This window comes from Cohnella sp. WQ 127256 (genome assembly GCF_024519285.1).
GTDB lineage: Bacteria > Bacillota > Bacilli > Paenibacillales > Paenibacillaceae > Cohnella.
Window position 1 is genome coordinate 865071 of record NZ_JAMZCY010000001.1, and the last position, 57671, is coordinate 922741.

Here is a 57671-nt window from a genome sequence, read left to right on the forward strand (position 1 = left end):
TGAATGTGGCTGGATTCTCCTTGCAATGGTAGGAGCGCGTACAGCTGCAATGGGTTTGAATCGACTTATAGATAGAGCGATAGACGGACGTAATCCTCGAACGGCTATGAGGGCGATCCCCGCGGGGTTGTTGAAATCCAAAGATGTCATTATCTATATCATCATTTCTTTTATTTTATTATTCTGGGCTGCGGCTCAGCTGAATAGCTTGGCGGTCAAATTACTACCTCTTACTGTGTTTTTCCTTGTGATCTATTCCTACACGAAGCGATTTACATGGGCATGCCATCTCGTCCTAGGTTTGACAATTGGACTTGCTCCTCTTGGCGGCTGGGTAGCTGTAACGGGCGGCATGACTTGGACTGCGATTATTCTATATATCACGGTAGCGCTATGGACTGCTGGATTTGACACGATTTATGCTTGCCAAGATGTGGAAATCGATCGCAAAGAAGGCTTGTATTCCATTCCCGCACGTTTCGGAATAGCTCGTGCGCTTGGTATTGCACGGATGCTTCATGCCTTAACTGCTGCAGGTTTTGCATTGTTACTCATCATGACGGATTTGAGTTGGTGGTATTTTGCAGGTACAATCATATCCGCTGCTATTCTTCTATATGAGCACCGTCTTGTTAAGCCGAACGACTTAAGCAAGCTAAACGCGGCGTTCTTTACGATGAATGGAGTGCTGAGCGCAGTCATTTTCGTATTTACTTTTATTGATCTTGTGGTGGTGAGGTCTTGGTAAATGCAGCACTAGAGGTAAGTAAAACCGAAAAGCCTATTCGTTGGGTTGTCGGAATAACAGGCGCAAGTGGCGCTATATATGGAGTAACATTATGCCGGCAATTGCTTCATGCCGGTTTTCATCTGCATTTAGTCATTTCTGATGCAGGATGGCGAGTACTTAAAGAAGAACTAGGTTGGAATGCCTCTCATCGGGAAGACTGTTTAAACAAACAATTCGAATTTGCTGTTGCTGAAGAGCGGATGACTTACCATCCACTTAACGATATTGGAGCAAGTATAGCTAGCGGTTCGTTTCGGTGTGAGGGTATGGTTGTCATCCCTTGCTCGATGGGCTCTTTATCCGCGATTGCTAATGGGGCTTCAACGAATTTACTTACGCGTGCTGCGGATGTCATGCTCAAGGAGGGCAGACCCCTGCTGATTGTTCCAAGAGAAACACCGCTTCATGCGATTCATCTAGAAAACATGCTTAAGCTTGCCCGTCTTGGAGTTCGCATCATTCCAGCAATGCCGGCCTTCTACAACGGTCCGCAAACGATAGAGGACATCGTTTCCTTCATGGTCGGCAAGGTGATGGACAACATGGGCATACAACACAATCTATACAGAAGATGGGGACAACCCAATGATTAATGGACTTAACCGGCCAATCAAGCTTGGACGGATATCGTATACGAACGCATGGCCAATCTTTCATCATTTTGATCCGAGTACTCTTCCCTTTGAAGCTGAGATGATATCAGACATGCCGGCGACCCTCAACCGTAACCTAAAAGCGGGTGAGATCGATATGGCAGCGATTTCTTCTTATGCGTATGGAATATCGTCGGAGTCATACTATTTACTACCTAACCTATCGGTTAGCGCCTTTGGGCGAGTGCAATCGATATTACTCTTTCTGAAATCTCCACTAGAGCAGGTCATTCATGGTAAAATTGCTTTGACCACAACATCTGCAACCTCCGTTAATCTGCTAAAGATCATTATGGAGAAATTTTACGGGGGCAAACCAACTTATGAAGATGCAGAGCCTTCTCTGGACAAAATGTTAGAGAATGCGGACGCCGCACTGCTCATTGGGGACCATGCCATACGTGCTTCTTGGACTGACCATGGGTATCGTGTTCTTGATCTAGGTGAGATTTGGAATGTGTGGACAGGCCATTGGATGACGTTCGCGTTATGGGCGGTTCATAAGGAAACGGCTCACCAATATCCCGAAGCGATTGTAAGTATTTATGAAGAACTGCTTGAGAGCAAGAGAAAGTCCACCCTTGATCTGAACCCGCTTGTTGCTAAGGCGATGAGTCAAATCGGCGGGACTTCCGCTTACTGGAACAATTATTTCAGCCAATTGTGTCATGATTTTGGTCCAGATCAGATGGCTGGCCTAAAGCTTTACTTTCAATACGCTAAGGAGCTTGGGCTGATGGATGGAGAGATTGAGCTGTTGGAATTACCTAGACCACATGTAATAGATAACCTATCGAACCGCAGGTGAACTTATGAAGTTAATGCAGCTCTATGCCGCAATGAAATCGGATTTACAAGCAATCGAGAATGACATGGCTCAAACGGTCACTTCAGAGATGCCTATCTTAAGTGAAACCTCGTTACATTTGCTTAAAGCAGGTGGAAAACGAATTCGTCCAGTATTTGTGTTGCTATCAGGCAAGTTTGGAACCTATTCTCTAGAGACGCTTAAGCGCGTTGCTGTTCCTCTTGAACTCATTCATATGGCTTCTTTAGTGCATGATGACGTCATTGATGATGCTGAAACCCGTCGCGGCCAGCTTACCGTTAAATCGAAATGGGACAACCGAATCGCGATGTACACCGGCGATTACATCTATGCGAAAGCTCTGATGGTTGTTACTAAGCTAGAGAAACCGCGGATTCATCAAATATTGTCTGGCGCTATGGTTCAGATGTGCATAGGGGAAATGGAGCAAATCCGTGACTTCTTTAATGTCGACCAAAGCATTCGTAACTATTTACGCAGAATTAGACGAAAAACAGCTCTACTTATTGCGATTAGCTGCGAGCTCGGAGCTAAGGCGACGGACGCACCAGATCGAGTTAGCCATGCGCTCTATAGGTTTGGTTATAATGTGGGGATGGCGTTTCAGATTACGGATGACTTGCTTGATTTGTGTGGAACGGAGAAAGCGATTGGCAAGCCACCAGGAAGCGATTTGCGTCAAGGTAACATCACATTACCCGTTATTTACGCTCTTCAGGATGAATCGATCAGAGAGCCTTTGCTGAAGGAAATTGCGTTGATTAGGGATAGTGAAGGGATAGCGAATTCTTCTGCAGCAGTTAAGCTTGTGCGATCCAACGAAGGCATTAAGACAGCGGAGAAACTGGCGGATAGATATATTGCCAAAGCGTTAAAAACGCTGGAATTGTTACCCGATATTGCTGCAAAGCGGAATTTAGCCGATATTGCGCGATTTGTGGCGAAGCGAAGTTATTAAGCGATCTCTTTTATGGTAAAATAGTGAAGGTTAAATAATGTCGTTAATAGTAGGAGGAGAGTAGTTCATGGAAAGAACCTACTTAATGGTTAAGCCTGATGGAGTGCAGCGGGGATTGATTGGTGAAATCGTCAGCCGCTTTGAACGCAAAGGGTTAAAGCTAATCGGAGCCAAGCTCATGAACGTCTCTAAGGAACGCGCAGAGAAGCATTATGAGGAGCATGAAGGCAAAGATTTCTATGAGAAATTACTACAATTTATTACTGCAGGACCTGTGTTTGCAATGGTATGGGAAGGTGATCAAGCGGTAGGCTTGTCACGGGCTCTTATTGGTAAAACGAATGCTCTTGAAGCCGCACCGGGAACAATACGTAGCGACTTTGCAATACATACGAACTTTAATTTGATTCACGGCTCAGATTCACACGATAATGCAGAACGTGAAATCGCTATTTTCTTCTCCGAAGAGGAACTGATTTCTTATGATAAAGTGATACAGGTGTGGATCTAATAAAGATCTGATGAAGTGTTGTCACTATGCGGTTGCAGGGGAGAGCAGAACGTTCATGGGAGACATACGTTCCAATTTGAATGCTAGCTTGAATGTTTCCGATGACGAGGATTTTGCGCGGTTTATCGTCAATATCAAGCGCTTGACATCCATTGATTTGTCGCAGTACAAAGAAAATCAAATGAGACGTCGGTTGACCACCTTACGGATGAAATACGGTTACTCTACGTTTCATGATTATTTTACGGCTCTGTCCGGTGAGGCGAGATTACGGAATGAATTCCTGGACAGGATGACCATCAATGTTTCTGAATTTTGGCGAAACCCGAACCGCTGGCAAGTTCTCAAGGATCAACTCCTGCCACCGATGATCAAGGACTCGCCTCGGCTTCATATTTGGAGCGCAGCATGTTCTACGGGTGAAGAACCTTATACACTTGCGATGATATTGGACTCGCTTGATATCCTAGACAAGGCGACATTAATCGCAACAGATATTGATGATGGCGTGCTCGCGAAGGCGAAGGAAGGCGTTTACTTGGAGCGTTCCTTACGTGACGTACCGGCAACGTACAAGAACAAATATTTTGTTCCTTCTGAGGGTGCCTTCAAAGTAGCTGACCGTTTGAAAAAGGTTGTTAAGTTTCAGAAGCAAAACTTGCTGCTGGATACGTTCGGTGAGAAGTACGATTTGATCGTATGCCGCAACGTCATGATCTATTTCACCGAGGAAGCGAAGCATATTTTATATGGCAAATTCGCTCGTGCTCTTAAGCCTGGCGGGCTGCTGTTCGTTGGAAGTACAGAACAGATCTTTTCTCCGGGCCAATACGGCTTAGAGACTGCTGACACTTTTTTTTACCGGCGGACCAATTAAGCGTATGTTAAATAGACTCCCAACCGATAATATAGCTATTCAGTCTATTCGGAGGGAACTATGGACAAACGTAAAGTCATAGCCGCATACCGGCGAGGGTTGATCTCGGTCCAGGAGTGTGCGCAAATCTTAGGCTTAGACAATGTTGAATTGCTCGGATACATGAGGGAGTCGAGAACGACTCGGCCGATTGCGAATAAGAAACAGTCCGTCCGTTGATGACGGGCTGTTTTCTTGTCAAACGCTTTAACGCTGTACTATAATGGTCAAAGAGATTCGCGGCATAGGGAGGAACATAAATTGAGTTTACGTTATTTAACAGCGGGGGAAACACATGGACCGCAGCTTACAGCCATTATTGAGGGATTACCGAGTAACCTAGAGCTTGACTTTGAAGCTTTGAATTTTCAATTGCAACGTCGCCAGAAGGGTCATGGTCGTGGTCGTCGGATGCAAATCGAGACGGATACAGCTCAAATCGTTGGTGGCGTAAGACACGGACGTACGACAGGTGCTCCAGTTGCAATCGTAGTTGAAAATAAGGATTGGAAGCATTGGACTTCTGTTATGAATGTTGAACCCGTTGAAGGCAGTGACGAGGCGAAACGTCGTGTATTTCGTCCACGCCCAGGCCATGCCGATCTTAATGGTGGTTTGAAATATAATCTTAAGGATTTGCGTAATGTTCTAGAGCGCTCGAGTGCTCGTGAGACTGCTGCTCGTGTTGCAGTGGGTGCGATTGCTAAACAATTGCTCAGTCATTTCGGAGTAAAGGTTGCAGGACACGTTGTATCGATTGGGGAAGTTGTGGCTGCTACGCCTAATCTACCGATCGACGAGCTGATTGCCGTAACCGAAGAATCTCCTGTTCGTGTTACGGACAAAGAAGCTGAGCAAAAAATGATAGAGTTGATCGACCGTATGAAAGCGGAAGGAGATACGATCGGCGGTGTTGTTGAATGTATTGTAACCGGATTACCAGTAGGACTAGGAAGTCATGTCCAATGGGATCGTAAGCTGGACGGACGTATCGCTCAGGCGGTCGTTTCCATCAACGCATTTAAGGGTGTTGAGGTCGGTATCGGTTTCGAAGCTGCTCGTATTCCTGGCTCTAAAGTTCATGACGAGATTTTACATACTGCTGAGAAAGGATTCCATCGGGCATCTAATCGTGCAGGTGGCTTCGAAGGCGGAATGACAACTGGCGAGCCAATCGTTGTTCGTGGAGTGATGAAGCCGATTCCTACGCTATACAAGCCTTTAGCAAGCGTGGATATCGATACGAAGGAGCCGTTCACGGCTCAGGTAGAACGTTCCGATGCTTGTGCCGTACCGGCAGCAAGCGTCGTTATGGAGCATGTTGTAACTTGGGCAGTGGCTACTGCTTTCCTGGAGAAGTTCGGCGGGGATTCAATTGAGGAAATTCAAGCGAACTTGGACAGCTACTTGAGCCAAGTAGAGGCGTACTAATGTCGGGCGGGACGAGAGAGCTTACTGTTGATCTCGGGGAACGTTCCTATCCGATCTATATCGGCACAGGATTGATCGCACAGACCGGGGAGAAGTTCGCGGAGCGCGGTTTTCCTGTGAAGTCGCCGATCTTGCTCGTGACGGATAGTTCTGTAGTGGACTTATACGCAGAGAAGGTAGAAGAGTCGCTTGCCAAAGCTGGATATTCCGTCACTACGGCTGTTGTACCTTCCGGCGAAGGCTCGAAATCGTTAGAGATGTTAGACGAGTTGATTGGCGCAGCGTTACAGGCAGGATTAGATCGCAAGTCAACTGTTATCGCTTTGGGCGGTGGGGTTGTCGGTGATTTGGCAGGCTTCGTTGCTGCTTCCTTCATGCGAGGCGTTCGATTCGTACAGATTCCGACTACGATATTGGCTCATGATAGCAGTGTCGGAGGTAAAGTAGCGGTTAACCATCGTCTGGCAAAAAATATTATCGGTGCTTTCCATCAGCCAGAATTCGTTCTATACGATCTTGATACTTTATCAAGCCTACCTATGCGAGAAGTGCGTGCAGGGTTATCGGAAGTCATCAAGCACGGACTCATCTGGAATGAAGAATTCGTAGCTTGGTGTGACTTGAACGTGGAACCATTGCTAGGGTTACAGCCTGATGCTCTCGGTTATGCGTTATACGAAGGCTGCAAAGTGAAGTCAATCGTCGTTTCTCGTGACGAACGGGAGAACGATTTGCGTGCGATCCTTAATCTCGGTCATACAATTGGTCATGCCCTTGAAGCCGTAGCAGGCTACGGCGAACTATTGCATGGTGAAGCAATTGCTATTGGAATGGTTGGATCGGCGAGACTTGCTGCGAAATTCGGTTACTCTCCGGAAATTGCCGAGGAGACGGAACGGATTTTCCGCAAGTTTGGCTTGCCAGTGCGAATCCCGAATATCTGTGCAACGGAAGAAATAATGAGCGCTATGCTGCACGATAAGAAATTTTCCGAGGGGAAAATGGTGTTCGTTGTTCCCACAGCTATCGGGAGCGTAGAAGTTCGCAATGATGTGCCTTCCTCGTGGGTTAAAGAAATCGTGGATGGATTAAGAGAGGGGAATTAACGATCATGAGCGTTAGGGGAATCCGCGGAGCGATTACGGTTGAGCTGAATGAAGAAGCTCCAATTCTGGATGCGACAATCGAATTGTTAAAAGGAATTATCGAGGTCAATCATTTTGCACCCGAAGATATTGCTAGTGTGTTTGTTACTGTAACTCAAGACCTTGATGCTACCTTCCCAGCTCGTGCAATAAGACAGATGGAAGGCTGGGAGCTAGTGCCGCTGATGTGCTCCCTCGAAGTGCCTGTCAAAGGAAGCCTAGAGAAATGTATCCGACTGATGGTACAGGTCAACACAGACCTTCCGCAGAAGGACATTCGCCATGTGTACCTCAACCGTGCTCAAGTGCTTCGCCCAGATTTAGCTGGGAAGTAATTTGAGGTTGGATGTTATTAATTAAATTGTACTCATCTTCAATTACGCGTGAAGCACACGCCGTTTCTCTCTTCGGAGAGGACGGCGTTTTTTATTATCATGAATATGTGCTGGATGAAGAAGTGAGTAAGTATCTTTGGTAGAACGCTAAGAACATACGTAGAGCTAAGCCGCTGGAGGCGGTCTAATTGTGTAGAAACCAAGGAACGGCGCACGCTAAGCCGCCTAAGGCGGGGGAATATGGAATATTCTGAGTTGACGATCGATACCGAGCAGTGATATATTTAGAAGCATATTACACATTACGGAACGGTCGGCCACAGGGACGACAACTTACGTGGATGTGAGCAGAGATGAGATTAGATGAGCGGAGTCGCCGTGTCATTGGCATTGTTTTATTATGTGCGCAATGATGGCAGAACTTAACTTATCAAATTATGCGCATCTCTGCGAAGCAGGGGTGCTTTTTTAATGGATTTATATAGCACAAAGCAAAAAAGAACAATCGTCCAGAGGTCGGATTCGGTCTTTAACAAGGGAGAGATTAATGATGGATCAGCAGGAGCTTCAAGGAATTAAAGTAATGGCAGAGCAATATAACGTAATTCCAGTCGTTCGCAGATTGCTTGCGGATACGGAAACGCCAATTCGAGTGTTCCAACATTTAAGCCGAGATAAGCGCGCTTTTTTACTGGAGAGTGTAGAAGGTGGCGTGAAATGGGCTCGGTATTCTTTTATCGGAACAGATCCATTCCTCGTTCTTAAGCTGAAGAAGAATCATCTCACCTTGGAGCAGAACGGCCAGATTGAGTCGCTAGAGACGACCGAACCGTTGGCATATTTAAGAGAGAAGCTTCGCTCCTACCGAAGTCCGGCTCTACCTGAGCTTCCTCCTTTTACAGGCGGTGCCATTGGATTTTTTGGATACGATCTGCTGCAATATTATGAGAGAAAGATTCCACCACATAAGAAAGATGACTTAAACATGGATGATATGCAATTCATGTTCTGCGATCGCATTATTGTATTCGATCACTTCAAGCAGCAGGTGTTGGTCATTGGTAACGTGCATATTCAAGAAGGAGCTACCGAGGCTCAAATCAAGGTTGCATACAAAGACACGCTTAATGCGATCGATGATACGATTCGCAGAATCCAGCAGCCTCTACCCGTACAACCGTCTAGAGGAACACCTCCGAATGATCCGGAGCTTGGTGAAGTTTCATCGAACCTGACTAAGCAACAATTTCTGGATAATGTACATCAAGCGAAGGAATACATTCGTGCGGGCGATATTTTTCAAGTCGTGCTATCCCAACGATTCCATATCGAGACTGAAGTCGATCCGCTACATGTCTATCGCGTACTAAGAACGATGAATCCGTCACCTTACATGTATGTTCTTAAGCTGGATGATGAGGTTGTCGTGGGGACGTCTCCGGAGCTATTGGTCAAAGTCGACAACGGTAAAGTGGAAACTCGTCCAATCGCAGGTACAAGACCTCGCGGTAAAACACCAGAGGAAGACTTGCAGTATGAAAAGGATCTACTTGCCGATGAGAAAGAACGTGCAGAGCATGTAATGCTTGTAGATCTGGGTCGTAATGACCTTGGTCGAGTGTCGACATTCGGCTCCGTCAAATGTGATAGCTACATGGAAATAGAACGTTACTCTCATGTGATGCACATCGTCTCGAACGTAACGGGTCAGCTTCGCCCCGACAAGGATTTCTACGATGCATTCTTGTCCTGCTTGCCAGCGGGTACAGTATCTGGAGCTCCGAAAATACGAGCAATGGAGCTGATCGCTGATCTAGAAAATGAAGCAAGAGGTGCCTACGCCGGAGCGATTGGTTATCTCGGATTTTCAGGGAATCTCAATACTTGTATTACGATTCGGACAATTATTTTCAAGCATGGCAAAGCTTACGTACAAGCTGGAGCAGGAATCGTATGGGATTCTGTTCCGGAAAATGAATATGAGGAAACGGTTAACAAAGCGAAGGGGATGCTCAAGGCGATCCGTGCTGCAGAAGCAGCTTTCCCTCCGGCTGGATCTAAGACTCAGCGCAGTAATGCTGATTTTCCTGTCGTTGTCGCTGGAGATCGCCGTACGAATCTGGATTATGATTAAGGAAAGGGGAACTTGGAGCTATGAGTGACAATCTGAAGTTAACGATGCCACAGGTATTAGCCAAGCTGACAAGTGGCCAAGATCTAACACATGAAGAGGCATTCGGCACGATGACAACGATTATGACAGGAGAAGCAACGCCTGCTCAAATAAGCGGAATAGTCATTGCCCTTCGTATGAAAGGCGAGACTGTGAGTGAAATTACGGGCTTTGCCGAAGCGATGAGAGCTTTCTCCAATCATGTCACGACAGAAAATCATGATCTTCTCGATACGTGCGGAACAGGCGGCTCCGGCATTCATAAGTTTAATATCTCTACAGCTTCAGCCATTATTGCCGCTGCAGCTGGTGTAAGAGTAGCCAAGCATGGCAATCGAGCAATGTCTGGTAAAGCGGGAAGCGCTGACGTTCTAGAAGCGCTTGGCGTTAATATTAATCTCTCTGCAGAGCAAGCGGCAATATGTTTAGAACGGACTGGCATATGCTTTATGTTCGCTCAGCTCTATCATCCTGCACTCAAGCATGCTGCGGTTCCACGGCGAGAGCTAGGTGTCCGCACGATATTCAACATGCTAGGACCGTTAGCTAACCCAGCTAATGCGGATCGCCAGTTGATCGGATTATACGATCGTACACGGACAGCGACGGTAGCGGAAGTGTTGTCTAGGCTTGGCTTAAAGAAAGCAATGGTCGTGGGGAGCCACGATGGCCTAGATGAAATCAGTATTTCAGCGCCGACCCAAGTATCCGAGCTGAGAGAGGGTGAGGTTATTACTTACGACATCACACCTGAATTACTCGGCTTGTCGACCATTCCACTTGGGGAAGTTCAAGGTGGAGATGCAACTGAGAATGCCGCAATCATACGTAGAGTGCTCAGTGGAGAGAAGAGCCCCTATCGCGATGTTGTGCTCGCGAATGCAGGTGCATGTATCTATGTCGCTGGTCGTGCTGAAACGTTAGTGGATGGTGTGAAAGTTGCCGCAGCTACGATCGACGCTGGTCTTGCGGATAATAAATTGCAGCAATGGATTGCTACGACAGGAGAAGTGAGCTATGTTTCTTGATCGCATCGTCGCCACCAAGCGCGAAGAGGTAACGGCGCTAAGACAAAACTTATTGATTAATCAAGCAGAGAAGACAATTTCCGATATGGAGCCTTGTCGCGGCTTCGAACAAGCGTTAATCGGACGTAATCGTCCTGTAGGCCTTATCGCTGAAGTGAAGAAAGCAAGTCCGTCGAAAGGACTTATTCGTCCAGATTTTCATCCGGTTAATTTAGCTCTAGATTACGAGAACGCAGGAACGGACTGTATCTCCGTACTGACGGATACCGATTATTTTCAAGGCAGCAATGAGTACTTAAAGCAAATCCGCGAGCAAGTCAAAGTTCCTTTGCTACGCAAAGATTTTACCATTGACGAACGTCAAATCTATGAAGCTCGGCTCATTGGTGCGGACGCCATTCTTCTGATTGCGGCTATTCTCACGAAAAGCCAGCTGTCATCGTTCTATACGTTAGCCCGTGATTTGGGGTTAGACGTCCTAGTCGAAGTTCATAACCGTCCAGAGTTGGATATAGTACTAGATATCGGCAAGGCATCGCTTATTGGTGTGAACAACCGAGATCTCAAAACGTTCGTTACCGACTTGAAAGTAACGGAAGAGCTGATCGGAATGATGCCTAAGGGAATTGTAGCGGTGAGTGAAAGTGCAATTTCTTCCACGGAAGATGTTGCGTTCGTTCGTAATGCTGGCGCTCAAGCTGTACTCATTGGTGAGCATTTCATGCGTCAATCCAATGTGCAGGTGGCTGTGAATGAGCTTCTCAGTCCAGTTACGAAAGAAGGAGTCGCGGGATGACGAATGTTCTGCCGTTGAAGTCAATGGTGAAAATTTGCGGTATTATGGATGCAGGGACCTTGCGTGGGATGAAAGGACTTCCTACTGAGTATATTGGCTTCGTTTTTGCCAAGAGCCGTAGGCAGCTTTCTCCACTTCAAGCAGCTGAACTCCACAACATCTCACAACAAATTCCAATGGCAAATGGAAAGCCTCCGCTAACTGTTGGTGTGTTCGTCAATCCGTCCATAGAACAGCTTGAAGAGACCTTGTCCATCGTGCCGCTTGATGTGATACAGCTACATGGAGAAGAGACGCCAGAATTTTGTCGAGAGGTTCGTGAGCGTTTCAAGGTTGACGTGTGGCGTGCGCTACCTGTTGCAGAGGGAATCGATCAAACGCATTCCGTACAAGGCGTAGAACGACTCACAGCATACAAGGACGCGGTTTCTACGATCCTTCTGGATACGGCAGGCGGCGGAACGGGGAAAGCTTTTCGCTGGGAGGTCATTCCGGCTTATCAAGAGGCTGCAAATCGTAATGGCCTAGTCTTGTTCATAGCAGGTGGTCTTACTCCTAATAACGCAGACGAATTAATTACAAACTATCATCCAGATGGTGTCGATATTTCCAGCGGTGTGGAAACAGACGGGGTGAAGGATAACGATAAAATCACCGCATTCGTAGAAAGGGTGAAAAGCTCATGAGTCAAGTACCAGATCAGCACGGACGCTTTGGTCCTTTTGGTGGGAAATATGTTCCAGAAACGTTAATGAACGCTTTAATCGAGCTAGAGGAAGCTTACCAGAAATATAAGGACGATCCTGATTTCCTAGAGGAAGTCCGGTATTTGCTCAAGCAATATTCAGGTCGTCCAACGCCATTGTATTATGCAGAAAGACTTTCGCAGCATCTAGGTGGAGCTAAAATCTATCTGAAGCGCGAGGATCTTAACCATACCGGGGCACACAAAATTAACAATACAATCGGACAAGCCGTCCTTGCCAAACGCATGGGTAAGAAGAAGGTTATTGCCGAAACTGGAGCGGGCCAACACGGTGTTGCTACTGCGACGGTTGCTGCTCTGATGGGGCTTGAATGTAAAGTTTTTATGGGAGAAGAGGATACGAAGCGCCAGCAATTGAACGTTTTCCGTATGAAGCTGCTCGGCTCTGAGGTTATTCCTGTTATGTCAGGAACCCGTACGCTGAAGGATGCTTGTAACGAAACACTACGCTATTGGGTCAGTCACGTTGACGATACGTATTACATTCTCGGCTCTGTAACGGGTCCTCATCCTTATCCGATGATGGTTCGCGATTTCCAACGCATTATCGGACTGGAATCTCGTGAGCAAATTTTAGAAGCCGAAGGTCGCCTACCGGATCTCGTAGTAGCAGCCGTTGGTGGAGGAAGTAACGCGATCGGTATTTTCCATCCATTTATCGAGGATACCGGTGTCCGTCTTCTTGGTGTGGAAGCGGCTGGTCGGGGCGTTGATACCGAAGAGCATGCTGCAACGATGACGAAAGGTCGTCCAGGAGTATTCCAAGGCTCGATGAGCTACGTCCTACAGGATGAAGGCGGACAAGTATTGCCTGCCCACTCCATCTCCGCTGGACTTGACTACCCGGGTATTGGACCAGAGCATGCCTACTTAAAAGACACCAATCGTGCGGAATATGTTCCGATTACAGATAAGGAAGCATTAGATGCGCTGAACATTCTTTCTCGTATGGAAGGGATCATTCCTGCCCTTGAATCGGCACATGCGATCGCTCAAGTACTGAAGGTTGCTCCGACAATGAGCAAAGATGAGATTATTGTAGTGAGTCTTTCCGGACGTGGGGATAAAGACGTTGAATCCATTATGTCTTATCTTGCAGTAGAGGAGGGACAGCAATCATGAGTACGATAACAACACCCAACGCTATCGATACTGTTTTCGCCGGTCTGAAAGCTAGAGGGGAAACGGCACTCATGCCTTTCATGACGATGGGCGATCCAGATTTGGAAACATCGGTTGCTCTAGTACAGGCTGCAGAGGCAGCGGGAGCGCATATGATCGAGCTCGGTATTCCTTATTCAGATCCACTTGCGGACGGTCCAGTTATACAACGGGCTTCTGAGCGAGCGCTTAAGAATCGGATTAGCCTGACGGATTGCATGGCTGTTGCTTCGAAAGCGAGAGAGCGCGGCGTTAAGATGCCATTCATCTTGTTTAGTTATTTTAATCCAGCGCTTCAGCTTGGGTTGGAGAGATTCTTCGAACTGCTGAAGGAACATGGCTTTAGTGGAATTATTATTCCTGATTTGCCGCTAGAGGAAGATTCCGAGATGCGTGCACTAGCTGAAGTGAATGGCATTCATTTGATTCCTCTTGTAGCGCCGACCTCCGAAGCAAGAGTAGAACGCATTGCTTCACAAGCCAAAGGCTTCGTATATTGCGTATCCTCGTTAGGGGTTACGGGTGTTCGCTCCACGTTCCACGAAGGAATCGATTCGTTCTTGAGCACGGTTCGTAGAGCAGCTTCCGTACCGATCTGTGTCGGGTTTGGTATCTCATCTCGTGAGCATGCAGAGCGTTTTGCTGGCCAGTGTGATGGTGTTATCGTGGGAAGTGCCATCGTTCGTCAAGTGGAGGACGTGATTCCGCAGCTGACGTCGGGTAATGAAGATGAGCGTAAGCAAGGTCTTCAAGTTGTTCAGGACTTTATCGCAGGCTTGAAGCCTCGTAAACAAGTGTGATAAAGTCTTGAATAGGTTCGAGAATTAATTATTTTATGATAGGTTCAAAAAGTCTTCTGTACAGTGCCGCATTGGTGTGTCACAATATAATATACATTTCCATACGGAGCGCCCGAAGCTCCGCCTCAGGCGGAGTTCATATCGCTCCGTTTGTCGTATCTCAGGAGGGAAACTCATGCAACCGAAACCGAATATTGTTCATTTACCTGTCTATCAACCTGGTAAACCCGTCGATGACGTGAAGCGGGAGCTTGGATTGACTGAAGTGCTTAAACTGGCATCCAATGAAAATCCGTTTGGTAGCTCTCCGAAAGTCAAAGAAGCCATTGCTCGCGAACTAGAGAATATTAGCATTTATCCGGATGGAGCTGCTATTGAGTTAACAAATGCGCTCGCCAAGTATCATGGCGTCAATGCAGATCAGATCATTTTCGGAGCAGGCTCCGATGAAGTCATCCTCATGACCGCTCGCGCATTCCTCGTACCTGGGGATGAGACGATCATGGCGGATCAGACGTTCCCTATATACAAGCATAATGCACAAGTTGAGAACGCAGTGATCGTTGAGGTTCCACTAAAGGAAGGGACTCATGATCTTCCTGCAATGCTTGAGCGTGTAACGGACAAGACCAAAATTATTTGGGTTTGCAATCCGAACAATCCAACCGGAACGATTAATACAGCGGTTGAAGTTGAAGCATTCCTATTTAAGGTGCCAAGCAATGTACTCGTCGTATTGGACGAAGCTTATTGTGAATATGTTGATGATCCTTCTTTCCCAGACGGCATACAGCTGTTAAATAAATACCCGAATGTAATCTTGCTACGTACATTCTCCAAAATATATGGATTGGCATCTATGCGGATTGGCTACGGAATAGGTCGCGCAGATGTCATTCGTAGCATTAATCAGGTTAGAGAGCCTTTCAATACGTCCAGATTCGGCCAAGCTGCTGCTGTAGCTGCCTTACAGGATGAAGAATTCGTCGCTTTTTGCCGCGAAGAGAACAAGAAAGGTTTAGCTTACTTCAATCGTTCTTTCGTGGAGCTGGGCTTACAGGCTTTTCCCGCATACGGAAACTTTATTATGGTGGACGTTCAGAGACCGGGCCAAGAAGTATTCGAAGCTTTGCTTCGTAAAGGAATTATTATAAGAGCAGGTCATAAGCTGTACCCGAACTATATTCGGATTACAGTCGGAAACCAAGAACAGAACGAGAAAGTTATCGCTGCACTGACGACCGTGCTGCAAGAAATCGCGGTAAAGGTGTGAAGGCATGAGCGGAGAGTTTAGCGACTTTACTGAAATAAGTGAATCAAACCCAATTAAAATCGCGATCTTCGGAGTAGGTCTCATCGGAGGCTCGTTGGCGCTTTGCTTTAAAGGGAAGCCTGGTGTTGAAGTCGTTGGTCATTCCATTAATCCAGCGTCAACAGAGAAATACGTTGCACGTGGTGTGGTGGATTGGGCGACAACCTCGATCCCTGAAGCAGCGAAGGATGCGGATTTCCTGTTTCTATGCGTCCCTGTCGGACGTTTGGAGGAGTATGTGGATGAGTTGTCCAAGCTTCCGCTTAAACCGGGCTGTATCATTACCGATGTAGGGAGCACGAAAGCTTCAGTAGTCCATCATGCGGAGAAGCTTGCTTTGCATGGTGCTGTATTTATCGGTGGACATCCTATGGCCGGATCTGAGCGCTCTGGGGTAGAGGCTGCAAGTCTCTATTTGTTGGAAAATGCTTTTTACGTGTTAACACCTGTAGAGGGTACTCCGGCTCATTACGTGAGTAGACTTGAGCAGTTGTTAGTGTGGACGAGAGCACATATTGTTAAGACTGACGCCATCCAGCATGATGATATTGTAGGTGCAATTAGTCATTTGCCGCATATTATCGCTGTTGCATTGGTCAATCAAATTGCGGGTTACAATGAAACGAACGAGCTGTACCGTAGATTGGCAGCAGGTGGATTTCGCGATATTACGCGAATCGCGTCTAGCGACCCTTTAATTTGGCGAGATATTCTGATCAACAACCGTGAAGTAATCCTGAAGCTTATCCAAGATTGGCAAGCTGAGATGGGACGTTTCACGGAATTGTTAGAGCAGGAAGACGGGGATGGAGTGGTGGAGCAGTTCCGCCGCGCTGGCCAGTTCCGTAGTCAGCTTCCGGAACGCCGCAAAGGGATGATCACATCGCTATACGAATGTTACGTAGACGTACCGGATCATCCAGGCATTATCGGTAAAATTGCGACTGAGCTTGGTCAAGCTAAAATAAACTTGAGCAATCTGCAAATTATCGAGAGCAGAGAAGACGTGCCGGGCATTCTACGGTTGTCTTTCAAGCAGTCCGATGATTTAGATAAGGCAACGGTCTTGTTGAAGGCTTTGCAGTATGAGGTTCATATGTAAGAGTTGGAGAGGAAGGGATTAGCATCGAAGATGCTGATTCCTTTTTCTTTTTTCAGAATGATTAAGCCAGCAGGAATAACAAGGAGAGTATTCTCAAACCGTTAACTTTTTCTCGATTGAACAGAGTAAGCCCGCGAGGCGGACTTATCCAGCGCGAAGTAACCCAAATGCTCGAAGTAAGTCCGCGAGGCGGGCTTATTCAGCACGAAGTAACCCAAATGCTCGAAGTAAGTCCGCGAGGCGGACTTATCCAGCACGAAGTAACTCAAATGCTCGAAGTAAGTTCGCGAGGCGGACTTATCCAGCACGAAGTAACCCAAATGCTCGAAGTAAGTCCGCGAGTCGGACTTACTTGGAAGTTATTGGCTGCAAGTAACGACCCAGATAAGCTAACTAACCGAAATAACGTCCCAAGATCCGATATTTAACGAAAACTTCACCCCAAATTTCACCAAAGACGTTAACGCACCCAAAAGACACAACCAAGACCCACTAAACCGTCCGAATCGCCGCTACAGCGCAGGTTTACCACTCGAATAATGCTTCAAAAAATAAAAATATAAAAAAATGTAAGCGCTTATTGACAAAATGAAAACGTATACATATAATATGAATATAGTATGGTTTCTCTCCACTCCTATCCAATCCTAGCACTATGTGCAACCACCCTGCGGGGTGGATTTTTTTTGTCTAAATCGACATTTACATTAATAAGGTATAAATAGGGTGGATTTCACTCTAAAATTTGAGAAATTTTTAAGCTAAAATTAACGCAACCTGTGTTACAATAGCATATAGAATTTGTAAAATACTGGCTTACAAAAATTCAGTGCGCTGCTTAGCGCAACTTTTTCGTTTCTGGTCGGTACAATAAGTAAGACTACCGGCTGCGAACGTTTCACCCTGACATGGGGGAGGGTCGCGGACATGATGACCGATTCCCAATTAATACGGGAAATTAAAGACGGTAATGTAGAACTTTATTCAACACTTATGGGACGTTATCAGAAGAAAATCTTATCTTTCGTATATCACATGCTTAAGAGTGCCAAGCTGGAAATGCTAGCTGAAGATCTTAGTTCTGAAACCTTTTACAAGGCATATCGAAGTTTACATTCCTTCCGGGAAGTAGACGCGTCCTTTTCTACTTGGCTATATACAATTGCACGTAATACGGTTCTTAGTGAATTGCGCAAGCAGAAAGTAGCGCATATTTCGCTCGACGACTCCACATACATACCAGCCGCCCCTGCAGAAGAGGCACCCGAGCAGCGTTTGCTGCGCAACGAGAAGGTTTCAATGGTGAGAGAAGCCATTAATAGCTTGCCTGAGAAGCAGCGTTCAGCGCTTATTTTGCGAGAATATGATGGAATGGACTACCAAGAAATCGCCAACATCTTGGGTCAGACGGTCAGTTCCGTCAAATCGTTGCTATTCCGGGCCAGGGCCAGTGTGAAGACACAATTGGAATCGTACTTTACAGAACCGGCCATGATGAAGGAGTACGAGGAGATGAAGCTGCGATGAAGTGCGAAGAGGCCGGGGAATGGTTTGGTATCTATCAGGACTTACCTGAGGATTCCGATGATAGACTCGCCGTTGATGTGCATGTTCAGCAATGTAAGGAATGTGCAGAAGAGTTTAGTATGTGGGAAGAAAGCGCATTGCTCATTCACGAATTTCCAATGGATGACGTACAGGAAGACCAGCCCGTGACATCCCAATGGGTTAATCAGAATGTAATGAATCGTATATACGCTGAACAAAATTGGTTTATGCCGACAGTACGACGCACTTATGCTTTCACCTTCTCCTTCAAGAAGAAGGTTGCTGGTGTTTTAGCCGCGTTATTTGCGCTATTTGTTTGCGGATTTCTCTATGCTGCATTTGGTCAAAATAGTGGCTCAAGTGGGAGTGTAAGTAAATCAGCGAATGCATTTGCGGTTAGTCACCAATTCGGAGACAGTATTCATCTCGATGTTCCCGTTGCCAGCTTAAGCGACCCCATCATGCTTAATGTATCCCCTGCTATGCCAGAATATTGGGTTGCCCTCTCTATTGTTGGTATGATCATGACGCTGCTCATTATGAATTGGTTTTCTCGTGTTCGATCATGACAATAGCTACACGTATGGGGTGGGTTCGACATGGGATCACGGATTGGAATCAACAGGGCAAAATCCAGGGTGTGACAGACATTCCATTAAACACTGAAGGATTGAAACAAGCTCGACTACTTGCTGACAGGCTAGTGGTGGAGAACAATGTTTGGAACGGAATTTATTGCAGTGACCTAGAACGGGCTGTACAAACAAGTGAAATACTAGCAGAACGATTAGGAATCCCGCTAATCAAAGATTCTCGATTAAGGGAACGGTCCTTTGGATCTGCGGAAGGAACAACAGAAGGTGAGCGAATAGCTCGTTGGGGAGCAGATTGGCGCCGTTTAGTTCCGGATCAGGAAAGTGATGATACGATTAGGACCCGTGGGCATCATTTCGTTAATGAGTTCACATTGAAGCATCAAGGAGAAGCATGGCTTGTCGTTACTCATGGCAGCTTCCTTGCTAGACTGCTCCAATCCCTTTGTACGGAGCTTGATGATTCACACTTACGCAATGTGTCATTAACAGTGCTTGAGCAGCTACAGGGTAGCTGGAAGCCTTTACTACACAATTGTACGATGCACCTTACAGACGCTTCTATAAATAAGTCATAAATGTAAGTGGTGTTGCGGGAAGATATCAACCCTTGCAACACCACTTTTCTATTTTAAATCTTTGTAGCAAACCTCTATATCCCGTCACGTCTCTCCATTATTTTCGCGCTGAACCCCATTCTTCGATCGATTTATTTTTGATGTTGCTCTGAAGCAACACGTTTAAGACAAGCCACGCGCGACAATACTGTTCAGTAAATCCTCCACAAAAGTGAGGAATGCTGATGAATTTAGCCGACATGCTCTGTTATACAGATATTGCTGAGCTGACTAGAATTGCCGAAGCCTATGATTGTACCTGTAGCAGTCACTCCAAGAATGAGTTAATACAATCCATTCTTACAACGGTGCAAAGACGAGATGTGATGGAGTCAAGGGTGAGTGAGATGACGGGGAACGACTTACGTTTCTTGAATTCTCTCGTATTTGAGAAAAGGGCATCGTACAGCTTAGAGGAATTAAAGGCTAGAGCATTAGCTGGAGAGTCCACATTGGCTGATCAAACAACAGTTTCGAAAGACATGCTTATTGTCACTCCCCAAGCCGGAAGTCGTTCTCGTAAAGGGAAAAATATCGTGCAGAAGCCACCTCCAAGTCCGGATGAGACGGCGCGACTTTCCATTTCAAGATTCAAGAAATTCGGTTGGTTGTTCAACGGTTACTCACAGCAAACAAAATTACTTTATCAAGTTCCTGAAGATGTGAAAGATCGGCTATGTGATGCGTTAGAACGGCGTTATAGAGAAACACTTGTTTCAGTGAATGAACCGCAGGTGTATCGAGATGAAAGAAGCCTCTTTGTAGAGGATATTGTTCACTTTCTTCGGTATGTGCGCGACAACGATCTGCCTTTGACCTCTGAAGGGGTGTTATACAAGAGACAGATCACGCAAGCATTGGATTGCTTCTCCATTCAAGAGACGATTCCAACTCGTGGTGGGTGGCGCTTTGGTTATGGTCGACGTTTTCGAGATTACCCAGATCGTTTTTCCTTGCTGTACGACTATTCATTTTACGAAGGGTACATTATCGAACAACCGGAAAGTCTCACTCTTACCTCGGAAGGGCGTAATATTGCCGATGGTTTGGTGAAGCCGAATCCAACCAAGCTGTATCGATTCTGGCTCCGGCTTTATAAAGGGCCGATCCCTAATCTATCTACCTTAGTGCAGTGGGTTATGCGGTTGTCAACGGAATGGGTAACGGTTGATTCGATGAATCTGATCCTCCAGCCCCTGATCCGCTCTTACTACTACGATACTCAGAAAGATATTCTAGAGCATCGAGTGCTCAATATGCTCATGCATCTAGGGATAATAACCTGGGGGGAGACGGAAGATGGGGATCAGGTCGTGCGGATAACACCACAAGGAAAAATGCTCGTATCTGGTAATTCTCTAGCGTTCGAAGACACACTGATCCTGGGTAGTCCAATGGTTTGACATTGTTTCATGTCAGTTGTTACAATCTCTTGAAAACCGACCCTTCTGCACTTCAGAAGAGAAAAGGAGTCAATAGATATGCAACTGCCATTTCAAGGGAAGCTTCCTCAACTTGCGACTGATGTTTATGTAGCTGAAGGTGCCAAAATTGTTGGCGATGTCTCCATAGGCGAGAAGAGCACGGTTTGGTTTAATGCGGTACTGCGCGGAGATTTAGCACCGATTGTAATTGGCAAGCATTGTAATATTCAAGACGGTGTCGTCGGTCATGTGAACACAGATCAACCGTTAATTCTCGGTGATGGTGTGTCGGTAGGACATGCGGCAATAATACACGGGTGTAAAATAGGCGATGGTACATTGATTGGCATGGGGGCTATCGTCTTGAACGGGGCAGACATCGGTGAATATGCTTTAGTAGGGGCCGGCTCACTTGTAACTGAAAATCAGGTTATTCCGCCTAGAACCTTATGTTTAGGATCGCCAGCAAAAGTTGTTCGACAGTTAACCGAGCAGGATTTGCAGCGTATGAAGCGGACGACGGACAGTTATGTGAGCAAGGGCGAGCAATACAGGAGCCCCCAAGAAGAGCCCTAATGCCGGATTACGGAGGTGCAACGAATGGACAACATGAAAGTCGCCTACGAGACGATGCTGGGATTGGCGGCAGAAATGGTCCTAGACGAAGCGCTGCGCAATTACCGGACGGAGAAAATATATCATGCGATCGATGATGCGCTCGCGCAAGGTGACGTGGAAACGTTTCGGCAACTCACAGAGGAATTAAAGTCGATCCAGAGCTAGATCAGATTAGAATCGTAATTTCGGTTGGATAGCCCGGCCCATTTGGGTCGGGTTTTTACCTGTCATATCGTCAAAAGTCAAGAATGGCGCTTTAATTGTTCTCTCTTTTGGGGTACGATGAAAATAGGTGGATATAAAGGTTAAAATGTTCGAGGAGTGAAGAAGAGAAATGAAATTTAGTGAGATCGATGAGGCTAGCTGGCCTGACTTGCAACCCTATCTGGATACTTGCATTATTCCCTTGTCTGGCTTGACTGGTGAGGAGTCACCTTGGGAGGCTACAGATAAGGTAGCACGTACAGGACAATGGCTAGCGCCCTTGGAGCAAGCCTTCAAGGGACGAACGGTTACAATGCCGGCATTCCATTACGATGCGGATGGCAACGAACAGACGGAGAGAATTAATCAGCTAATTGCCAATTGGAGAAAAGTAGGGTTTCGCTATGTAATTATCGTTAGCGGTCAATCCCTAGAACCGAAAGAATACATAAATGCAGATCTAATCATTTATCCTGGTGCAGAAGAAGTTGAACCGGATAGTCCGCTTATTAGTAAGAGAGTTGCTGATTTGTGGCGGAAGCCAACTGCTTAATCATTTTGCTATTATTATTGTAATCCTTCTAAGGACACGAATAAGGTTGGCTATGAAGGGTAAACAATAGACAGACACAACTAACGGGGAAATGTGACAATTTGAGAACATTTTAGTTGTGCTAAACCCACTGAGGATGGAAACTCCTGCCCCTATTCTTGACGCTCCATAGCGCGTGGGATATTATAGGTATGTCCTTGTGAACAAAATGTTAATGTCCTTATCGGACGAAAGATTGGTGTGGCAAAGGGGGTAGAACGAATGGACCACAATAAGCAGCAGGAAATTACGCACAAACCGGTTAAGCGCAAAGAAATGACGAGACGTCAATTTTTAGCGTATACACTGGGCGGAGCAACAGCCTTTATGGCCGGCGGGGTCATTTTACCTATGATCCGCTTTGCCGTAGATCCTATATTGCAGAAAAGAGAAAAAAGCGGATTCGTGAAAGTCATCGAGGAAAGTAAGGTGACGAATGAGCCTACCGAAGTGAAATTCAAGATTCATCAGGTAGATGGCTGGTACGAAAGCGATCCGAAGCTTGCTGCATGGATTACGAAGGGCGATGATGGCAAGATCTACGCGCTTTCTCCTGTATGTAAGCATTTGGGCTGTATGGTGAGCTGGGGCGGCGAAGAAGCGCCGAACGAGTATCATTGCCCATGTCACGGAGCACGTTACACGAAAGATGGTAAAGCATTAAAGGTAGCACCAAAGCCGTTAGACGAGTATGAAGTCAAATCGGAAAATGGTTGGGTTTATCTCGGACCGATAGAAGCGAATAGTCGCGTATAGAAGGAGGACGTCTCATCCTATGTTCAAAAACATGTATAACTGGATCGACGAACGTCTCGATATTACGCCGATGTGGAGAGATATCGCCGATCATGAGGTTCCTGAGCACGTAAACCCGGCGCATCATTTCTCTGCTTTTGTATATTGCTTCGGCGGATTGACGTTCTTTATTACCGTCATACAGATCCTTTCGGGGATGTTCTTGACGATGTATTACGTCCCAGACATTATCAATGCTTATTATAGCGTTGACTACCTACAGCATCAGGTTGCTTTCGGAGCAATCGTGCGGGGTATGCATCACTGGGGAGCAAGTCTTGTTATTGTAATGATGTTCCTACATACTTTACGTGTTTTCTTCACAGGTTCTTACAAAGCACCACGTGAAATGAACTGGGTTGTCGGAATGTTGATTTTCTTCGTTATGTTGGGCCTAGGGTTTACAGGCTACCTGCTTCCTTGGGATAACAAAGCGTATTACGCGACGAAGGTTGGTCTGGAAATTGCTGGTGCAGTGCCGATCTTAGGCGATTACATCAAAGAGTTAATGAATGGTGGTACGATTGTTGGTGCACAAACACTGACTCGTTTCTTCGCTATCCACGTGTTCTTCTTGCCTGGTGCATTGCTAGCATTGCTTGCCGGACACTTCATTATGATTCGAAAACAGGGCATTTCCGGGCCGCTGTAAGAGAGGGGAGTGACTATCGGTGGCACATAAACAGGATCCAAACGAAAAAGTTCTATATGTAGGCGATTCACGTATTCGTAAACGTGATTACTCTAATGTAACGCCTCCAGATTATACTGAATTTCCTGGAAAGTCAGAGGCTTTTATTCCGAACTTTCTATTGAAAGAATGGATGGTCGGAGTTGTCGCACTAGTAGGGTTCTTGACATTGGTCATTGCTGAACCAGCTCCGCTCGGTTACCCGGCGGATCCGCTGAATAGCGCATTCATTCCAATGCCAGACTGGTATTTCTTGTTCTTGTATCAGCTACTGAAATACCCATATGCTTCAGGTGATTATCTCGTTCTTGGTGTTCTTGGACTTTCAGGTATTCCTTTTATCGCTTTGTTGCTTGCTCCATTTTTGGATACAGGCAAAGAGCGTCGCTTCTATCGTCGCCCGATTGCTTCTTCACTAATGTTAGTTTCATTAGTAGCAGTTGCTTACTTAACTTGGGTATCTTGGGATCACTACGAGCACGAGTTGGCATTATCGGGAACAGTACCTGAACATATCGAGCGCAAGATTAAAGCGGAAGAAGCAGTGGCGAAAGGTCAGCCACGTCCTATTCCGGGTAAAGAGAAAGTCGTTGCTATGGTTGCAGCCGACGATCCAGCTTTCACTGACACGATGACGCAAGCACAATGTATTGCATGTCATGGTGCTGAGCTTGAAGGCGCTGGCGCTCCTGCTTTGACAGGGATTGGCGACGTTCTGAGCAAGGAAGAACTCGTTGAAATCGTCACGAACGGTAAAGGAGCCGGTATGCCACCGTTTGGTGGAGCTGATGGCTCATTAACGGCAGAACAAATCGATCAAGTCGCAACTTGGCTTTCCAAACAAAAAGCAGAAGCAGCACAATAATCCGCATCTGCTCTAAACCTGACCGTAACTGGTCAGGTTTTTTTATAAAGCTATGATTTGGAGAGGACGAGCGTTCATGAGCTGGCTGAAATGGCTACTTTCTCGTAACATATTGCTTCATCCTACAACCTTGCTGTTATTATTGTTGATCTATATTCCAGGGACGTTATACGGATACTATTGGTATAAGGATCAACTGGAAAGCACTTGGAATACTCATCCACATTGGCAAATTCCTTTTGTTCCAGATAGTCCAACGGCATCTTTATTTTTTGCACTGGCTATTATTTGGATTTGGGTTTCTCCTAGGCCTTCTAGTAAGGGATGGGTAAACGGAATTCGTGGGGTTGTGGAAACCCTTGGCGTAGTCACGTCGGTCAAATATGGAATTTGGGCAACAGCCATTATATTCGCAGGGCAAGCGCAAGGAAGCATATTGCAATGGCAGGATTGGATGTTGATCATAGGCCATTCTGCAATGGCGGTTACAGCACTGCTATATGCTCGATTTTTTACTTTCGGTGGTATGGCGCTTGTGGCAGCGGCAGCTTGGACCTTCTTAAATGATACCGTGGACTATCGCTTCGACGTATTCCCGTATTTACCATCGCAGCTGATGGATGATTTATTTTACGTTGGACTGTTTACTTTCTTATTAACAGCGCTAAGCGTTCTCGCCACAGCAATTGCGAAGTTTGCCTTCGTCAAAAACAAGGTCAATTAGGACAAGTTGTTCTAAATGCGGACATCTTCTCATATCCATGGGGTAGGAGGGGATGTCCGTGTTGTTGTTTAAAGCTCGGTGGCGCAATAGACGCCGCCTCCCGTTGGCGGGCTTATTGATAGTAGGGGTATTGGGAATGTTAATTATCGCACCTTCAGTCGCATGGGGTGGCGTTACGAATAAAAGTGATCAGTTAACCTCAATAGACAAGTCTTCTGCAACTGGAGTTGCCTATAATCGTTTCCTAGCTGCGACAGAAACGTTATATATTGCAGTAAACAAAGGAGACCTCGAACAGTCTCTTCGAGACTTGCAGGAGATTGAACAACAGTTTCTTCTTTTACCGATGAAAGAGATTGCGACTGTTGAAGGCATTCAAGCACTTGCACATAGCATCACGGAGATGAAGAGGATTACTGCGGCGGTAAAGCCTGACATGCTGAAGTGGAAGTCTGGCGCAGCAGAGCTGAGATTAGCTGCAGATGCACTGGTGCATCCTAATGCACCGATCTGGTACCGCTATCGGGCGATTTTGCAAGAGGATATTGTAAAGATCAATGAATCCATTTCACAGATATCACAGAATGCAGCAGCATCAGGTTCTGTTTCTGATGCTGTACATGAAGCGTATAACCTGTTGTCTGAGCATTATCGGGTCATACGGACTGCGGTTATTCTTCAATCAGAGCCATGGAAAGTGGAATGGAGCGATTCTGTTCTTCGTTACGCAGGTCGTATCTATGATGCGAAATCTCCAAATGTACAGCTGTTACAAAGCACAATAGCACCTCTCAAGGAGGCTATGGAAAATCTGTTTCCCTTTAACAAGGAAGTGTCTACCACAATAGTTACTCCTATCGGCGTTGCTCCACCGTCCTGGGGATGGTCGGCAATGATGGGTTCATTCATTGTCACGATTCTAACGTGGGTTGGATGGAGAAGATACAGAATCTCAATCATTCATCCCGAAAGCCTTCCCCCAGAACGTCGTGAACGTCGCTAATGACTATAAAAGCCCTCCGGTCATGTTGACGGATGAGGCTTTTTAATTTGCCAATTTCAAACCGATTGACCACACAATAGACGATGGTTTTATTTTCGCCGGAGTAGGCTCCGATTGCGGGCATTAGCGTTACGCCACGATCAAGCTCCCTTGTGATATCTTTGGCCAGCTTCTCCGGTGTATGGCATAAAATCGTGAATGCTTTGGCTGCGTAAGAGCCCTCTTGAATGAAATCAATGATTTTAGATGCGATAAACACACTAACAAGTGTGTAGAGTACTTTTTCCTTAGGGATAAATAAGAGGGAAATACCGAGGATCAATACATCTAAGCTCAGGATGATCTGACCAATGCTCCAGCCCTTCAACCGTTGCAAAATCCTCGCGATAATATCTACGCCCCCCGTAGTCCCTCCAGCGCGAAAGACGAGTCCAAGACCTGTTCCTAAGGTCACTCCAGCATAAAGCACGATCAGTATAAAGTCCTGTTCAGATTGAAAAGGAGTTAACCAGCCTCTGTTGACGAGTATTTCAGCAATCCATAGGAAAAAAGAAAGTAGCAATGTGCCAGCTAAGGTATAGATCATCGCTTGTTTTCCAAGCTGACGCCAGCCTAGGAAAAATAGGGGTAAGTTAATAAGGAGCGAGGTTAGAGATACCGGAAGATTTAAGGCATAATTCAAGAGGATAGCTATACCCGTTACTCCACCCTCCATAAGGAGATTGGGTATGATGAAATATTGCAGACCGAAAGCGTAAAGCGCTGTTCCTGCGATTAACATGCACCATGATTTGACGTTGCTCCACAATAAGGTTCGATTCATCCGACGATTCCTCCAAAAATGCATTTGTCTTCGTAAACATCTTGCGCTAACATAGGATAGACACCATCAAGAAAGGAAGAGGACGATGGGACAATCTCGCATTACCGACATGAAGTTAACTGAACGAACCCTGGCCGACATCCAACTTGATGTCGATGCCTATATTTCGCAATTCAAAGAAGGTTATTTCTCTCCTTTGTCGATGCTTGCCAGAATGACAGAAGAGGTTGGAGAATTGGCTCGTGAAGTGAATCACCAGTTCGGCGAGAAACCGAAAAAAAAGGATGAAGCCGATAATTCCATCGAATTAGAGCTTGGTGACATCTTATTTATAGTGACTTGCTTTGCGAATTCTCTCGGTATCGATTTAACGGAAGCACATCGTAAGGTCATGCATAAATTTAATACCCGCGATGCGGATCGTTGGACGAAGATGCACACCGATAACAGCTGAAGCTCATATGCTGATCTATCCCCGCTATGAAGGGAGGATGGTCAGTATGGATGGGGAAACGTTCATCCGACAAGCTTACGAAGCCATTTATCATGGGGATTTCGAATCAGCTATCACTTTGTTCGGGCGAGCCATTGAGACAGAACCCGATAATGCGGCTTATCTCTATAGCGGGTCCATTACTTGCGCTAGAAGTGGGAAGCTCTCGTTAGCTATGTCTTATGCGCAGCGAGCTGTTGAGCTTCATCCTGGTGAATCGGCTTATCAATTAAATGTCCGGATGATCATGTCCAGAATGAAAGTTGCTGAAGTCAGACATTTATTATCACAGACCTCTCCAGATGTAGACAAATGCTTGGAGCTCTTGAAGGAAGCAGCGCAGCTTGATCCGTTGTCTATAGAATCCAGATTATTACTTGGAATATTATACCGGTTACAACGGAATTACAAGCTTGCTCTTGAGTCTCTAAGAGACACCTTGCTGCTTGAGCCACAGCACGAGGAAGCCAAACGTCTGCTGCACGAAGTTCGGGCTGAAAGGCGCCGTCTTCTTAAACAACAATATTCGTATTATCATTCGAAAAGGAATAGGTGATCTAATGTCTCAGAAAATTAATGTCGCTGTTGCTGGTGCAGCCGGACGAATGGGCCGGGAAGTTGTTAAAATGGTGTTGGAAGATCCTGAATTGCAACTTGTCGCGGCTATCGCAACTTCAGCAGGTCCCGTTGACGCCGGTACACTAGTTGGTAAACCCAATACCGGTGTCATCGTAACCTCTGACCTTGCAGAAGCTCTTGCCGCTTGTAAAGCAGATGTTCTTGTTGATTTTACTAATCCCAAGTCGGCAATGCCCCATACGGAAATTGCGCTAGCTTACGGTGTTCGTCCTGTTATGGGTACGACAGGCTTTACTCCGGAGCAAATCGAACAACTGGACAAGCAATGTCGAGATCAAGGAATCGGCGGATTGATCGCACCGAACTTCTCTATAGGAGCGATCCTCATGATGAAGTTTTCGGCAATGGCTGCCAAATATTTTCCCCATGTAGAAATCATTGAATACCATGGCGACCAAAAATTAGATGCACCTTCGGGAACGTCGATTAAAACTGCGGAATGGATTGCGGAAGCTCGGCAGGAGATACGTCAAGGAAATCCAAATGAAGAAGAAGTGATCGAAGGAGCAAGAGGTGGTTATTACAACGGCTTCCGTATACATAGCGTTCGTTTACCTGGCGTATTTGCGCAGCAAGAGGTTGTGTTCGGTGCATTCGGACAGACGCTAAAAATACGTCACGATTCGCATGATCGAGCGGGATATATGCCAGGTGTGAATACCGCAATTAAGAAAATCATGTCTGTTACCGGCATGGTGTATGGTTTTGAGCATTTCTTGGATTAGATCAACTTCAGCTGAGGAGATGAACTTTCATGATAGATATCGCTTTAATCGCCCATGACCGCAAGAAAGACGAGATGGTTAACTTCGCCATTGCCTATGAGCATGTTCTGAAGCGTCATCGCCTTTATGCAACAGGAACGACAGGTACTCGGATTATGGAAAATACGTCCTTAAAAATTCACAGGTTTATGTCTGGTCCACTCGGTGGGGATCAACAAATTGGAGCAAGAGTAGCTGAGAATATTATGGATCTCATTCTCTTCTTCAGAGACCCGTTAATGGCGCAGCCGCATGAGCCGGATATTATTGCTCTCTTAAGGTTGTGTGATGTGCAGGGCATTCCTGTGGCGACGAATGTAGCAACCGGGGAGCTGCTTGTTAAAGCGGTGGAGCGTGGGGATTTTGCTTGGCGCGAGCTCGTACATAAATACAAGCCAGGTGTAGAAGGATTACTTACAGATGAAGCCTAACGAAGAGATGCAACTAGACATGCTCGTGTTTGCTGCGCATCCTGATGATGCGGAGATTGGCATGGGCGGGACGATTGCTAAACATGTGAAGGATGGCTTTACTGTGGGCATCATAGACCTCACATATGCCGAAATGTCTTCTAACGGAAATGTGGAAATCCGGCAGCAAGAAGCAACTGAGGCATCTGCAGTGCTAGGATTGTCGATTCGCGATAATCTGGGTCTACCTGACCGAGGCTTATGTGTCATTGCTCAGCAAACGGACTTCATGGTAGCTGCTATTCGTAAGTATCGCCCTCGGCTTGTATTCGCACCTTATTTCGTTGATCGTCATCCAGATCATATTACTTGTAGCCGCATGGCGGAAGAAGCTGTGTTTAACGCGAAATTGAGAAGGTACTTGCCCGAGCTTCCAGCATGGACGGTGGAGCAGTTATTTTTCTATTTTATTAATGATGCCCATCCTCCACAGCTATTGATCGATATTAGCGAGGTGCACGACATCAAGATGAATGCGTTGAAGGCTTATCGTTCTCAATTTATGCCCGAAAGAAATGAAGTGGACTGGGTGGAAACCCCGCTTACTGGAGCATATTTGGACAACATAGTAGCTAGAGATCGTTTGCTTGGACAAGCTAAGAAATTTACATACGCTGAAGGCTTTATTGCCAAGGGTCCGTTTGCTCTTCAGCGCTTCTAATCATAATTAATGCGGGAATATAATCTATATTGATGACCGACAAACGATGCTGGAGGCACGCCCTATTGGATCGTTTCCGAATGGAGGAATCGACTTGAACCGTCCGCTTAGAATAGGTATAACCTGTTATCCATCGCTTGGAGGGTCCGGCGTAGTTGCAACTGAACTAGGCAAATTACTGGCTGAGAAAGGCCATGAGATCCATTTTATAACGCATAGTATTCCATTCCGTTTAGGTAAATTCGATCGCAATATTTTCTATCATGAGGTTGAAGTGTCGGATTATTACGTGTTCCGGTATCCGCCTTATGATTTGTCGTTAGCAAGTAAAATGAATCAAGTGGCAAGACTTCAGAAGCTGGATTTACTCCACGTTCATTATGCCGTACCACACGCGATCTGCGCGATATTAGCGAAGCAGATGGCTGGAGATGATCTGAAGGTAGTGACAACGTTGCATGGCACAGATATTACTGTGCTAGCGCAAGATGAAACACTTAAAGATATTATCAGACTCGGCATTCGCAAGAGTGATGCGGTCACTGCGGTAAGTCGTGATTTGATTAATGAAACACGTGAATTGTTAGATATCCAAGAGCCTATAGATTTAACATATAACTTCGTTGATAAACGGATTTATTATCCGCGTGAGTGTACGGATTTACGCAGGGAATATGCGGAGCCCCATGAGAAGGTACTCATGCATATCTCCAATTTCCGCCCAGTGAAACGGACTTCTGACGTTGTGGACGTATTTGCTAAGGTTAATGCTGCAATCCCTTCGAAGCTTATCCTAGTTGGAGAAGGACCTGATTTGCCTAAAATACAGAAAAAAATCCAAGAGTTAGGCTTGGGGCATCGTGTTCATTTTCTCGGTAAGCAGGACGACGTCGCTCAAGTCATTTCTTTAGCGGATCTCATGCTGCTTCCATCGGAGAAGGAAAGCTTTGGTTTGGTTGCTTTAGAGGCGATGGCTTGTGGAGTTCCAACAGTAGGTTCTGTTGCCGGGGGCATTCCGGAACTTGTACAGCATGGGAAGACAGGGTTCTTATCTCCAATTGGGAATACGGATGATATGGCGGATAACGCGCTTAAGCTGCTAACGAACAAGAAGCTGTATAGTGATTTTAGGGAAGCTTGCTTGCATCGGGCGCACAATGTTTTTTGTGATAAGCTCATTACGTCCCAATACGAGGAAATTTATTATCGGGTACTCGGAATGCCTTTGCCTATTCCTGTGCCAGTCTGTAATATTTAATGAATCGATGAAATTGACCGTTTGACCGAAGGACGTGTGTGAGTTATGAATAACGAACCTAATGCTGACGAACTGATGTGGGCAGAAGGACTTGAAGTCGTTGGAAAGCTTGAAGCAAGTGGATATCAGGCTTACTTGGTCGGTGGATGTGTCAGGGATCATTTGATGGGGAGAAGTCTCCATGATATCGATATTGCGACTTCGGCGAAGCCTGAGGAAGTTATCGCTTTGTTCGATCGAACTGTGCCAACCGGTTTGAAGCATGGTACTGTGACGGTCCTGGAAGGCGGTCGCTCCTTTGAAGTAACGACATTCCGACAGGAATCCGGGTATTCTGATTCTCGTAGGCCGGATGAAGTTGAGTTTGTTCTTGATGTGAGAGAAGATTTGGCGAGGCGGGACTTTACCTTTAATGCGATGGCTATCGGCATAGAAGGTGTAATTGTCGATCCGTTCGGAGGGCAGGATGCCTTGCGAGCGGGAGTCGTTGATTGCGTTGGCGAGGCATCTGAACGCTTTAATGAAGATGCCCTGCGGATGCTTCGAGCTATTCGTTTCGGGGCAGAATTCGAATTCGTGCTGTTACCGGACATATGGCAAGCCATTGTTAAACATCGTTCAAACCTGAAGCATGTGGCGATTGAACGTGTAAGTTCAGAATGGGACAAGATGATGGCAGGTAGCGGACCGGAGCAAGCTTGCCATTATTTGTTCAAGAGCGGACTTCTGACAAATGTGAAGGATCCGTTACCAGAAACTGTGCAACATGCTATTGAGCAGTATCGCTTTAACGAGCTATCTTGGGAATGGGATAAATGGGGAATGGCAGCTGCAGATGAAAGCTCCTTTGGTAATATCCTCAATCTCCCGTTGTTGTTTGATCCTGATATGCGGTGGGCGGCATTGTTAATCGGAATGCGCATTAGCGAAGAGGATAGCGATGAGCTGTGTCACACGCTGAGAATGAGTGGACGCAGGTCAACGCGAATAGTTGGAATTGTCGGAATGAACGAGCAAATGGTGACTTACGAGGAGCTATCTTTCAAAGAAGGCTGGATTCGAGTTGTTCTCGCTTATGGACGTTCTATTGCAGAGGATTGGTTGGAAATTAATGAAGTTTGCAATGGAGTCTTCGTTCCAGAAGCTAGAGAATGGCTGAGTGAAATTCTGGTCAGTACAATCTCGGAGTTGAATGTTCGCGGTGACGAGCTAGTAAGCTATATCGGTCAAGCTCCTGGGCCATGGATTGCAATTACATTACAAGAGCTCTTGGAGGATGTGGCATTAGGTTACGTACCTAATGATAAGGGCTCGCTACTCGTGGCAGCGAAAGAAAATATGGGAAATAGGAAAATGTAGGTGAGAATAGGCTGTGAGCAAGGAAAATTTGTTGAGTCTATTGGAAGCCGGGGCCGGTGAGTATGTATCTGGCGAAGAAATTAGCGGTAAGCTTAATGTCAGTCGTACTGCGGTATGGAAACAAGTTCGTAAGCTAGAAGCGGACGGCTACCTTATTGAGGCTGTGCCTCGCCTAGGTTACAAATTAGTGGGCAAGCCTTCGCGATTGTCGATTCAAGAGCTGCTTCCTAAGCTTAAAACCAAACAATTCGGACACCAATTACGCTTGCTTGATGTTATCCCTTCCACTCAGGATGAGCTTCGCCGATTGGCAGAGCAAGGTGCTGCAGAAGGGACGCTTGTTATTGCCGAGCAACAGACGAGCGGACGAGGGAGAATGGGGCGGCATTGGGTGTCACCAGCGGGCAAAGGGGTATGGATGAGTCTGCTCCTCCGTCCACCAGTACCGTTGCCGTTGACACCTCAACTGACGCTGCTCGCTGCGGTTGCATTAAGCCGAGCCATTTCTCGGATCGTTCCGGTCGAGATTGGGATTAAATGGCCCAATGATCTGCTTGTTGGGGGTAAGAAAATTAGTGGAATATTGTTGGAATCAGCAGCCGAGGATGAGAGATTGCGTTATGTGGTCGTCGGCATGGGGATTTCAGTTAATCTCGATGCGGAAGATTATCCTGAGGAGCTCTTAATCAAAGCTATTTCTTTGAAAATGGCTACAGGGACAATCATTAATCGCAGTGAGCTCATTGTAAGTATCCTCGAACAATTCGAACAGTTATATGAATTATATCTGGAACAGGGCTTCGCACCTATTCGCTCCTTATGGGAGGCTCATTCGGTCACCTTGAATAAGCAAACCTTATTGCATACACCTCAAGGACCGATCGAAGGCATTCCACGTAATTTGGATGAGATGGGTGGATTACGGGTCGAGCTGGCTGATGGCAGCTTCCGAACGATATATTCGGCTGAAATTAGCGAAAATCGAAACTAGTTGTGGTAGGAAGGCTTCTGCTTCATTTATGGTTTAAATCGGCTAGTCCAAACAGAATCACACGCATCGCGCATGGAGTAGTAGTTTGGCCGCCGCGGACGGTTGTAGCTGTATATGGTGCATGGGAATGCGGATTAGACCGCCGCGAGCGGCTTAAAGTAGCAACTGGTGCGTACTTATTGTGAGTTACCCAACAAGAGGCAAAAGCGAGCAATATGTATAATTGTACATAGACGATAAACCCGATTTCTGTTATAATCTCGTTGCAAGGTGGTATCCTATTAAGCGAACCGCACTTGCCGACAATGAAGATTATCAAGTAACGGAATCAGTAACAGTAGTAGCTGCACCACTAACAGCACCACGAACAGCAAGCCAATACCGTGAATGATTCGCGGCGGATTCTGCTCTGAGCCGAAAGGACCGAGACAGAAGGACGTGATGGACGTTCTATGTTGAATGGACACCCTTTTTGCTCATGGCAAAAACGGGTTTTTTTGTTGTTATATCCTGTAATTAATAGGAGGATACCCCCATGAAACAAGCATTAACTCTTCCACGTCTGAAGGCGATGAAGAACCAGAACAAACCCATCGCAATGCTGACGGCTTACGATTATCCGTCTGCGATGTTAGCTGAAGAAGCTGGAATCGACATGATTCTGGTTGGCGATTCTTTAGGTAATGTGGTTCTTGGTTACGACACAACGATTCCTGTGAAGCTTGAGGATATGATTTACCATACACGAGCGGTCGTTCGCGGCGCACCCGGCACCATGGTCGTGACCGATATGCCGTTCGCAACATACCGTCTAGGGCCGGAAGCAACGTTTCGCAATGCGGCAAGGCTCATGCAAGAAGGCGGTGCTCATGCTGTAAAGCTTGAGGGAGGAGCGGAGCTGGCCGACGAAATTAGGCTGTTAACTTCGGCGGGAATTCCCGTACTCGGACACTTAGGCCTGACTCCGCAATCCGTTCACCAGATAGGTGGATACAAGGTGCAGGGGAAAAGTCACGAGGAAGCCGAGAAGATGCTACAGGACGCGAAAGCACTTGAGCAGGCTGGTGCATTCGGAATCGTGCTGGAGCTCGTTACAGAGGAGCTAGCGGCGGCTGTGACGCATTCGATTAGTATACCGACAATTGGGATAGGGGCAGGTCGTGTGTGCGATGGACAAGTGCTCGTATACCATGATCTTCTGCGTTATGGTTCCGGAATCAGGGACAAAAAAATGGTAAAAAGCTACGCGGATATCGGAGATACGATTCGGAGCGCGATTACCCAATATGTAGATGAAGTGAAGACGAAAGCTTTTCCAGAGGAGAAGCATTCGTTCCCATTGGATCAAAACTCCTCTTCAAACAGTGTGGCTAAGCTTTATGGAGGAGAAGGGAAATGACAACATATCCTCAAATTATCCGTACGATAGCTGAATTAAGACGAGTGATCGCTTCTTTTAGAAAGGCAAATCCAGATAACCAAACTGTCGGATTAGTGCCTACTATGGGTTTTTTACATGAAGGCCATAAATCCTTACTCCACAAATCGGTAACCGATAATGGCTTAACCGTACTGAGTATATTCGTCAATCCGATTCAATTCGGTCCTGGTGAAGACTTGGATAAATATCCAAGAGATGAACAACGCGACCTCGTTGTTGCAGCTGAAGCAGGAGTAGATATTGTATTCCTTCCTCAGGTTGAGGAGATGTATCCGAATAAAAGGGTGACAACTGTTACGGTTAACGAAGTGACGGATCGTCTGTGCGGTACAAGTCGTCCTGGTCACTTCGATGGGGTATCAACGGTTGTGATGAAGCTCTTCAATATTGTGCAGCCAAACCGAGCTTACTTTGGATTGAAGGACGCTCAGCAGGTTGCAGTCATAACTAGTATGGTCCGAGATCTGAATGTCCCAGTCGAAATTGTTCCTTGTCCTATTATTCGTGAGGCGGATGGGTTGGCGCTTAGCTCACGCAATGTGTATTTGGGTCAGGAAGAACGCAAGCAAGCTCTTATCCTCTCTAAATCATTGTCCAACGCTGTGAAGTGGATTCAAGACAGTGAGTTAACTGCTCCTCAACTCATCGCTCGACTAAAGGAAGAAATTAGCAGAGTTCCTTTGGCTGATATTGATTATGTTGATGTTCTGAATTATCCTGATCTAAGCCCAATCGACAATCAAATGTTGCTTGGATCTGTACAACCTGAATCTGACCTCTTAATCGCAGTTGCGGTTCGATTCGGTAAAACCCGACTTATAGATAATAAATTAATAAATCAAGTGGAAGTAGGTGCAAATACATGTTTCGCCAAATGATGAAAGCCAAAATTCACCGTGCAACGGTGACGGAAGCGAATTTGAATTATGTTGGGAGCGTAACGATTGACCAGGATTTGCTTGAGTTGGTCGATATTTTGCCCGATGAGAAGGTTCAGATTGTGAATAATAATAATGGTGCTCGCTTTGAGACATATGCGATTCCTGGTCCTAGAGGCTCTGGTGTCATCTGCTTGAACGGGGCGGCAGCAAGGCTTGTACAGCCTGGTGATAAAGTTATTATTATCAATTATGGACTGATGAGCGATGAAGAAGCTCGTCAACATCATCCGAGAGTGGCAATATTGGATGAGGATAATAAAGTTGTAAAATTATTGGCGGAAGAACCGCATTCGACCGTTATATAACACGTATGAAACACCTCCTTGCAACGCAGAATGAGCAGTACAGTTTCATCGTAACAAGGGGGGACGATTATGATTCGGGAATGGTTCGCAACAATGAACGATGTGCTCGACGATCTCATATTGCGTTATCCACAAGCTTCTGGTGAAGAAAAAAATGCACTGCAGCAACAATGGGATATGCTCAAATCCCTAAGTGATGATATTATTGAGTCATGGCTTCAGCTTGAAGACAAGATGGGAATGGTTCGAGACATTCAGCAGCAACCGATACAGGTATCAGAATCGCAGAAGCTTTTGGATTCTTTTGTTAAAGGACAAGGCTACTTTAAGCTACACATGTTCAAGCATGCGTCGGACCAATTAAAGGAAGCCGTAACTTTATATCCTGATTTTGTCGGGGCACGAATACTTCTTGCCATGTCCTGTATGCATATGAAGCAGTGGGGTGACGCACAGCGGCATTTCCAACTCATTGAAGCCATTACCGAAGAAAGTAAGCTACAGGCGATTGCTTATAATGCACTTGGTTGTATTCAAGCCATCTATGCACATCTGGAGCTGGCACAATGTTATTTCTACAAAGCGCTGGAGGCCGACCCAGCCTTTACAGACCCCAAGCTTAATCTGGAGTCTGTACAGCAAGGCAATGGGCAACTACAACTTCAATTCGGTAGTGCAAAGCTACAAACCTTAGTCCAAGTTTAATCCATTAACTTGTAAGATACACTGACTGTCATATCCCATTCTGCGTGTCGTAAGGAAAGGAAGTCTGTAATGAAATTTGCCGTGCTCGATTTTGAAACAACGGGCATGTCGTCCGATAATGATGAAATCATACAAACGGGACTCGCGTTTATTGACGATGCGGGTACCGTTTGTTCCACGTATTCAAGCTATGTTCGCCCAAGCAAACCGATTCCGGCAGAAATCACCCGTTTAACTGGGATCAAGGATGAAGATGTTGCTTCAGCACCTGAGCTAGAGAATATGTTAAACGATATTGTGCCTATGTTACTGGACGTAATTCTGGTCGGGCATAATGTCAATTTCGATTTGCAATTCCTACAAAATGCACTAGATCAGAGCGGATATTTACCGTATACAGGTAGGCTGCTGGATACGGTAGAGCTGGCTAGATTACTTTATCCTACACAGCCTTCTTATTCTTTAACCTCTCTTACACAGGCTTTAGGTATTGCGCATGATCGTCCACACCAGGCGGACAGCGATGCTGTAGCAACAGCAGACCTGTTTCTGGTATGCTTGAATAAGCTTAGGAATCTTCCTTTATTTACTCTACAACGGTTAAATGCCATGTTCGATTCGGAAATCAATGATTTGGGCTGGCTTATTGCGGATACGCTGTCATGGCGCGAGACGCAACCTCTCATTCCGGAAGAAGGCATTCATCATTTCCGTCAATTCGCGATGAGCGTTGGTGACTGGGGTGAGGAGTCACCTTTGAATCGTAATGAGGATGAGACAGACGCTTCTGATTCATTGAAGGATATTAGCTTTGACCAATACTTAACAATGGTTCAAGACAACTTGAAGGTGATGTTCCCTGCTTATGAAACAAGAGAAGCACAGGACATTATGTTTCAGGAGGTTTTTGCTGCATTACAAGATGACTCCCATCTTCTAGTAGAAGCGGGGACGGGAACGGGTAAATCCTTAGGCTACTTGTTGCCTTCCCTCTATTATGGAATGAAGGAAGACAAGAAAGTCGTCGTCAGTACTCATACGATTCAACTGCAGGAACAGCTTAGAGAGCGAGATTTGCCTCTGCTCCAGCAAGCTCTCCCCATGGCTTTTCGTGCTTCAGTGTTCAAGGGCCGTAGTAACTACCTATGTCTCCGGAAATTCGAGAATCGCCAGCAAATACCGGAGTACGCGATGGGTCGTGAAGAAGCGTTAATCCGAGGTGGGATGACGGTTTGGTTAGGGGAGACGACGAGAGGTGAATCAGAGGAGCTGAATATCGGAGGTCGTAATAAAGAAGAGTGGGATGCAGTTTCTAGCGACGCAGCATCTTGTCTTAACCGAGCTTGTCCGTGGTTCAGACGGTGCTTCTATCACAGAGCTCGTCAAGAAGCGGGCAAAGCGGATCTTATCATTACGAATCATGCTTTGCTATTCACTGACCTTCGCGCTGAGAATCGTTTGCTACCGGCGTACGATCGCTTGGTCGTAGATGAAGCTCACCATCTCGAAGAAGTAGCTAGCCAACATCTAGGACAGAAGACAGGACACTCTTCTCTGATCGTTCCTCTGCAGCGTGTGTGGAAGGATGCTAGAACCGGAGTTCTCCCACAGCTAATAAGTGCTGTATCCTCTATGGGGACAAGAGATTCAGGAGTATGGACGGAGAAGCTTGAGGTGCTCGTTCCTAAGGTTCACGAAATACGTGAAGCTTGGGAGCAGTTGATGGATGCTCTATATAATATGCTAGCTGGACAGGCTGCATCGGATGAAACGGGCAATCTAACTTTGCGAATTAAGCCAGCTGAGCTTCCAGCTAATTGGGATAGCTTATCCGTTGATGCCAACAACGTCATACAGCTCTTATCTGATTTTATTCGACCGCTAGAGAAGTTAACGGTTGAAATTCGCGAGGAAGCCGATGAGCTTGGCATGCAAGGCTTGCTAACCGATCTCAGTGGTGTATTGAAGGATCTAGCCTCTGTGAGAGCAGACACGCAATCTTTCATTTCTCTAGGCAAACCGGAATTCGTGTATTGGCTGGAAGGTCATTCCCAATATCGCGGAAGATCTGTATGGATATTTGGAGTGCCTGCTGATGTGAGCGGTCTACTTAAGGAAGGTGTCTTCGATCGGAAGGCGAGTGTCATTATGACCTCGGCTACGTTAACGATTGATAAATCATTCCGTTACGTCACTGAACAGCTAGGTTTGGATGAGGCGGAGAAGGATGGGCGACTTAAAACCGCGATGCTTCCGTCCCCCTTTCGCTATCGTGAGCAAGCACTTGTACTCATTCCTAGAGATTTTCCCGCGATCAAAGGTCGGGATGGAGAAGCGTTGTTCTTGAGTGCGTTGATAGATTCCTTACAGGAGATGGCTCAAACCGTTGGTGGGCGTATGCTAGTGCTTTTCACCTCACATCGCATGCTTAAAACGGTCTATGGACCTCTGAAGGAACGTCTCGAATCGAGCGGCATTCAAGTGTTAGGTCAAGGTATGGATGGAGGGAGTCGAACTCGGCTAACTCAGCAATTCATTAAGCAGCCTGCATCGGTATTGTTAGGTACGAGCAGCTTCTGGGAAGGCATCGACTTACCTGGGGATGCATTAACTTGTCTCGCCATTGTGCGCTTACCTTTCCAGCCGCCCAATCATCCTGTTGCTGAAGCCAAATCAGAGAAGCTGCAGGCGGAGAACAAAAATCCGTTTATGAAACTGTCGTTACCTCAGGCGGTCATCCGATTTAAGCAAGGTTTTGGCCGGCTCGTTCGAACAGCAACAGACAAGGGAATTGTTATTCTATATGATACGAGAGTTATCGAGACGAATTACGGTAAATATTTCTTATATTCCTTGCCTGGTCCGAAAATGGAGCATTTACCAACGGCTGCAATGGCCGCTCGGGTTAGCTCATGGTTGAATGCTGTTCAAGAAGAGGGAGAGTCGAATGAAACCCATTAAAATTTCTGAAGCAGTCGTAAGAAGACTTCCCATCTATTTACGTTTTCTGAATGAGCTGAGCCTTAGTGGCATTCAAACGGTTTCTTCTCAGGATCTAGGGGAGAAGCTGGATCTTAATCCCGCTCAGATTCGTAAAGACTTGGCCTATTTTGGCGAGTTCGGACGTAAAGGTGTAGGTTACAATGTGGATTACCTTATTGAGAAAATACGCCAAATCCTCAAGCTGGACAAAATGATGTATGTGGCACTTGTCGGGACTGGAAATTTAGGTCGAGCCTTATGTAACTATAATATGTACATCAAGGATAACATGAAGATTGTTTCTGTATTCGATGCGGATCATAGTAAAAAAGGGATCGTCATTAATAATCTAATTGTCCAACCGATGGAGGAGCTCTCCAATTCGGTCACTCAATTAGATATCTCTCTTGGTATTATTACGGTTCCAGCTGTTGAAGCACAGAACGTAGCGGATCAATTCATTGCCGCAGGCATACGTGGGATACTCAATTTTGCTCCCGTTGTTCTCAAGCCATCGGCAGGGATAAGAATTCATAATGCAGATTTTACTGCAGAGCTTCTTAGTTTGGCTTATTATATGGATAATAATAATAATGATAATCAGGAAGGAGACGAAGCTTAATGTCTCGTCTACTAATTCATAATGGATTTTTCATAACAATGGATGAACAAATGCCGTCGGAGTTTCAAGGGTGGATGGCGATTGAAGGCGATAAGATTGTTGGTTTGGGACAAGGACAAGCACCAGAAGAGGAATTAACGCAAGCTTCTGAAGTTATGGATGGCAAAGGCCTTCTATTCATGCCTGGTTTAGTGAATACACACGGACATGCAGCGATGTCTCTTCTGCGTGGACTTGCGGATGATTTGAATTTGCAGGATTGGCTGCAAAATCATATGTGGCCTACTGAAGCTAAATTTACTGGTGATGATGTATATTGGGGCTCAGCGCTATCTGCTGCCGAGATGATTAAGAGTGGTACGACTACTTTTGTTGATATGTACGATCACATGCACCGTGTGGCCGAAGTGGTGGAGCAATCCGGTCTTCGCGCTAGCTTAACAAGAGGTGTTATTGGGCTATGTCCTGAGGATGTGCAGAAGGCTAAGCTGGAAGATGCGATTCAATTCGCTAAAGATTGGCATGGTGCTGCAGACGGTCGCATAAGTGTTATGATTTCCCCGCACGCGCCTTATACTTGCCCGCCAGATTATATTTTGAAATTTGTTGAAGCGGCGCATGAGCTAGATTTACCTATGCATACTCACATGTCGGAATCTATTGCAGAAGTCGAACAGAACGTAAGAGATTATGGCTATCGCCCAGTGGAGCATCTTGATCGACTCGGAATGTTCAGCCGTCCGACATTGGTTGCTCATGCCGTTCATCTTAACGACGAAGAAATCGCTTTGCTAGCGGAACGTAAAGTAGCCGTATCCCATAACCCGGTTAGTAACTTGAAGCTAGCTAGTGGAGTAGCCAGGGTGCCTGATCTATTGAAGGCTGGAGTAACGGTATCCTTAGGTACGGATGGCGCAGCAAGTAATAATAATCTTGATCTATTCCAAGAAATCTCGATGGCGGCACTACTTCATAAAGGTGTTTCCGGAGATCCAACGGTCGTACCTGCTGCTGAAGCGCTACGTATGGGAACCGTACATGGGGCTCGCGCTCTCGGCTTAGAGGGCGTTACAGGACAGCTTAAAACAGGCTTAAAAGCGGATTTCATCGCGTTAGCGATTACGAAGCCTCATTTTGTACCGCATACCGATTATGTATCCCATTTGGTTTATGCAGCTAGAGGCTCGGATGTTGCTCATGTATGGGTTAACGGTAAGCAATTGCTTCGAGATGGTCAGCTATTAACGCTGGATGAGGAAAAAATTCTAGCGGAAGCGGAACGCTGTTTCCAGAGGTTACGGGGATGAATTTAAGCCGTAGTGAGGGGCAACGGAAAATGCCGTCCCTTTCGCGTACAAGGTGGATCATCATCTTGACCGGTTTTATCCTCTTTGTTGTGGTGAGCCTTGTCTTATATGTTCGGTCGGCGGATTCGGATTATCGCCAAGCGGAGAATAGAGCTATTCGAATCGCTAAGGAGCAAGGGAGCCTAACAGAAGTGACCGAAGCAGTCAGCCATACTTGGGATGAGACAGTATGGGTGGTAACAGGTAAGGATGCCGAAGATCAGATCTGGATGGTCTGGGAACGTCAGGATGAGCTCATTCGGAAAAAAGTAAGCGATAATATGTCGCAGCAGCAAATGCTTGAGAAATTTACTGGTGAACATGCTGGGCGAACTCCGATTCGGATTATTCCTGGATGGTTTAAGGGTCAGCCTGCATGGGAGATTCGTTATTGGACCGACGAAAGCAAACAGCATCAGTCGCTTGATTTCTATTCGTTCATGGATGGAAGTGTATTGAAAACCTATGTGCTGTCTAATCAATAAGAGCACCGGAAAACGCCGCTTAGGCGTTTTTTTGTTTATTTACCAATGATCATCTAACGATTCGTCTATCATAAGGTGATATACTCATATATATACTTTTCGTATATGAGGGGGACAATGACAACATGAAAAAACTAAGAATACTACCACTTACAATAACTGCGGCACTTACAGCCGCCATTTTATTCGGCGGTTGGTTTACTTATCGTCACTACGGCATAGAGCAGCCGTTAGACCGTGTTGCTAAATCGGTAGCGGGCGTTGAATCCGCACAGGCCGAGATGTCAACAGGACTTGTTAAAGTAAATGTTAAGCTTGCTCCAGATGCTAATCTGGGTGAAGTGTATCGATATATTAAGCAAAATGGTGCTGGCGAGATTGGAAATAAACAGTTTGAGTTAGCTGTACAACAAAAGGATAGCGCTCGTCTGGATAAAGTATGGGGCTATGCCCTGTTCGACGTGGCCGAGGCTATGGAAAATCGTAAATACTCTGGCATAAGGGATACGATGACGGATTTATCTGAGCAATTTCCAGGAGTGACTGTAACGACAGAGATGGATGATAATAACGTATATATCTCGATGCGGGATGGGGATGAGGCTAAGTTCGTTGTATTGCCTCGTCAGCCTGCAACGTTGGGAGTGTGGCCAAATGCGTAAAATAAACTCTTTCGGTAAAGAGATGGCAATAGGCGCAATCGTTGTATTGTTCGTCTTTCTATTGTATGTTGGTTTGCCTCCGGCCATACTGGTTATGGGTTTGTTAATGTTCGGTGCCTTGTTCTTCATCGCACGGACTAGGGGTGGTTTGGCAATGGGAACCGCAGGAAAGAAAGCAACAGCTCGCAAGCCCGATTATTTGACCTTCGAGGATATCGGTGGGCAAGATCAACCGAAGCGGGAGCTTACGGAAGCACTGGATTTTCTAGTGCATCGTGAGAAGATTCAGAAGTTAGGCATCCGTCCCTTGAAGGGAATTTTGTTAACAGGGCCTCCAGGAACTGGGAAAACACTTCTTGCCAAAGCAGCGGCGCAGTATACTCATTCTGCATTCATCGCGGCTTCCGGTAGTGAATTCGTGGAAATGTACGTAGGGGTAGGCGCAGGTAGAATCCGTGATCTATTTAAAGAGGTTCGTCAACAAGCGATCAAACAAAAACGAGATAGTGCCATTATTTTTATTGATGAGATAGACGGAATTGGTGGGAAACGAGATGGCGGACAGCATAGAGAATATGATCAGACGCTTAATCAGCTGTTAACCGAGATGGATGGCGTACAAGGTGACGAGAGTGTTCGTGTACTCTTGATCGCGGCAACGAATCGTAAAGAGCTGCTGGACCCTGCCTTACTTCGTCCAGGAAGATTTGATCGCCAAATTCAAGTTGACCTCCCAGACAAAACGGGAAGAGAGCACATCCTAAAGCTGCACGCTCGTAACAAACCTATGGCCAAAGATGTATCGTTAAGCAAAGTAGCGGACGAGACTTTCGGTTTTTCCGGTGCTCAGTTGGAAAGTCTGATGAACGAAGCGGCGATTTACGCAATGCGGGAAAGCTCCGATACCTTACAAACGTCGCATTTAACTCAAGCAATCGATAAAGTCATGATGGGTGAACGAATGGATAGGGAAACGAATAGCGAAGAGCGCGAAAGAGTGGCCATTCATGAGCTGGGTCATGCTATTGTTGCGGAGAACGTACGTCCGGAGAGTGTTGCACAAGTATCACTCACACCTCGCGGTCAAGCATTGGGATACGTACGCCATCATCCGCAGCAGGATCAGTACTTGTACACGCAGATCGTGCTCGAGGAGCAAATTATGATCGCTCTTGGCGGAGCGGTAGCAGAGGAAATTTTCTACGGTGGAAGAAGCACAGGTTCGCGAGGAGATTTCGAGCAAGCGACGAATATCGTAAGGACATTGATCGAGTCGGGTATGTCCAAGCTTGGAATTATTCACCCTCAGGCGCTAACACAAGAGCAATGGTCAGCGGAAAATGCTGAAATCCTGAATCAACTAACGGATCGTACGAGAGAGCTGCTAGGCAAGCACAAAGAAACCTTTAATCAATTGCTCGACCACCTCATTCGTGAGGAGACTTTATCTGGTAAGCAATTGCGCGATATTTTGCGTGAGAAGGCGGCTTGATTAATCACAGAGCAAAGAAAATAACCGTATTCCTCGCACTTTGGGCTTAGGGGATGCGGTTATTTTCCAATAAGGCTGAAAATTCCAAACCTTTGAATATCTCTTTACTTTTGCTAGTCTTAATGTATGCTACTACTATTCAGCACGAGGGTAGTATACCAAAGTTTGAAAAGAGGTTCGTTTATGCCGAACAGGTTTTCGTTTACGCGTTCACTAAGAGGAAGACTAGCATTCGTTTTATTTATTGCAACTGTTGTGCCAATTATTTTGACAGGATATATTTCGTATCGATGGATTTACATAGTCCAAACGGAAAAGATCGAAAGGGACATTCAAAGCAATGTTGTTCGAGAGAAAGATGAGTTAGATCGCAAGCTGGAGGAAATGACTCGAATTTCGCAGCTACTGGACGTAGAGGGCGGAATGGGTCGCGATGTTATTCAGTATATTTCTAGTCCAAGCGATTCGTACGACAAGACAGCGCTTTATCGCAGTATAGCTCAATCCATTGCCAACGTGAACTTCGCGAATCCTAATCTGGGTGTCATATTTTATTATGCGCCAGATTTAGAGGATCCGATCCTGTTTCCTAATGTGAGGATTAATTCTCCTTTTCATATCGAGAAACTACCCAAATTTTATCAAAAGAAGCTTCTGACCTACTACGGACCTAATCCTTCGATGAATGTTCAGGATAGAAGCATGGTATTTTCCTTAGTGCGTGAAATGAACATCGGGACGGGCAGTAAAATCTATGCATACATTGAAACCAAGGTTGTTGGACTAGAGGACATGTTCACTGTAAAACCGCATCCGGAAGGGTCGTCCCACGTATACCATGTTTTAGTGAACCCACAAGGAAAGATCGTATTCAGCAATATGAAGGAAGGCTTCAGCATAGGAACAGCGTATAAGCCATCGAGTAAAGGCTACAAGGTGTTCGAATCGGAAGGAATACACAAGTGGAAAATCATTCAATACATCCCTTCGAAAGAATATAACCGCGAAATGAACAAATGGAAAAAGCAGTTTTTACTGTTCTCTGCCTTGTCCCTCTTGGTCGGGATATTGCTGTCCTGGTTTATTTGGAAGATGGTATACCGGCCAATTCACATGATCAATAAAGAAATTACGCACTTTAGCTATGACCAATCATCAAAGCCGATCTCGGTAAGTGGTCTTGAGGAGTTCAACTATATTTTATTCAATTTCCACCAGATGCGCGGTAGAATTACCGAATTGATCTACGATGTCGAAGAAAAGGAAAAGCGTAGAGGGCAACTAGAGGTGGAGAAGCTGCTCGTGCAGATCAATCCTCATTTCCTTCACAACACACTTAATACAATACAATGGCTGGCGAGAATGCAAGGGCAAGCGAATATCGCAGAGCTTGTATCTATTTTCACTCGTGTATTACATTACAATCTAGGTAAGAAAAGCATCATTGTGACCGTTAGTGAAGAAGTGGATGCGATAAGGGATTACATTGAATTACAAAATATTCGCTATGATCACCAATTCAAGGTGAGATTGGACATTGATCCGGACACACTTCATGTATCGATTCCACGCTTTATCCTTCAACCACTTGTCGAGAATGCTTTGTATCATGGTTTTGAGCAGGACGAAGGGGAAATCACTGTAACGATAAGGATGGGAGCTATGGGTAGGGTTGGGCTTGAAGTTACAGATAACGGCATAGGGATAGAGCAAGAAAAAATATCGGATTTATTCGAGAAGAGCGAATCCACGCGTGGCTCCGGTCTAGGTATTGGATTAAGATATGTGCAAAAAATGCTTGAGGTCTATTATGGAACGTCAGCTCACTTGAAAATAGAAAGCAAGGTCGGTAAGGGAACGAAGATTACTATTTCCTTACCCGATCGGATGATTGGAGGAGTCGATCGTGATCAAAGCGCTGATCGTGGATGACGAGAGCTTGGTAAGAAAAGGGATGAGGCTCGTATTCCCATGGGACAAGCATCAGATAGAGATTGTAGGTGAGGCGGCAAGTGGGGAGAAGGCGCTTGCTTTCATGCAGAACAATCCGATCCATCTGCTCATTACTGATATTACGATGCCAGGAATGTCGGGTATGGAATTGTTCAGCCGAGTAAGAGAGTTATACCCAACTGTTAAGGTTGTCATTCTGACTTGTCATCAGGATTTCGAATATATTCAGGAGGCACTGCGAATGGGAGCTGTCGATTATATTGTTAAGACACAGCTTGAGAAGCAGAATCTTGATCAAATCCTCGAACGGATCGTAAAAGCTATGGTGGTTGTTCCTCCGCAAATATCACTTGAAATACAACCAGAAGCTTACAGCCCTGCAAGCTCGGAGAAATGGAATCGGGTATCCTGGGTACTAGATGATGCTGAATTTCAAGAGCTGACGCGAACATTGGGCGTAGCGTTAAATCATCCGGCTCCCCAATGGTCTAGAAACTGGATGGATGCGGTAGAGAAGTGGAAGATGAGCTTTCCTATGTATCCAGATTGGTCAAGCTACTCGATTGCAGCTACTTCGGAAGAGCTATTTCACAACATGAAGCAGTTAAGGACCGGAATACAAGCCTGGCTTCGTCGTTCAAAATACACGGAGGAAGTGATCCATTCGATCGTCTCTTCTCTTGATTTTATGCATAATAGCTCCAATCAGCATTTATCACAATCTTATGTATCCGACCAAGTCAATTTAAGCAAAAGCTATTTCAGCAAGAGCTTTAAGGAAATACTTGGAATATCGTTTATTCATTACTTGCAGTTAGCGAGTATGAATGTGGCCAAAGAAATGCTTTTGAATACCAATCATCCGATTTACTGGGTAGCGGAGCAATGTGGATTCATGGATCAACGTTATTTCAGCAAAATCTTTAAGGATCAGACCGGGATGCTCCCAAGTGAGTTCAGGCTGCACAATAGTTAAAAGTAGCATACGATTCTGCCCTTGGTCTTCGATGACGAGGGCATCTTTATTGCGAACAAATCCATGTCGAAAAAAATGTTCATCGTGTAGGAAGATTTTGCACGAAGTGAAATCAAAGGGAAATCACAAAAAATTCATACCGGATGAGGAAAATCACCACTCACGGGGAAAACTGCTGGGTTGCTATAATGAACCAGAAATCTATTAAATAAGCGTACAGGGGGATCGCAATGAAAGTGATGAATAGAAAAAAGTGGTTAGCGATAGGCTTGACGGGAGCTATGGCATTCAGCCTTGTAGCGTGTAGCGGGAATGAGAAGACGGAACAATCTAGCGCTTCAGCAAGCTCACAGCCAACTTCAACTGAGTCCTCGGAGTCAGTCGCGGCCGATCCTATGGGGAAGTACGATCCACCTATTGAAATAACGGCGGTCCGTCCAATTACAGAGGGCACCAAGTTCAAGGAAGGCGAGTCTATTGACAACAATAATTGGTCAAAAGCCTACCAGGAAAGCTTGGGAATTAAAATCAAATATAACTGGACAATTGCCACTGCGCAATATGACCAGAAGCTGAACATTGCGATCGCTTCAGATGATTTGCCTGATGTGATGGAGGTAAACGCGGCACAGCTTAAGAGATTAGTGGAGGACGATCAGCTAGAAGACTTATCAAGCCTTTACGATCAATACGCCGCTCCATTCACGAAAGAGGTGCTCTCACAGGATGGAGGCAATGCTCTAAAATCGGGTACCTTTGACGGCAAGCAATTTGCTTTACCTAAAATGGGTTCTGGGCTGGGTCAAACTCATGTGCTATGGATTCGCACGGATTGGCTAAAGAAATTACAGCTCTCCGAACCTAAAACGATCGATGATGTGCTGAAAATCGCGGAAGCCTTTACGAAGCAAGATCCTGACGGCAACAAAAAGGATGACACACGAGGACTAGGAATAAATAAAGATATTTGGGGTTTTTACGCTGCAATGGAGGGCTTCTTTAACGGATTCCATGCTTATCCGAATGTTTGGGTTAAGGATGAATCCGGGAAATTAGCTTATGGCAGCATTCAACCGCAGATGAAGAACGCTCTTCAGAAGCTGCAGGAGCTATACAAAGCGGGTCAGATCGATAAGGAGTTCGGCACGAAGGACGCTTCCAAGGTAAACGAAGAAGCGAATGCAGGCAAGCTTGGAATGTTCTACGGGTACTTCTGGAACAGTGGATGGCTTCAGGACGGAAAGCTAACCAACCCTGAAATGGAATGGACTCCTTATCCATTGCCTTCGATTGACGATCAACCGGCGAAAGCACAAGTTCCTTTTGCAATCAACACATATTATGTGGTTAAGAAGGGGGCAAAACACCCAGAAGCCTCCATTAAGATGCTTAATCTGGTCCTAGAGAATATTTACGGTGCAACCGCGAACCCGGAAGCCTATAACGTAGATAAGGACGGAATTGCCATATTCGAATATGCTCTGCTCTACGGAGAAGCGCCACGCAAAAACTTGGATGCTCATCTTAATGTGATGGATGCTTTAACCGCAAAGGATGACTCCAAGCTAACAGCGGAAGAGAAGGGCTACTATAGCAATATCATGGCGTATCAAGGAGGAGACAATCAATTCTGGGGCAGTGATAAAATGTATGGCGAGAAAGGATCGCTATCCGTTATCGAAGGTTATTTTAAGAACCAAAGTCTCATGAATGATGAGTTTTTCGGTGCTCCAACGCAAACCATGATCGATAACAACGCGACGTTACAGAAATTGCAGCTGGAGACGTTTACACGCATTATCATGGGAGATTCCATCGATAAGTTCGACGAGTACGTGAAGAAATGGAAGCAGCTTGGTGGAGACGAGATCACGAAGGAATTGAATGAATGGGCGTTAGCTCAGAAATAATCGAGAAGCAAGGCAAGAGGTGCTTATGACAAATCTAAGATTTAGGCGTCAATTTCCTTATCATCTGATGATTTTACCTGGATTGTTGTTTATTCTGATCTACAATTATGTACCCATGACTGGGATTGTCATGGCATTCGAAAGATTCGTTCCGTCTAAGGGGATGTACCTGTCCCCTTGGGTGGGATGGAAAAACTTTGAATTCATGCTCAATATGCCGGGAATTTATCAAGTGATATGGAATACGGTATTCATCGCGTTAATGAAAATTATTGCTGGGGTCGTCGTTCCTGTCGTCATTACTTTATTGCTGTATGAGGCCAAGAGTCGCTGGTTTAAGAGCAGCGTTCAGACGATCGTCTACTTCCCGCACTTTCTTTCTTGGATTATTCTGGGCGGCATCTTTGTCGATATTTTATCCCCATCTACGGGAATGCTCAATGAATTTCTAGGTTGGTTTGGGATTAAGCCTATTTACTTTCTTGGTGATGTAAATTGGTTTCCGTTTACATTGGTTGGAACGGAGACTTGGAAGGAATTCGGTTACGGGACCATCGTTTACTTAGCGGCTCTAACTGGAATCAATCCCACTTTGTACGAAGCTGCGACAATGGATGGAGCTGGTCGGTTTAAGCAAGCGGTGCATGTCACTTTGCCCGGATTATTGCCTATGATCGTGCTAATGACCATTCTTAGCTTGGGCAATGTGTTGAATGCCGGATTCGATCAAGTGTTCAACTTGTATAGTGCGCAGGTTTATCGAAGCGGAGATATTATTGATACGCTCGTATACAGAATAGGAATGGAAGATGCGAATTACGGTGTTGCTACGGCCGTCGGTTTATTCAAGTCAGTCGTTTCGTTCGTGATGATCTCTGTTTCGTACGGGTTGGCTTATCGGTTCACGAGCTATCGCATTTTTTAAAGCAAAGTAGGTCATGAAATGAGACAACGCAGTTCTACTGGCAGGAAAACGTTCGTCCTTTTTAACTATTTCATATTAACCGTAATCGCGGCGGCGTGTCTGCTGCCATTAATTAACGTACTAGCGATCTCTTTCAGCTCAAGCTCGGCCGTCAATTCGGGACTTGTAAAATTGTGGCCGGTCAGCTTTACGTTAAAATCCTATGAGTTCGTTCTGAACAAGCCCGAATTCGTATCTGCATTCATCGTATCGCTAAAGCGAGTGATTGTAGGAGTGCCGCTTAATATGCTTCTTACGATATTGATCGCGTATCCCTTATCTAAGGAAAAGAGTGAATTTCGCTGGAGAAATCAGTATGCATGGCTTTTTGTCATCACGATGCTGTTCAGTGGAGGCTTGATTCCTTGGTATATGGCGATCAAGATGACTGGGATCATCGATAGCTTCTGGGCGTTGATATTACCAGGTGCGGTTCCAGTATTCAATGTTATTCTTATGCTTAATTTTTTCAAATCGTTGCCTAAGGAAATCGAAGAAGCGGCATTAATGGATGGCGCCGGAGTGTGGCAATCTCTTTGGAAGATCGTCGTGCCTTTATCGGCACCATCAGTAGCAACATTGACGTTATTCTGCATCGTTACGCAATGGAATTCATGGTTTGAAGGGCTGATCCTATTAAACAACCCAGACGGATATCCATTGCAGAGCTACCTGCAGACCGTGCTTGTCAATCGCGATATGTCATTGATGACTTCAGCGGACGCATTAACGCTCAGATCTGTATCCGATCGGACATCCAAAGCAGCTCAAGCATTCGTCGCTATGCTGCCCGTTCTTCTCGTATATCCATTCTTGCAACGATACTTCACCCAAGGCATTGTACTAGGCAGTGTCAAAGGCTAATACTCGGAGGGACTTATGGCGGTTAAAATTGTTTTTATCGGTTCGGGCAGCATTATTTTCGTAAAAAATCTCATTGGTGATTGCTTAATGACGCCTGCTCTGCAGGATGCTCACATTGCCTTGTTAGATATTGATCATGAGAAGCTGAAGTTATCTGAGAAGATGTTAAACCAGTTAAACGATAATATTAATCTGGGCAGAGCAACGATTAAAGCTTATACAGACCAGCGTGAGGCGCTTCGCGGCGCGGATTTCGTTATCAACGCTATTCAAGTTGGTGGTTATGAAGCTGTCATACCCGATTTCGAAATTCCGATGAAATACGGCTTAAAGCAAACTTATGCCGATACGTTAGGTGTCGGAGGCCTATTTAGAGGGCTGAGAACAATACCGGTAATGTTGAGTATCGCAAGAGATATGGAAGAGGTTTGCCCGAATGCATTAATGTTGAATTATACAAATCCAATGGCTATCGTCACGGGAGCGATTCATCAAGCGACTAGCATTCAAGCCATAGGTTTATGCCATAGTGTACAAATATGTGTGAGGGATTTACTTCATGGGTTAGGCATGGACGATGCTAATGTAAAGTCAAAGATTGCGGGAATCAATCATCAAGCTTGGTTGCTGGAAGTTCATCGTGATGGCGTGGATCTGTATCCCGAGATTAAGCGGAGAGCTGCGGAGCGTAACGTTGAGCATGATGATCGGGTTCGTTACGAGATTATGAATCGTTTTGGCTATTATGTGACTGAATCCACTCAGCACTCTTCTGAATACATGCCGTATTTCATCAAAAGAAACTACCCAGAGCTACTGCCAAGATTCGGAATCTTGACTGAAATGTATAAGGATTGGGGCAAGTCTCAGCAGCAATACTGGAACCAAACGAAAGCGGAAATGATCGATAATGCGGACCTTTCGCATGAACGAACTCATGAATATGCATCCTTTATTATGGAAGCTATAGTAACGGATCGGGCAATTAAAATTGGTGGAAACGTGATGAATTCCGGTTTAATTACGAATGTATCCGCCAATGCATGTGTAGAAGTGCCTTGCTTGGTTGACGGAAGCGGAATAACGCCATGTTATATCGGAGATTTGCCAACGGTTTGTGCGGGGTTGAATTCCACTAACATTCACATGCAGCTGTTGACTATTGAAGCCGCATTATATGGAAGGAAAGAGAGTATATATCATGCAGCGATGCTCGATCCACATACGTCAGCAGAGCTTTCCCTCGATGATATCGTGGCGATGTGTGACGAGCTGATTGAGGTCAATCGGAATTATTTAACTTTTCTATCTTAAGATGTAGGTGAATAAGGCTGTAAAGCTGGACCGACGCGTATTTCGCGTCGGTTTCTTTAGGATTTCTTAAGGTTTTCGTAAATATCTGATGAAGAATTTAAACAAAAAATATGATAGCATTGAACCTAGTGTCTTTTTGAATCGTCTAACGGAATAGAGGTGGCAAGATTGGATTCCCAACGTAATTTCGATTTCCTTAAATATATGATTGAGAGCGACGACAACAAGGGTTTGCTTAATGAATTAATGACTGCCTACGGTAAGGATGTATGGAATTATGCCTATAGTATAACTCGCAAGTGGGATTTGGCTGATGACATCGTGCAGGAGGTATTTATCAAAGTATTTAAGAATATGCACGCTTTTCGTAGAGACGCCTCCGTCAAAACCTGGTTACTTACGATAACGCGCAACACGGCGATTGATTACCAGAGATCTGCTTTTTTCCGCAAGGTAACCTTATCCAATACTGTTGAAGATTATGGTGAGCGTCATTCTACCGAACAGGATGTCGTAGAGTCTATGGTCGTTAACGATATTTGGAAAATGGTGCTTGAATTACCGAAGAAATATAGAGAAGTGATTATCCTCTATGCTCATCATCAGCTTTCGTTGAAGGAAATCGCCCAAATACTCGATGTGACGGAAGGTACGGTTAAATCAAGAATGTTCCATGCACGCAAAAAATTGTCTAAGTTAAAGGAGGGAACCGCTTATGGATGACAAGGATTTATTCGAACAACTTGCGCGCGGGCCTCTGAAACACAATGGATTTGATGATAATTTACGTAGAAAAATAAACGATCAGTTAGATAGCCCACATAGAAGCTTACGACGACCTTGGTTCGTTCGATGGGGTGCAATCAGTGCATCGTTCCTACTCATCGTAGCAGTCGTAGTTGCAATATGGAGCTGGGAGAGCTTTAGTCCCGAGGAATCAGACAAGTTATCGATCCCTTCAGAGCAAGCTTCAACAAGTGCCCAAGCATCCGAAGAGCTTAAGATCAACCCGATCCCGCATTCTGCTGTCCTGATTGGATTAAGGGCTGATAGTACTCAAGATGGCGTCTCAAGCAGTAGCTACCGGACAATAATGGTCGCTCCACAGAATGAGGAAATTACGATCATTGGTGAAGGCGAAGGGATTTGGATGCCTGTAAATACTAATTTCTGGCGTGTAGATGCCGTTCCGGATGCTTTAGGTCAAGGGAATCAGACGATCATGGCAACTCGTGCGGATAAGAAGCAAGTGCAGCTGGAGCAACCAGTTGAGAAGAATGATACGTCAATGAAGCAAACAGAGCAGCTTCTATATGCCGGCAACCAATTTGTATCCATATTACAAACGACGAAAATGAACGTGAAAGGTCAAGAGATTGAACAAAGTCAGTTATGGGTGAATGAGGTTAAGGATCTAGGTCCTGCGGAGAGATTAAAAGATGCAGATTTGTTGGCAACGACGAATTTCTCCCTTTCCGAAGCGCTTACAGATAGCAATACGCTAACAGATGTCGACCAATGGGCTATCGCTCGGGAAAATCGCAAATGGGTAGCCAAGCAACCGGTCAAACTAGCAAGTGTCACGAATGTGTCGGAAATACAAGATTTGCCTACGATTTCTGTGGAGCTTACGAAAAACATAGTGAAAGACGAGGAGTTGGCTCTCTCGTGGAAAGAGGTTAAAAGCCTAGAGTCGAACGCGGTCGATGCCTATACTTCGCAAGATGAAGATATCGTTGCCATCGTCACGGACAGTAACATTACGCTATATCCTTACAGATTAGAGGATGCGGAAAGCAAGAAGTTACCCATTCAACTCGCGCCTAACGAATCTGTTGTGATGGTTCAATGGGCAACCCAAGCAAACTATGTCGATAGCTGGGTCAAACTGTTTAGTAAATGGTTCGCTAATTCGGCAAATGAATCTTGATTATGATAAGATGAGTGTATCTCTTTTTACTGTGAGTGTGACAAATCGCACCGCAGAGAGGGATACAATCATCTTATTATTTATATACGGCTCTGACCGTCTTACATGCTTGGAGGGATTGCATAAATGTTCAAAACTGTAGGTGTTATAGGCGCGGGTACAATGGGACAAAGTATAGCTGAGATGCTTGCTGTTAAGGGATTAGACGTTCATATGGTGGAGAAAACACCTGAAAGATTGCAGCATGCAAGGGAAATGATCGAGCAAAGTCTTGATCGCCAAATGGAACGTTGGGCAATTACTGCCGCTGAGAAAAAATTAACGTTAAATCGAATACATATGGAAACATCGCTGCAATATTTTACGGATTGTGAGCTTATTATTGAGGCGATAACCGAGGATATGGAAAGCAAAAAAGAAGTGATCAGGGAATTAGACGGCATTGTGTCGAGTAATGCGGTTGTCGCCAGCAACACTTCAACTCTAAGCTTAACTGAGCTTGCTGGAGCGAGTCAGCATCCTGACCGTGTCATTGGTATGCATTTTGTATATCCGGCTCTAAGAATCGATGTTGTGGAGATTATCCGGGGCTTACAAACCTCGGACGAAACCTTCAATCGCACGAAATCATTTATTGATCATGTTCTATTCAAAAAAGGGGTAATGGTATTCGAATCCCCTGGCTTTGTAACAACAAGACTCATTTGCTTACTCATCAACGAAGCCCTTCATATATTGGAGGAAGGAGTAGCCTCCCCTCAAGATATCGATACTGCGATGAGGATGGGGTATCAATTCGAGCATGGACCTCTTGAGATGGCTGATCGGTTTGGTTTAGATGCCGTACTTGCCGCACTTGAAAGAATGTTCCGTGAATATGGCGAATTGAAGTACAGACCTTCCTTTTTACTGAAGAAAAAAGTACGTGCAGGCCATTTAGGAATTAAGAGTGGTATAGGTTTCTTTAAGTACGACAAGGATGGTGAACGCCTGATATGAATATACTCATAATTAATGCGGGGAGCTCCTCGCTTAAATATCAGCTGTATAATATGCAGACAGAAGAAGTGTTAGCCAAAGGTCGGGTAGAACGAATTGGGATGGATTCCTCGATTCTTACCCATGAAGTCGACGGTACGCCGGAAGTACGTGAAGTCAGTGAAATTCTTGATCATACGACGGCAATCAAGAAAGTATTGGACATGTTAGTATCGCGTAAATTTGGTGTATTACGAAATATTGAAGAGATTGAAGCAGTTGGTCATCGGGTCGTGCATGGTGGCGAATCCTTCAGCAAGTCTGTGTTGGTTGATCAAGGTGTCAAGCTGGAAATCCGTAAGTTATTTGACCTTGCTCCGTTGCACAATCCTGCACACATGATGGGGATTACGGCGGTTGAAGCGAACCTTCCGGAAGTTCCGCAAGCCGTCGTATTTGATACAGCCTTCCATCAGACTATGCCGCCAAATTCCTATTTATATGCGATTCCAACAGTGCTGTATCGGAAGCACAAAATCCGTCGCTATGGTTTTCACGGCACCTCTCACGATTATGTGAGCAAACGCTCGGCAGAATATTTAGGCTTACCGTTAGACAATTTGAAGCTGATTACTTGTCATATTGGTAATGGAGCAAGCTGTACAGCGATTCTAAATGGTAAATCGTTTGATACGAGCATGGGGATGACTCCTCTTGAAGGGCTTATGATGGGAACACGGAGCGGGGACTTGGATCCAGCGATCGTTCCTTATACGATTAACAAAGAGGATTTGACGCTAAACGAAGTTAATTCCATGCTGAATAAGCATAGTGGATTGCTCGCCATTTCTGGGATTAGTAGCGATATGCGCGAAGTCATAGAAGCGATGAACGATGGCAACGAGAAGGCGAAGCTTGCTTTCGAAATGTACACTTATCGCATTCGGAAATACATTGGCGCTTATATTGCAGCAATGGATGGCGTTGATGCGATTGTCTTTACAGCGGGTGTTGGAGAAAATTCGGATGTATTGCGTAAGGAAGTATGTAAGGGACTGACGTTCTTCGGCGTACAATTGGATGAGAAGAGAAATGCAGTACGATCATCTGAAGCACGGCGGATTACGACGGATGATTCAAAGGTAAGTGTATTGGTCGTACCTACTAACGAAGAGCTGTTAATCGCAAGAGATACTTATCGGCTTGTTCTTGAGAAACAGGCTGCGGACTCCAGCTTGCTATAAGAGAGGGGTATGTTGGGTATGGCAATGAGTAAGGTAGATTTGGCTACAATCGGGAATTATGTCGGTCAATCGGTCACCTTCGGAGGCTGGCTCAATCGTAAGCGCTCAAGTGGGAAAATTCAGTTTCTGCAAATTAGAGACGGAATGGGGTATATCCAAGGCGTGCTTGTCAAGGCGGAGGTGGATGAATCCGTCTGGGAAAGTGCAAGCCAACTCACTCAAGAGAGCTCCTTCTATGTGACAGGTATCGTGCGTGAGGATACTCGTAGCGCGTCCGGGTTCGAGTTAGCCGTTACGGGTATCGAAATTATCCAAATCGTCAAGGATTATCCGATCACCCCGAAGGAGCATGGCGTTGACTTTCTAATGGATCATCGCCATCTGTGGCTTCGAGCTCCTCGGCAGCGTGCAATCCTACGCATTCGGGCGGAAATAATATCTGCTATTCAGGGCTTTTTCGATGAACGAAACTTTACGCTTGTCGATCCACCGGTATTAACGCCATCCTCGTGTGAGGGAACAACGAACTTGTTCCATACCAAATATTTTGATGAGGATGCGTATCTGACACAGAGTGGTCAGCTTTATATGGAAGCGGCCGCAATGGCGCTCGGTAAAGTCTATTCCTTCGGGCCTACGTTTCGGGCGGAGAAATCCAAAACCCGTCGTCACTTAATCGAATTCTGGATGATCGAGCCGGAGATGGCTTTCGTTGATCA

The 57671-nt window shown here is 45.7% G+C and carries 62 protein-coding genes (2 of these 62 cut by a window edge); 60 read left to right on the plus strand and 2 right to left on the minus strand.

Annotated elements, in window-relative coordinates:
• From M1K58_RS03585 to M1K58_RS03735, 31 genes are all read left to right on the plus strand, one after another.
• Nucleotides 1–748, plus strand: partial view of a UbiA-like polyprenyltransferase gene (locus M1K58_RS03585; RefSeq protein ID WP_256757289.1) — the 3' portion only. 128 nt of this gene lie to the left of the window's left edge; 748 of the gene's 876 nt are visible here — the last part of the coding sequence; its start codon lies off the left edge, out of view; the stop codon is at nucleotides 746–748.
• A complete protein-coding gene (locus M1K58_RS03590) occupies nucleotides 742–1383 on the plus strand; it encodes a UbiX family flavin prenyltransferase (RefSeq protein ID WP_256757290.1) in 642 nt (213 codons plus the stop codon). The genes M1K58_RS03585 and M1K58_RS03590 overlap by 7 nt, the downstream gene beginning before the upstream one ends.
• Nucleotides 1376–2251, plus strand: a complete 876-nt coding sequence (locus M1K58_RS03595; RefSeq protein WP_256757291.1) for a menaquinone biosynthetic enzyme MqnA/MqnD family protein — start codon at nucleotides 1376–1378, stop codon at nucleotides 2249–2251. The genes M1K58_RS03590 and M1K58_RS03595 overlap by 8 nt, the downstream gene beginning before the upstream one ends.
• Nucleotides 2252–2255: 4 nt before the next feature.
• On the plus strand, nucleotides 2256–3230 hold the full coding sequence (locus tag M1K58_RS03600) for a polyprenyl synthetase family protein (protein ID WP_256757292.1): 975 nt from the start codon (nucleotides 2256–2258) through the stop codon (nucleotides 3228–3230).
• 67 nt (nucleotides 3231–3297) lie between these two features.
• Nucleotides 3298–3741, plus strand: coding sequence for a nucleoside-diphosphate kinase (gene ndk, locus M1K58_RS03605; RefSeq protein ID WP_256757293.1), 444 nt, complete (start codon nucleotides 3298–3300; stop codon nucleotides 3739–3741).
• A gap of 55 nt (nucleotides 3742–3796) precedes the next feature.
• Entirely contained in the window at nucleotides 3797–4618 is an 822-nt protein-coding gene (locus M1K58_RS03610) for a CheR family methyltransferase (protein WP_256757294.1), read from the plus strand.
• Nucleotides 4619–4678: 60 nt separating this feature from the next.
• Nucleotides 4679–4837 carry a hypothetical protein gene (locus tag M1K58_RS03615; RefSeq protein WP_256757295.1) on the plus strand — a complete coding sequence of 53 codons (159 nt, stop codon included), beginning with the start codon at nucleotides 4679–4681 and terminating at the stop codon, nucleotides 4835–4837.
• A gap of 81 nt (nucleotides 4838–4918) precedes the next feature.
• Complete coding sequence (gene aroC, locus M1K58_RS03620) at nucleotides 4919–6088, plus strand: chorismate synthase (protein ID WP_256757296.1); 1170 nt, start codon at nucleotides 4919–4921, stop codon at nucleotides 6086–6088.
• Nucleotides 6088–7194: a 3-dehydroquinate synthase gene (gene aroB, locus M1K58_RS03625; RefSeq protein ID WP_256757297.1), complete on the plus strand. Its 1107-nt coding sequence runs from the start codon at nucleotides 6088–6090 to the stop codon at nucleotides 7192–7194. The genes aroC and aroB overlap by 1 nt, the downstream gene beginning before the upstream one ends.
• A 5-nt stretch (nucleotides 7195–7199) precedes the next feature.
• Entirely contained in the window at nucleotides 7200–7568 is a 369-nt protein-coding gene (gene aroH, locus M1K58_RS03630; protein WP_256757298.1) for a chorismate mutase, read from the plus strand.
• 550 nt (nucleotides 7569–8118) lie between these two features.
• The gene (gene trpE / locus M1K58_RS03635) at nucleotides 8119–9702 is read left to right on the plus strand and encodes an anthranilate synthase component I (RefSeq protein ID WP_256758224.1); all 1584 of its coding nucleotides are present in this window, start codon (nucleotides 8119–8121) and stop codon (nucleotides 9700–9702) included.
• Nucleotides 9703–9722: 20 nt separating this feature from the next.
• Nucleotides 9723–10769: an anthranilate phosphoribosyltransferase gene (gene trpD / locus M1K58_RS03640; protein ID WP_256757299.1), complete on the plus strand. Its 1047-nt coding sequence runs from the start codon at nucleotides 9723–9725 to the stop codon at nucleotides 10767–10769.
• Nucleotides 10759–11565 carry an indole-3-glycerol phosphate synthase TrpC gene (gene trpC / locus M1K58_RS03645; protein ID WP_256757301.1) on the plus strand — a complete coding sequence of 269 codons (807 nt, stop codon included), beginning with the start codon at nucleotides 10759–10761 and terminating at the stop codon, nucleotides 11563–11565. The genes trpD and trpC overlap by 11 nt, the downstream gene beginning before the upstream one ends.
• Nucleotides 11562–12251 carry a phosphoribosylanthranilate isomerase gene (locus tag M1K58_RS03650; protein WP_256757302.1) on the plus strand — a complete coding sequence of 230 codons (690 nt, stop codon included), beginning with the start codon at nucleotides 11562–11564 and terminating at the stop codon, nucleotides 12249–12251. The genes trpC and M1K58_RS03650 overlap by 4 nt, the downstream gene beginning before the upstream one ends.
• Nucleotides 12248–13453, plus strand: a complete 1206-nt coding sequence (trpB, locus tag M1K58_RS03655) for a tryptophan synthase subunit beta (RefSeq protein ID WP_256757303.1) — start codon at nucleotides 12248–12250, stop codon at nucleotides 13451–13453. Before M1K58_RS03650 ends, trpB begins: the two co-directional genes overlap by 4 nt.
• A complete protein-coding gene (trpA, locus tag M1K58_RS03660; RefSeq protein ID WP_256757304.1) occupies nucleotides 13450–14292 on the plus strand; it encodes a tryptophan synthase subunit alpha in 843 nt (280 codons plus the stop codon). Before trpB ends, trpA begins: the two co-directional genes overlap by 4 nt.
• A 175-nt stretch (nucleotides 14293–14467) precedes the next feature.
• On the plus strand, nucleotides 14468–15565 hold the full coding sequence (gene hisC, locus M1K58_RS03665; protein WP_256757305.1) for a histidinol-phosphate transaminase: 1098 nt from the start codon (nucleotides 14468–14470) through the stop codon (nucleotides 15563–15565).
• 4 nt (nucleotides 15566–15569) lie between these two features.
• Nucleotides 15570–16706 carry a prephenate dehydrogenase gene (locus tag M1K58_RS03670; protein WP_256757307.1) on the plus strand — a complete coding sequence of 379 codons (1137 nt, stop codon included), beginning with the start codon at nucleotides 15570–15572 and terminating at the stop codon, nucleotides 16704–16706.
• A 167-nt stretch (nucleotides 16707–16873) separates the two neighbouring features.
• The gene (locus M1K58_RS03675) at nucleotides 16874–17134 is read left to right on the plus strand and encodes a hypothetical protein (protein WP_256757309.1); all 261 of its coding nucleotides are present in this window, start codon (nucleotides 16874–16876) and stop codon (nucleotides 17132–17134) included.
• Nucleotides 17135–17636: 502 nt separating this feature from the next.
• On the plus strand, nucleotides 17637–18233 hold the full coding sequence (locus tag M1K58_RS03680; protein WP_256758225.1) for an RNA polymerase sigma factor: 597 nt from the start codon (nucleotides 17637–17639) through the stop codon (nucleotides 18231–18233).
• Nucleotides 18230–18823 (plus strand): anti-sigma factor, encoded by a 594-nt coding sequence (locus M1K58_RS03685; protein ID WP_256757311.1) that lies wholly within the window; start codon nucleotides 18230–18232, stop codon nucleotides 18821–18823. Before M1K58_RS03680 ends, M1K58_RS03685 begins: the two co-directional genes overlap by 4 nt.
• Nucleotides 18820–19425: a histidine phosphatase family protein gene (locus tag M1K58_RS03690; RefSeq protein WP_256757312.1), complete on the plus strand. Its 606-nt coding sequence runs from the start codon at nucleotides 18820–18822 to the stop codon at nucleotides 19423–19425. The genes M1K58_RS03685 and M1K58_RS03690 overlap by 4 nt, the downstream gene beginning before the upstream one ends.
• 224 nt (nucleotides 19426–19649) lie before the next feature.
• Entirely contained in the window at nucleotides 19650–20867 is a 1218-nt protein-coding gene (locus M1K58_RS03695; RefSeq protein ID WP_256757314.1) for a hypothetical protein, read from the plus strand.
• A gap of 78 nt (nucleotides 20868–20945) precedes the next feature.
• Nucleotides 20946–21464: a gamma carbonic anhydrase family protein gene (locus M1K58_RS03700; protein WP_256757315.1), complete on the plus strand. Its 519-nt coding sequence runs from the start codon at nucleotides 20946–20948 to the stop codon at nucleotides 21462–21464.
• A gap of 24 nt (nucleotides 21465–21488) precedes the next feature.
• A complete protein-coding gene (locus tag M1K58_RS03705; RefSeq protein WP_256757316.1) occupies nucleotides 21489–21671 on the plus strand; it encodes an IDEAL domain-containing protein in 183 nt (60 codons plus the stop codon).
• Between the two features lie 169 nt (nucleotides 21672–21840).
• Nucleotides 21841–22263: a DUF2487 family protein gene (locus M1K58_RS03710; protein WP_256757317.1), complete on the plus strand. Its 423-nt coding sequence runs from the start codon at nucleotides 21841–21843 to the stop codon at nucleotides 22261–22263.
• A gap of 261 nt (nucleotides 22264–22524) precedes the next feature.
• Complete coding sequence (locus M1K58_RS03715; RefSeq protein ID WP_256757318.1) at nucleotides 22525–23058, plus strand: Rieske (2Fe-2S) protein; 534 nt, start codon at nucleotides 22525–22527, stop codon at nucleotides 23056–23058.
• A gap of 19 nt (nucleotides 23059–23077) precedes the next feature.
• Entirely contained in the window at nucleotides 23078–23749 is a 672-nt protein-coding gene (gene qcrB, locus M1K58_RS03720; RefSeq protein ID WP_256757319.1) for a menaquinol-cytochrome c reductase cytochrome b subunit, read from the plus strand.
• 19 nt (nucleotides 23750–23768) lie between these two features.
• Complete coding sequence (locus tag M1K58_RS03725) at nucleotides 23769–24653, plus strand: menaquinol-cytochrome c reductase cytochrome b/c subunit (RefSeq protein WP_256757320.1); 885 nt, start codon at nucleotides 23769–23771, stop codon at nucleotides 24651–24653.
• Nucleotides 24654–24729: 76 nt separating this feature from the next.
• A complete protein-coding gene (locus M1K58_RS03730; RefSeq protein ID WP_256757321.1) occupies nucleotides 24730–25377 on the plus strand; it encodes a DUF1405 domain-containing protein in 648 nt (215 codons plus the stop codon).
• A gap of 58 nt (nucleotides 25378–25435) precedes the next feature.
• On the plus strand, nucleotides 25436–26380 hold the full coding sequence (locus tag M1K58_RS03735) for a sporulation protein YpjB (RefSeq protein ID WP_256757322.1): 945 nt from the start codon (nucleotides 25436–25438) through the stop codon (nucleotides 26378–26380).
• Here the strand turns inward: M1K58_RS03735 and M1K58_RS03740 are convergent.
• Nucleotides 26334–27203 carry a YitT family protein gene (locus M1K58_RS03740; protein ID WP_256757323.1) on the minus strand — a complete coding sequence of 290 codons (870 nt, stop codon included), beginning with the start codon at nucleotides 27201–27203 and terminating at the stop codon, nucleotides 26334–26336. The genes M1K58_RS03735 and M1K58_RS03740 overlap by 47 nt on opposite strands.
• Before the next feature lie 85 nt (nucleotides 27204–27288).
• Here M1K58_RS03740 and M1K58_RS03745 point away from each other — a divergent pair, with 85 nt between their 5' ends.
• The 8 genes from M1K58_RS03745 to M1K58_RS03780 all read left to right on the plus strand — a co-directional run bounded on the left by M1K58_RS03745 (nucleotide 27289) and on the right by M1K58_RS03780 (nucleotide 33838).
• A complete protein-coding gene (locus M1K58_RS03745) occupies nucleotides 27289–27657 on the plus strand; it encodes a nucleotide pyrophosphohydrolase (protein ID WP_256757324.1) in 369 nt (122 codons plus the stop codon).
• Between the two features lie 46 nt (nucleotides 27658–27703).
• Nucleotides 27704–28252: a tetratricopeptide repeat protein gene (locus M1K58_RS03750; RefSeq protein WP_256757325.1), complete on the plus strand. Its 549-nt coding sequence runs from the start codon at nucleotides 27704–27706 to the stop codon at nucleotides 28250–28252.
• Between the two features lie 4 nt (nucleotides 28253–28256).
• Nucleotides 28257–29060, plus strand: coding sequence for a 4-hydroxy-tetrahydrodipicolinate reductase (gene dapB, locus M1K58_RS03755; RefSeq protein ID WP_256757326.1), 804 nt, complete (start codon nucleotides 28257–28259; stop codon nucleotides 29058–29060).
• Between the two features lie 29 nt (nucleotides 29061–29089).
• The gene (locus tag M1K58_RS03760) at nucleotides 29090–29530 is read left to right on the plus strand and encodes a methylglyoxal synthase (protein ID WP_256757328.1); all 441 of its coding nucleotides are present in this window, start codon (nucleotides 29090–29092) and stop codon (nucleotides 29528–29530) included.
• Nucleotides 29520–30230: a bacillithiol biosynthesis deacetylase BshB1 gene (gene bshB1 / locus M1K58_RS03765; protein ID WP_256757329.1), complete on the plus strand. Its 711-nt coding sequence runs from the start codon at nucleotides 29520–29522 to the stop codon at nucleotides 30228–30230. The genes M1K58_RS03760 and bshB1 overlap by 11 nt, the downstream gene beginning before the upstream one ends.
• Nucleotides 30231–30324: 94 nt before the next feature.
• Complete coding sequence (bshA, locus tag M1K58_RS03770; protein ID WP_256757330.1) at nucleotides 30325–31488, plus strand: N-acetyl-alpha-D-glucosaminyl L-malate synthase BshA; 1164 nt, start codon at nucleotides 30325–30327, stop codon at nucleotides 31486–31488.
• A 45-nt stretch (nucleotides 31489–31533) separates the two neighbouring features.
• Nucleotides 31534–32847: a CCA tRNA nucleotidyltransferase gene (locus M1K58_RS03775; protein WP_256757331.1), complete on the plus strand. Its 1314-nt coding sequence runs from the start codon at nucleotides 31534–31536 to the stop codon at nucleotides 32845–32847.
• 13 nt (nucleotides 32848–32860) lie between these two features.
• Nucleotides 32861–33838, plus strand: coding sequence for a biotin--[acetyl-CoA-carboxylase] ligase (locus M1K58_RS03780; protein ID WP_256757332.1), 978 nt, complete (start codon nucleotides 32861–32863; stop codon nucleotides 33836–33838).
• Between the two features lie 281 nt (nucleotides 33839–34119).
• On the opposite strand, the gene M1K58_RS03785 is transcribed toward M1K58_RS03780, so the two are convergent.
• Nucleotides 34120–34305 (minus strand): hypothetical protein, encoded by a 186-nt coding sequence (locus tag M1K58_RS03785; protein WP_256757333.1) that lies wholly within the window; start codon nucleotides 34303–34305, stop codon nucleotides 34120–34122.
• 68 nt (nucleotides 34306–34373) lie between these two features.
• Here M1K58_RS03785 and panB point away from each other — a divergent pair, with 68 nt between their 5' ends.
• The 21 genes from panB to asnS all read left to right on the plus strand — a co-directional run.
• The gene (gene panB / locus M1K58_RS03790) at nucleotides 34374–35237 is read left to right on the plus strand and encodes a 3-methyl-2-oxobutanoate hydroxymethyltransferase (RefSeq protein ID WP_256757334.1); all 864 of its coding nucleotides are present in this window, start codon (nucleotides 34374–34376) and stop codon (nucleotides 35235–35237) included.
• Nucleotides 35234–36157, plus strand: coding sequence for a pantoate--beta-alanine ligase (gene panC, locus M1K58_RS03795; protein WP_256757335.1), 924 nt, complete (start codon nucleotides 35234–35236; stop codon nucleotides 36155–36157). Before panB ends, panC begins: the two co-directional genes overlap by 4 nt.
• Nucleotides 36142–36525, plus strand: a complete 384-nt coding sequence (panD, locus tag M1K58_RS03800; protein ID WP_256757336.1) for an aspartate 1-decarboxylase — start codon at nucleotides 36142–36144, stop codon at nucleotides 36523–36525. Before panC ends, panD begins: the two co-directional genes overlap by 16 nt.
• 69 nt (nucleotides 36526–36594) lie before the next feature.
• The gene (locus M1K58_RS03805) at nucleotides 36595–37230 is read left to right on the plus strand and encodes a tetratricopeptide repeat protein (RefSeq protein WP_256757337.1); all 636 of its coding nucleotides are present in this window, start codon (nucleotides 36595–36597) and stop codon (nucleotides 37228–37230) included.
• 69 nt (nucleotides 37231–37299) lie between these two features.
• A complete protein-coding gene (dinG, locus tag M1K58_RS03810; protein WP_256757338.1) occupies nucleotides 37300–40191 on the plus strand; it encodes an ATP-dependent DNA helicase DinG in 2892 nt (963 codons plus the stop codon).
• Nucleotides 40178–40834 carry a redox-sensing transcriptional repressor Rex gene (locus tag M1K58_RS03815; protein ID WP_256757339.1) on the plus strand — a complete coding sequence of 219 codons (657 nt, stop codon included), beginning with the start codon at nucleotides 40178–40180 and terminating at the stop codon, nucleotides 40832–40834. Before dinG ends, M1K58_RS03815 begins: the two co-directional genes overlap by 14 nt.
• Nucleotides 40834–42141 (plus strand): amidohydrolase, encoded by a 1308-nt coding sequence (locus M1K58_RS03820; protein WP_256757340.1) that lies wholly within the window; start codon nucleotides 40834–40836, stop codon nucleotides 42139–42141. Before M1K58_RS03815 ends, M1K58_RS03820 begins: the two co-directional genes overlap by 1 nt.
• 65 nt (nucleotides 42142–42206) lie before the next feature.
• Nucleotides 42207–42665 carry a cell wall elongation regulator TseB-like domain-containing protein gene (locus tag M1K58_RS03825; RefSeq protein WP_256757341.1) on the plus strand — a complete coding sequence of 153 codons (459 nt, stop codon included), beginning with the start codon at nucleotides 42207–42209 and terminating at the stop codon, nucleotides 42663–42665.
• 125 nt (nucleotides 42666–42790) lie between these two features.
• Nucleotides 42791–43327, plus strand: a complete 537-nt coding sequence (locus tag M1K58_RS03830; protein ID WP_256757342.1) for a hypothetical protein — start codon at nucleotides 42791–42793, stop codon at nucleotides 43325–43327.
• A complete protein-coding gene (locus tag M1K58_RS03835) occupies nucleotides 43320–44819 on the plus strand; it encodes an AAA family ATPase (RefSeq protein ID WP_306220139.1) in 1500 nt (499 codons plus the stop codon). The genes M1K58_RS03830 and M1K58_RS03835 overlap by 8 nt, the downstream gene beginning before the upstream one ends.
• A 183-nt stretch (nucleotides 44820–45002) precedes the next feature.
• Entirely contained in the window at nucleotides 45003–46751 is a 1749-nt protein-coding gene (locus M1K58_RS03840) for a sensor histidine kinase (protein WP_256757343.1), read from the plus strand.
• Nucleotides 46726–47748, plus strand: a complete 1023-nt coding sequence (locus M1K58_RS03845) for a response regulator transcription factor (protein WP_256757344.1) — start codon at nucleotides 46726–46728, stop codon at nucleotides 47746–47748. Before M1K58_RS03840 ends, M1K58_RS03845 begins: the two co-directional genes overlap by 26 nt.
• Before the next feature lie 230 nt (nucleotides 47749–47978).
• Nucleotides 47979–49658 carry an extracellular solute-binding protein gene (locus tag M1K58_RS03850; protein ID WP_256757345.1) on the plus strand — a complete coding sequence of 560 codons (1680 nt, stop codon included), beginning with the start codon at nucleotides 47979–47981 and terminating at the stop codon, nucleotides 49656–49658.
• Nucleotides 49659–49683: 25 nt separating this feature from the next.
• Entirely contained in the window at nucleotides 49684–50583 is a 900-nt protein-coding gene (locus M1K58_RS03855; protein ID WP_256757346.1) for an ABC transporter permease, read from the plus strand.
• Nucleotides 50584–50601: 18 nt separating this feature from the next.
• Nucleotides 50602–51486: a carbohydrate ABC transporter permease gene (locus M1K58_RS03860; RefSeq protein ID WP_256757347.1), complete on the plus strand. Its 885-nt coding sequence runs from the start codon at nucleotides 50602–50604 to the stop codon at nucleotides 51484–51486.
• A 15-nt stretch (nucleotides 51487–51501) separates the two neighbouring features.
• Nucleotides 51502–52800 (plus strand): alpha-glucosidase/alpha-galactosidase, encoded by a 1299-nt coding sequence (gene melA / locus M1K58_RS03865; RefSeq protein ID WP_256757348.1) that lies wholly within the window; start codon nucleotides 51502–51504, stop codon nucleotides 52798–52800.
• A 168-nt stretch (nucleotides 52801–52968) separates the two neighbouring features.
• Nucleotides 52969–53523 carry an RNA polymerase sigma factor gene (locus M1K58_RS03870; protein ID WP_256757349.1) on the plus strand — a complete coding sequence of 185 codons (555 nt, stop codon included), beginning with the start codon at nucleotides 52969–52971 and terminating at the stop codon, nucleotides 53521–53523.
• Nucleotides 53516–54730 carry a hypothetical protein gene (locus M1K58_RS03875; RefSeq protein ID WP_256757350.1) on the plus strand — a complete coding sequence of 405 codons (1215 nt, stop codon included), beginning with the start codon at nucleotides 53516–53518 and terminating at the stop codon, nucleotides 54728–54730. Before M1K58_RS03870 ends, M1K58_RS03875 begins: the two co-directional genes overlap by 8 nt.
• A 126-nt stretch (nucleotides 54731–54856) precedes the next feature.
• Complete coding sequence (locus M1K58_RS03880; RefSeq protein ID WP_256757351.1) at nucleotides 54857–55729, plus strand: 3-hydroxyacyl-CoA dehydrogenase family protein; 873 nt, start codon at nucleotides 54857–54859, stop codon at nucleotides 55727–55729.
• Nucleotides 55726–56952 (plus strand): acetate kinase, encoded by a 1227-nt coding sequence (locus M1K58_RS03885; protein WP_256757352.1) that lies wholly within the window; start codon nucleotides 55726–55728, stop codon nucleotides 56950–56952. Before M1K58_RS03880 ends, M1K58_RS03885 begins: the two co-directional genes overlap by 4 nt.
• Nucleotides 56953–56976: 24 nt before the next feature.
• On the plus strand, nucleotides 56977–57671 hold the 5' portion of the coding sequence (gene asnS / locus M1K58_RS03890; protein ID WP_256758227.1) for an asparagine--tRNA ligase. The gene runs 598 nt beyond the window's last position; 695 of the gene's 1293 nt are visible here — the first part of the coding sequence; the start codon lies at nucleotides 56977–56979; its stop codon lies off the right edge, out of view.

Excerpts from the sequence above, each read along its gene's own strand:
- aroH (WP_256757298.1), top strand. The coding sequence starts at position 7,200 with ATGAGCGTTAGGGGAATCCGCGGAGCGATTACGGTTGAGCTGAATGAA.
- trpC (WP_256757301.1), top strand. The coding sequence starts at position 10,759 with ATGTTTCTTGATCGCATCGTCGCCACCAAGCGCGAAGAGGTAACGGCG.
- M1K58_RS03705 (WP_256757316.1), top strand. The coding sequence starts at position 21,489 with ATGGACAACATGAAAGTCGCCTACGAGACGATGCTGGGATTGGCGGCA.
- trpB (WP_256757303.1), top strand. The coding sequence starts at position 12,248 with ATGAGTCAAGTACCAGATCAGCACGGACGCTTTGGTCCTTTTGGTGGG.
- bshB1 (WP_256757329.1), top strand. The coding sequence starts at position 29,520 with ATGAAGCCTAACGAAGAGATGCAACTAGACATGCTCGTGTTTGCTGCG.
- M1K58_RS03740 (WP_256757323.1), bottom strand. The coding sequence starts at position 27,203 with ATGAATCGAACCTTATTGTGGAGCAACGTCAAATCATGGTGCATGTTA.
- M1K58_RS03880 (WP_256757351.1), top strand. The coding sequence starts at position 54,857 with ATGTTCAAAACTGTAGGTGTTATAGGCGCGGGTACAATGGGACAAAGT.
- trpE (WP_256758224.1), top strand. The coding sequence starts at position 8,119 with ATGGATCAGCAGGAGCTTCAAGGAATTAAAGTAATGGCAGAGCAATAT.
- M1K58_RS03595 (WP_256757291.1), top strand. The coding sequence starts at position 1,376 with ATGATTAATGGACTTAACCGGCCAATCAAGCTTGGACGGATATCGTAT.
- M1K58_RS03745 (WP_256757324.1), top strand. The coding sequence starts at position 27,289 with ATGGGACAATCTCGCATTACCGACATGAAGTTAACTGAACGAACCCTG.
- M1K58_RS03860 (WP_256757347.1), top strand. The coding sequence starts at position 50,602 with ATGAGACAACGCAGTTCTACTGGCAGGAAAACGTTCGTCCTTTTTAAC.
- M1K58_RS03685 (WP_256757311.1), top strand. The coding sequence starts at position 18,230 with ATGAAGTGCGAAGAGGCCGGGGAATGGTTTGGTATCTATCAGGACTTA.
- M1K58_RS03805 (WP_256757337.1), top strand. The coding sequence starts at position 36,595 with ATGATTCGGGAATGGTTCGCAACAATGAACGATGTGCTCGACGATCTC.
- M1K58_RS03695 (WP_256757314.1), top strand. The coding sequence starts at position 19,650 with ATGAATTTAGCCGACATGCTCTGTTATACAGATATTGCTGAGCTGACT.
- M1K58_RS03675 (WP_256757309.1), top strand. The coding sequence starts at position 16,874 with ATGCTCGAAGTAAGTCCGCGAGGCGGGCTTATTCAGCACGAAGTAACC.
- aroB (WP_256757297.1), top strand. The coding sequence starts at position 6,088 with ATGTCGGGCGGGACGAGAGAGCTTACTGTTGATCTCGGGGAACGTTCC.
- M1K58_RS03730 (WP_256757321.1), top strand. The coding sequence starts at position 24,730 with ATGAGCTGGCTGAAATGGCTACTTTCTCGTAACATATTGCTTCATCCT.
- M1K58_RS03885 (WP_256757352.1), top strand. The coding sequence starts at position 55,726 with ATGAATATACTCATAATTAATGCGGGGAGCTCCTCGCTTAAATATCAG.
- melA (WP_256757348.1), top strand. The coding sequence starts at position 51,502 with ATGGCGGTTAAAATTGTTTTTATCGGTTCGGGCAGCATTATTTTCGTA.
- M1K58_RS03710 (WP_256757317.1), top strand. The coding sequence starts at position 21,841 with ATGAAATTTAGTGAGATCGATGAGGCTAGCTGGCCTGACTTGCAACCC.
- M1K58_RS03650 (WP_256757302.1), top strand. The coding sequence starts at position 11,562 with ATGACGAATGTTCTGCCGTTGAAGTCAATGGTGAAAATTTGCGGTATT.
- hisC (WP_256757305.1), top strand. The coding sequence starts at position 14,468 with ATGCAACCGAAACCGAATATTGTTCATTTACCTGTCTATCAACCTGGT.
- M1K58_RS03820 (WP_256757340.1), top strand. The coding sequence starts at position 40,834 with ATGTCTCGTCTACTAATTCATAATGGATTTTTCATAACAATGGATGAA.
- M1K58_RS03875 (WP_256757350.1), top strand. The coding sequence starts at position 53,516 with ATGGATGACAAGGATTTATTCGAACAACTTGCGCGCGGGCCTCTGAAA.
- dapB (WP_256757326.1), top strand. The coding sequence starts at position 28,257 with ATGTCTCAGAAAATTAATGTCGCTGTTGCTGGTGCAGCCGGACGAATG.
- panD (WP_256757336.1), top strand. The coding sequence starts at position 36,142 with ATGTTTCGCCAAATGATGAAAGCCAAAATTCACCGTGCAACGGTGACG.
- M1K58_RS03750 (WP_256757325.1), top strand. The coding sequence starts at position 27,704 with ATGGATGGGGAAACGTTCATCCGACAAGCTTACGAAGCCATTTATCAT.
- panC (WP_256757335.1), top strand. The coding sequence starts at position 35,234 with ATGACAACATATCCTCAAATTATCCGTACGATAGCTGAATTAAGACGA.
- M1K58_RS03830 (WP_256757342.1), top strand. The coding sequence starts at position 42,791 with ATGAAAAAACTAAGAATACTACCACTTACAATAACTGCGGCACTTACA.
- trpD (WP_256757299.1), top strand. The coding sequence starts at position 9,723 with ATGAGTGACAATCTGAAGTTAACGATGCCACAGGTATTAGCCAAGCTG.
- M1K58_RS03835 (WP_306220139.1), top strand. The coding sequence starts at position 43,320 with ATGCGTAAAATAAACTCTTTCGGTAAAGAGATGGCAATAGGCGCAATC.
- M1K58_RS03815 (WP_256757339.1), top strand. The coding sequence starts at position 40,178 with ATGAAACCCATTAAAATTTCTGAAGCAGTCGTAAGAAGACTTCCCATC.
- M1K58_RS03610 (WP_256757294.1), top strand. The coding sequence starts at position 3,797 with ATGGGAGACATACGTTCCAATTTGAATGCTAGCTTGAATGTTTCCGAT.
- M1K58_RS03690 (WP_256757312.1), top strand. The coding sequence starts at position 18,820 with ATGACAATAGCTACACGTATGGGGTGGGTTCGACATGGGATCACGGAT.
- M1K58_RS03855 (WP_256757346.1), top strand. The coding sequence starts at position 49,684 with ATGACAAATCTAAGATTTAGGCGTCAATTTCCTTATCATCTGATGATT.
- M1K58_RS03775 (WP_256757331.1), top strand. The coding sequence starts at position 31,534 with ATGAATAACGAACCTAATGCTGACGAACTGATGTGGGCAGAAGGACTT.
- M1K58_RS03715 (WP_256757318.1), top strand. The coding sequence starts at position 22,525 with ATGGACCACAATAAGCAGCAGGAAATTACGCACAAACCGGTTAAGCGC.
- dinG (WP_256757338.1), top strand. The coding sequence starts at position 37,300 with ATGAAATTTGCCGTGCTCGATTTTGAAACAACGGGCATGTCGTCCGAT.
- qcrB (WP_256757319.1), top strand. The coding sequence starts at position 23,078 with ATGTTCAAAAACATGTATAACTGGATCGACGAACGTCTCGATATTACG.
- M1K58_RS03840 (WP_256757343.1), top strand. The coding sequence starts at position 45,003 with ATGCCGAACAGGTTTTCGTTTACGCGTTCACTAAGAGGAAGACTAGCA.
- M1K58_RS03700 (WP_256757315.1), top strand. The coding sequence starts at position 20,946 with ATGCAACTGCCATTTCAAGGGAAGCTTCCTCAACTTGCGACTGATGTT.
- ndk (WP_256757293.1), top strand. The coding sequence starts at position 3,298 with ATGGAAAGAACCTACTTAATGGTTAAGCCTGATGGAGTGCAGCGGGGA.
- M1K58_RS03680 (WP_256758225.1), top strand. The coding sequence starts at position 17,637 with ATGACCGATTCCCAATTAATACGGGAAATTAAAGACGGTAATGTAGAA.
- M1K58_RS03615 (WP_256757295.1), top strand. The coding sequence starts at position 4,679 with ATGGACAAACGTAAAGTCATAGCCGCATACCGGCGAGGGTTGATCTCG.
- panB (WP_256757334.1), top strand. The coding sequence starts at position 34,374 with ATGAAACAAGCATTAACTCTTCCACGTCTGAAGGCGATGAAGAACCAG.
- M1K58_RS03600 (WP_256757292.1), top strand. The coding sequence starts at position 2,256 with ATGAAGTTAATGCAGCTCTATGCCGCAATGAAATCGGATTTACAAGCA.
- M1K58_RS03850 (WP_256757345.1), top strand. The coding sequence starts at position 47,979 with ATGAAAGTGATGAATAGAAAAAAGTGGTTAGCGATAGGCTTGACGGGA.
- M1K58_RS03760 (WP_256757328.1), top strand. The coding sequence starts at position 29,090 with ATGATAGATATCGCTTTAATCGCCCATGACCGCAAGAAAGACGAGATG.
- M1K58_RS03670 (WP_256757307.1), top strand. The coding sequence starts at position 15,570 with ATGAGCGGAGAGTTTAGCGACTTTACTGAAATAAGTGAATCAAACCCA.
- trpA (WP_256757304.1), top strand. The coding sequence starts at position 13,450 with ATGAGTACGATAACAACACCCAACGCTATCGATACTGTTTTCGCCGGT.